59 protein-coding genes, 1 pseudogene and 2 riboswitches (1 of these 62 running past the window's edge) are annotated in these 53,774 nt (G+C 71.7%); of the genes and pseudogenes, 35 read left to right on the forward strand and 25 right to left on the reverse strand.

Features of this window, described 5'->3' with window-relative positions:
* The 4 genes in view from boxC to ACCP09_RS25980 are tightly spaced (at most 20 nt apart) and all read left to right on the forward strand, a layout consistent with a single transcriptional unit that may run on beyond the window.
* A protein-coding gene (gene boxC, locus ACCP09_RS25965) for a 2,3-epoxybenzoyl-CoA dihydrolase (RefSeq protein WP_433751073.1) crosses the window boundary here: on the forward strand, window positions 1-641 show its 3' end. The gene continues 976 nt to the left of window position 1, outside the view; the window shows 641 of its 1,617 coding nt (coding positions 977-1,617); its start codon lies beyond the left edge, outside the window; its stop codon occupies window positions 639-641.
* A 1-nt stretch (window position 642) separates the two neighbouring features.
* Window positions 643-2,061: a benzoyl-CoA 2,3-epoxidase subunit BoxB gene (boxB, locus tag ACCP09_RS25970; RefSeq protein WP_027933693.1), complete on the forward strand. Its 1,419-nt coding sequence runs from the start codon at window positions 643-645 to the stop codon at window positions 2,059-2,061.
* Between the two features lie 20 nt (window positions 2,062-2,081).
* On the forward strand, window positions 2,082-3,644 hold the full coding sequence (locus ACCP09_RS25975) for a benzoate-CoA ligase family protein (protein ID WP_433751076.1): 1,563 nt from the start codon (window positions 2,082-2,084) through the stop codon (window positions 3,642-3,644).
* Window positions 3,641-4,498 carry an amidohydrolase family protein gene (locus ACCP09_RS25980; protein WP_433751079.1) on the forward strand — a complete coding sequence of 286 codons (858 nt, stop codon included), beginning with the start codon at window positions 3,641-3,643 and terminating at the stop codon, window positions 4,496-4,498. Before ACCP09_RS25975 ends, ACCP09_RS25980 begins: the two co-directional genes overlap by 4 nt.
* Here the strand turns inward: ACCP09_RS25980 and ACCP09_RS25985 are convergent.
* Together ACCP09_RS25985 and ACCP09_RS25990 are read right to left on the reverse strand one after the other, a co-directional pair.
* Complete coding sequence (locus ACCP09_RS25985) at window positions 4,495-4,878, reverse strand: VOC family protein (RefSeq protein ID WP_027933696.1); 384 nt, start codon at window positions 4,876-4,878, stop codon at window positions 4,495-4,497. The two genes, ACCP09_RS25980 and ACCP09_RS25985, sit on opposite strands and share 4 nt — an antisense overlap.
* 63 nt (window positions 4,879-4,941) lie before the next feature.
* The gene (locus ACCP09_RS25990) at window positions 4,942-5,394 is read right to left on the reverse strand and encodes a MarR family winged helix-turn-helix transcriptional regulator (RefSeq protein WP_020417004.1); all 453 of its coding nucleotides are present in this window, start codon (window positions 5,392-5,394) and stop codon (window positions 4,942-4,944) included.
* A 94-nt stretch (window positions 5,395-5,488) separates the two neighbouring features.
* On the opposite strand from ACCP09_RS25990, the gene ACCP09_RS25995 reads away from it, so the two are divergent.
* Genes ACCP09_RS25995 through ACCP09_RS26005 form a run of 3 tightly spaced genes read left to right on the forward strand, consistent with a single transcriptional unit; the run spans window position 5,489 to window position 7,494 of the window.
* Window positions 5,489-6,442: a ring-cleaving dioxygenase gene (locus ACCP09_RS25995; protein ID WP_123684687.1), complete on the forward strand. Its 954-nt coding sequence runs from the start codon at window positions 5,489-5,491 to the stop codon at window positions 6,440-6,442.
* Window positions 6,439-7,041, forward strand: coding sequence for an alpha/beta hydrolase (locus tag ACCP09_RS26000; RefSeq protein ID WP_027933760.1), 603 nt, complete (start codon window positions 6,439-6,441; stop codon window positions 7,039-7,041). The genes ACCP09_RS25995 and ACCP09_RS26000 overlap by 4 nt, the downstream gene beginning before the upstream one ends.
* A 51-nt stretch (window positions 7,042-7,092) precedes the next feature.
* A complete protein-coding gene (locus tag ACCP09_RS26005; protein ID WP_027933761.1) occupies window positions 7,093-7,494 on the forward strand; it encodes a DUF4259 domain-containing protein in 402 nt (133 codons plus the stop codon).
* Window positions 7,495-7,676: 182 nt separating this feature from the next.
* Here ACCP09_RS26005 and ACCP09_RS26010 read toward each other — a convergent pair whose 3' ends face one another.
* The 3 genes from ACCP09_RS26010 to ACCP09_RS26020 are packed head-to-tail and all read right to left on the reverse strand — an operon-like array spanning window position 7,677 to window position 10,122.
* The gene (locus tag ACCP09_RS26010) at window positions 7,677-8,417 is read right to left on the reverse strand and encodes an SDR family oxidoreductase (protein WP_433751085.1); all 741 of its coding nucleotides are present in this window, start codon (window positions 8,415-8,417) and stop codon (window positions 7,677-7,679) included.
* Complete coding sequence (locus tag ACCP09_RS26015; protein WP_433751088.1) at window positions 8,402-9,553, reverse strand: NADH:flavin oxidoreductase; 1,152 nt, start codon at window positions 9,551-9,553, stop codon at window positions 8,402-8,404. The genes ACCP09_RS26010 and ACCP09_RS26015 overlap by 16 nt, the downstream gene beginning before the upstream one ends.
* The gene (locus tag ACCP09_RS26020; protein ID WP_433751090.1) at window positions 9,550-10,122 is read right to left on the reverse strand and encodes a TetR/AcrR family transcriptional regulator; all 573 of its coding nucleotides are present in this window, start codon (window positions 10,120-10,122) and stop codon (window positions 9,550-9,552) included. Before ACCP09_RS26020 ends, ACCP09_RS26015 begins: the two co-directional genes overlap by 4 nt.
* Before the next feature lie 62 nt (window positions 10,123-10,184).
* Between ACCP09_RS26020 and ACCP09_RS26025 the strand changes: the two genes are divergently transcribed.
* The 8 genes from ACCP09_RS26025 to ACCP09_RS26060 all read left to right on the forward strand — a co-directional run bounded on the left by ACCP09_RS26025 (window position 10,185) and on the right by ACCP09_RS26060 (window position 18,578).
* Entirely contained in the window at window positions 10,185-11,000 is an 816-nt protein-coding gene (locus tag ACCP09_RS26025; RefSeq protein ID WP_431905408.1) for a class I SAM-dependent methyltransferase, read from the forward strand.
* 42 nt (window positions 11,001-11,042) lie between these two features.
* Complete coding sequence (locus ACCP09_RS26030) at window positions 11,043-11,387, forward strand: LapA family protein (protein WP_027933766.1); 345 nt, start codon at window positions 11,043-11,045, stop codon at window positions 11,385-11,387.
* Between the two features lie 33 nt (window positions 11,388-11,420).
* Window positions 11,421-12,197, forward strand: a complete 777-nt coding sequence (locus ACCP09_RS26035) for an Abi-alpha family protein (RefSeq protein WP_433751094.1) — start codon at window positions 11,421-11,423, stop codon at window positions 12,195-12,197.
* A 210-nt stretch (window positions 12,198-12,407) separates the two neighbouring features.
* On the forward strand, window positions 12,408-12,908 hold the full coding sequence (ectA, locus tag ACCP09_RS26040) for a diaminobutyrate acetyltransferase (RefSeq protein ID WP_037322854.1): 501 nt from the start codon (window positions 12,408-12,410) through the stop codon (window positions 12,906-12,908).
* A gap of 68 nt (window positions 12,909-12,976) precedes the next feature.
* A complete protein-coding gene (gene ectB / locus ACCP09_RS26045; protein WP_433751098.1) occupies window positions 12,977-14,230 on the forward strand; it encodes a diaminobutyrate--2-oxoglutarate transaminase in 1,254 nt (417 codons plus the stop codon).
* A gap of 25 nt (window positions 14,231-14,255) precedes the next feature.
* Window positions 14,256-14,669: an ectoine synthase gene (locus tag ACCP09_RS26050; RefSeq protein ID WP_433751101.1), complete on the forward strand. Its 414-nt coding sequence runs from the start codon at window positions 14,256-14,258 to the stop codon at window positions 14,667-14,669.
* Between the two features lie 66 nt (window positions 14,670-14,735).
* Window positions 14,736-15,629, forward strand: coding sequence for an ectoine hydroxylase (thpD, locus tag ACCP09_RS26055; RefSeq protein ID WP_378333633.1), 894 nt, complete (start codon window positions 14,736-14,738; stop codon window positions 15,627-15,629).
* Between the two features lie 246 nt (window positions 15,630-15,875).
* Complete coding sequence (locus ACCP09_RS26060; RefSeq protein WP_433751104.1) at window positions 15,876-18,578, forward strand: BTAD domain-containing putative transcriptional regulator; 2,703 nt, start codon at window positions 15,876-15,878, stop codon at window positions 18,576-18,578.
* A 548-nt stretch (window positions 18,579-19,126) separates the two neighbouring features.
* Here the strand turns inward: ACCP09_RS26060 and ACCP09_RS26065 are convergent.
* The 3 genes from ACCP09_RS26065 to ACCP09_RS26075 all read right to left on the reverse strand — a co-directional run bounded on the left by ACCP09_RS26065 (window position 19,127) and on the right by ACCP09_RS26075 (window position 21,375).
* Window positions 19,127-20,005, reverse strand: coding sequence for a hypothetical protein (locus ACCP09_RS26065; RefSeq protein ID WP_027933771.1), 879 nt, complete (start codon window positions 20,003-20,005; stop codon window positions 19,127-19,129).
* Window positions 20,006-20,007: 2 nt separating this feature from the next.
* The gene (locus tag ACCP09_RS26070) at window positions 20,008-20,487 is read right to left on the reverse strand and encodes a DUF6932 family protein (RefSeq protein ID WP_027933772.1); all 480 of its coding nucleotides are present in this window, start codon (window positions 20,485-20,487) and stop codon (window positions 20,008-20,010) included.
* Between the two features lie 84 nt (window positions 20,488-20,571).
* Window positions 20,572-21,375 carry an SGNH/GDSL hydrolase family protein gene (locus tag ACCP09_RS26075; RefSeq protein WP_167499069.1) on the reverse strand — a complete coding sequence of 268 codons (804 nt, stop codon included), beginning with the start codon at window positions 21,373-21,375 and terminating at the stop codon, window positions 20,572-20,574.
* 223 nt (window positions 21,376-21,598) lie between these two features.
* Here ACCP09_RS26075 and ACCP09_RS26080 point away from each other — a divergent pair, with 223 nt between their 5' ends.
* A complete protein-coding gene (locus ACCP09_RS26080; RefSeq protein ID WP_027933774.1) occupies window positions 21,599-22,252 on the forward strand; it encodes a DUF3159 domain-containing protein in 654 nt (217 codons plus the stop codon).
* Between the two features lie 105 nt (window positions 22,253-22,357).
* Here ACCP09_RS26080 and ACCP09_RS26085 read toward each other — a convergent pair whose 3' ends face one another.
* Together ACCP09_RS26085 and ACCP09_RS26090 are read right to left on the reverse strand one after the other, a co-directional pair.
* Window positions 22,358-23,272, reverse strand: a complete 915-nt coding sequence (locus ACCP09_RS26085; protein ID WP_433751109.1) for an N-acetylglucosamine kinase — start codon at window positions 23,270-23,272, stop codon at window positions 22,358-22,360.
* On the reverse strand, window positions 23,269-24,276 hold the full coding sequence (locus tag ACCP09_RS26090) for an SIS domain-containing protein (protein WP_051362891.1): 1,008 nt from the start codon (window positions 24,274-24,276) through the stop codon (window positions 23,269-23,271). Before ACCP09_RS26090 ends, ACCP09_RS26085 begins: the two co-directional genes overlap by 4 nt.
* A gap of 127 nt (window positions 24,277-24,403) precedes the next feature.
* Between ACCP09_RS26090 and ACCP09_RS26095 the strand changes: the two genes are divergently transcribed.
* Complete coding sequence (locus ACCP09_RS26095; protein ID WP_017985323.1) at window positions 24,404-25,132, forward strand: GntR family transcriptional regulator; 729 nt, start codon at window positions 24,404-24,406, stop codon at window positions 25,130-25,132.
* A gap of 168 nt (window positions 25,133-25,300) precedes the next feature.
* Window positions 25,301-26,200, forward strand: coding sequence for a hypothetical protein (locus ACCP09_RS26100; RefSeq protein WP_378364476.1), 900 nt, complete (start codon window positions 25,301-25,303; stop codon window positions 26,198-26,200).
* 355 nt (window positions 26,201-26,555) lie between these two features.
* On the opposite strand, the gene thiE is transcribed toward ACCP09_RS26100, so the two are convergent.
* A complete protein-coding gene (gene thiE, locus ACCP09_RS26105) occupies window positions 26,556-27,212 on the reverse strand; it encodes a thiamine phosphate synthase (RefSeq protein WP_433751114.1) in 657 nt (218 codons plus the stop codon).
* A 31-nt stretch (window positions 27,213-27,243) separates the two neighbouring features.
* Window positions 27,244-27,352, forward strand: a riboswitch (TPP riboswitch).
* Here thiE and thiO point away from each other — a divergent pair.
* The 4 genes from thiO to ACCP09_RS26125 all read left to right on the forward strand — a co-directional run bounded on the left by thiO (window position 27,347) and on the right by ACCP09_RS26125 (window position 29,936).
* Window positions 27,347-28,453: a glycine oxidase ThiO gene (gene thiO, locus ACCP09_RS26110; RefSeq protein WP_433751116.1), complete on the forward strand. Its 1,107-nt coding sequence runs from the start codon at window positions 27,347-27,349 to the stop codon at window positions 28,451-28,453. (Overlaps the previous riboswitch by 6 nt.)
* Window positions 28,453-28,653, forward strand: coding sequence for a sulfur carrier protein ThiS (gene thiS / locus ACCP09_RS26115; protein WP_017985319.1), 201 nt, complete (start codon window positions 28,453-28,455; stop codon window positions 28,651-28,653). Before thiO ends, thiS begins: the two co-directional genes overlap by 1 nt.
* A gap of 4 nt (window positions 28,654-28,657) precedes the next feature.
* Entirely contained in the window at window positions 28,658-29,419 is a 762-nt protein-coding gene (locus tag ACCP09_RS26120; protein ID WP_051123488.1) for a thiazole synthase, read from the forward strand.
* 85 nt (window positions 29,420-29,504) lie between these two features.
* A complete protein-coding gene (locus ACCP09_RS26125) occupies window positions 29,505-29,936 on the forward strand; it encodes a MarR family winged helix-turn-helix transcriptional regulator (RefSeq protein WP_027933780.1) in 432 nt (143 codons plus the stop codon).
* 159 nt (window positions 29,937-30,095) lie between these two features.
* Here ACCP09_RS26125 and thiD (ACCP09_RS26130) read toward each other — a convergent pair whose 3' ends face one another.
* The 3 genes from thiD (ACCP09_RS26130) to thiC form a co-directional block, all read right to left on the reverse strand.
* Complete coding sequence (gene thiD, locus ACCP09_RS26130; RefSeq protein WP_027933781.1) at window positions 30,096-30,929, reverse strand: bifunctional hydroxymethylpyrimidine kinase/phosphomethylpyrimidine kinase; 834 nt, start codon at window positions 30,927-30,929, stop codon at window positions 30,096-30,098.
* Window positions 30,930-30,954: 25 nt separating this feature from the next.
* Window positions 30,955-31,770 carry a bifunctional hydroxymethylpyrimidine kinase/phosphomethylpyrimidine kinase gene (gene thiD / locus ACCP09_RS26135; protein WP_027933782.1) on the reverse strand — a complete coding sequence of 272 codons (816 nt, stop codon included), beginning with the start codon at window positions 31,768-31,770 and terminating at the stop codon, window positions 30,955-30,957.
* The gene (gene thiC / locus ACCP09_RS26140; protein ID WP_084022725.1) at window positions 31,770-33,413 is read right to left on the reverse strand and encodes a phosphomethylpyrimidine synthase ThiC; all 1,644 of its coding nucleotides are present in this window, start codon (window positions 33,411-33,413) and stop codon (window positions 31,770-31,772) included. Before thiC ends, thiD (ACCP09_RS26135) begins: the two co-directional genes overlap by 1 nt.
* A riboswitch (TPP riboswitch) is annotated at window positions 33,406-33,532 on the reverse strand. (Overlaps the previous gene by 8 nt.)
* A gap of 107 nt (window positions 33,533-33,639) precedes the next feature.
* Between thiC and ACCP09_RS26145 the strand changes: the two genes are divergently transcribed.
* Window positions 33,640-34,833, forward strand: a complete 1,194-nt coding sequence (locus tag ACCP09_RS26145) for an MFS transporter (RefSeq protein ID WP_433751121.1) — start codon at window positions 33,640-33,642, stop codon at window positions 34,831-34,833.
* Here the strand turns inward: ACCP09_RS26145 and ACCP09_RS26150 are convergent.
* Window positions 34,776-35,336, reverse strand: a complete 561-nt coding sequence (locus ACCP09_RS26150) for a TetR/AcrR family transcriptional regulator (protein ID WP_027933785.1) — start codon at window positions 35,334-35,336, stop codon at window positions 34,776-34,778. The two genes, ACCP09_RS26145 and ACCP09_RS26150, sit on opposite strands and share 58 nt — an antisense overlap.
* An 89-nt stretch (window positions 35,337-35,425) precedes the next feature.
* Here ACCP09_RS26150 and ACCP09_RS26155 point away from each other — a divergent pair, with 89 nt between their 5' ends.
* The 3 genes from ACCP09_RS26155 (at window position 35,426) to ACCP09_RS26165 (ending at window position 36,764) form a co-directional block, all read left to right on the forward strand.
* Window positions 35,426-36,148, forward strand: coding sequence for an alpha/beta fold hydrolase (locus tag ACCP09_RS26155; RefSeq protein WP_433751125.1), 723 nt, complete (start codon window positions 35,426-35,428; stop codon window positions 36,146-36,148).
* A gap of 64 nt (window positions 36,149-36,212) precedes the next feature.
* Window positions 36,213-36,590, forward strand: coding sequence for a Uma2 family endonuclease (locus ACCP09_RS26160; RefSeq protein ID WP_433751128.1), 378 nt, complete (start codon window positions 36,213-36,215; stop codon window positions 36,588-36,590).
* A gap of 6 nt (window positions 36,591-36,596) precedes the next feature.
* Window positions 36,597-36,764, forward strand: a complete 168-nt coding sequence (locus ACCP09_RS26165; RefSeq protein WP_433751131.1) for a hypothetical protein — start codon at window positions 36,597-36,599, stop codon at window positions 36,762-36,764.
* On the opposite strand, the gene ACCP09_RS26170 is transcribed toward ACCP09_RS26165, so the two are convergent.
* Both ACCP09_RS26170 and ACCP09_RS26175 read right to left on the reverse strand, forming a co-directional pair.
* Window positions 36,761-37,675 carry a S1C family serine protease gene (locus ACCP09_RS26170; protein ID WP_433751134.1) on the reverse strand — a complete coding sequence of 305 codons (915 nt, stop codon included), beginning with the start codon at window positions 37,673-37,675 and terminating at the stop codon, window positions 36,761-36,763. The two genes, ACCP09_RS26165 and ACCP09_RS26170, sit on opposite strands and share 4 nt — an antisense overlap.
* 93 nt (window positions 37,676-37,768) lie before the next feature.
* Window positions 37,769-38,323: a peptide deformylase gene (locus ACCP09_RS26175; RefSeq protein WP_027933789.1), complete on the reverse strand. Its 555-nt coding sequence runs from the start codon at window positions 38,321-38,323 to the stop codon at window positions 37,769-37,771.
* Window positions 38,324-38,451: 128 nt separating this feature from the next.
* Here ACCP09_RS26175 and ACCP09_RS26180 point away from each other — a divergent pair, with 128 nt between their 5' ends.
* The gene (locus ACCP09_RS26180) at window positions 38,452-38,769 is read left to right on the forward strand and encodes a DUF3263 domain-containing protein (RefSeq protein WP_017985306.1); all 318 of its coding nucleotides are present in this window, start codon (window positions 38,452-38,454) and stop codon (window positions 38,767-38,769) included.
* A complete protein-coding gene (locus ACCP09_RS26185) occupies window positions 38,766-39,437 on the forward strand; it encodes a LytR C-terminal domain-containing protein (protein WP_378333378.1) in 672 nt (223 codons plus the stop codon). Before ACCP09_RS26180 ends, ACCP09_RS26185 begins: the two co-directional genes overlap by 4 nt.
* Window positions 39,438-39,487: 50 nt before the next feature.
* Here the strand turns inward: ACCP09_RS26185 and ACCP09_RS26190 are convergent, their stop codons facing one another.
* Together ACCP09_RS26190 and ACCP09_RS26195 are read right to left on the reverse strand one after the other, a co-directional pair.
* Window positions 39,488-41,737, reverse strand: coding sequence for an AAA family ATPase (locus ACCP09_RS26190; RefSeq protein WP_433751139.1), 2,250 nt, complete (start codon window positions 41,735-41,737; stop codon window positions 39,488-39,490).
* Window positions 41,738-41,741: 4 nt separating this feature from the next.
* Window positions 41,742-42,335 carry a TetR/AcrR family transcriptional regulator gene (locus ACCP09_RS26195; protein ID WP_378333375.1) on the reverse strand — a complete coding sequence of 198 codons (594 nt, stop codon included), beginning with the start codon at window positions 42,333-42,335 and terminating at the stop codon, window positions 41,742-41,744.
* Between the two features lie 84 nt (window positions 42,336-42,419).
* Between ACCP09_RS26195 and ACCP09_RS26200 the strand changes: the two genes are divergently transcribed.
* Window positions 42,420-43,355, forward strand: coding sequence for a zinc-binding dehydrogenase (locus ACCP09_RS26200; RefSeq protein WP_433751143.1), 936 nt, complete (start codon window positions 42,420-42,422; stop codon window positions 43,353-43,355).
* Here the strand turns inward: ACCP09_RS26200 and ACCP09_RS26205 are convergent.
* Window positions 43,348-43,965, reverse strand: a complete 618-nt coding sequence (locus tag ACCP09_RS26205; protein ID WP_400983940.1) for a nitroreductase family protein — start codon at window positions 43,963-43,965, stop codon at window positions 43,348-43,350. The two genes, ACCP09_RS26200 and ACCP09_RS26205, sit on opposite strands and share 8 nt — an antisense overlap.
* Before the next feature lie 47 nt (window positions 43,966-44,012).
* Here ACCP09_RS26205 and ACCP09_RS26210 point away from each other — a divergent pair, with 47 nt between their 5' ends.
* Complete coding sequence (locus tag ACCP09_RS26210; protein WP_433751147.1) at window positions 44,013-44,624, forward strand: TetR/AcrR family transcriptional regulator; 612 nt, start codon at window positions 44,013-44,015, stop codon at window positions 44,622-44,624.
* Window positions 44,625-44,637: 13 nt separating this feature from the next.
* Here ACCP09_RS26210 and ACCP09_RS26215 read toward each other — a convergent pair.
* From ACCP09_RS26215 to ACCP09_RS26225, 3 genes and pseudogenes are all read right to left on the reverse strand, one after another.
* Window positions 44,638-45,348: pseudogene (locus ACCP09_RS26215) on the reverse strand (integrase core domain-containing protein).
* A 104-nt stretch (window positions 45,349-45,452) separates the two neighbouring features.
* A complete protein-coding gene (gene pssA, locus ACCP09_RS26220; RefSeq protein WP_017985296.1) occupies window positions 45,453-46,406 on the reverse strand; it encodes a CDP-diacylglycerol--serine O-phosphatidyltransferase in 954 nt (317 codons plus the stop codon).
* Window positions 46,407-46,408: 2 nt separating this feature from the next.
* A complete protein-coding gene (locus tag ACCP09_RS26225; protein WP_017985295.1) occupies window positions 46,409-47,128 on the reverse strand; it encodes a phosphatidylserine decarboxylase in 720 nt (239 codons plus the stop codon).
* A 215-nt stretch (window positions 47,129-47,343) separates the two neighbouring features.
* Here ACCP09_RS26225 and ACCP09_RS26230 point away from each other — a divergent pair, with 215 nt between their 5' ends.
* Window positions 47,344-47,553 carry a hypothetical protein gene (locus ACCP09_RS26230; RefSeq protein ID WP_037322861.1) on the forward strand — a complete coding sequence of 70 codons (210 nt, stop codon included), beginning with the start codon at window positions 47,344-47,346 and terminating at the stop codon, window positions 47,551-47,553.
* A 63-nt stretch (window positions 47,554-47,616) separates the two neighbouring features.
* On the opposite strand, the gene moeA is transcribed toward ACCP09_RS26230, so the two are convergent.
* Complete coding sequence (gene moeA, locus ACCP09_RS26235; RefSeq protein ID WP_123687195.1) at window positions 47,617-48,840, reverse strand: molybdopterin molybdotransferase MoeA; 1,224 nt, start codon at window positions 48,838-48,840, stop codon at window positions 47,617-47,619.
* Window positions 48,841-48,909: 69 nt separating this feature from the next.
* Between moeA and ACCP09_RS26240 the strand changes: the two genes are divergently transcribed.
* The 4 genes from ACCP09_RS26240 to groL all read left to right on the forward strand — a co-directional run bounded on the left by ACCP09_RS26240 (window position 48,910) and on the right by groL (window position 53,436).
* Window positions 48,910-49,497, forward strand: a complete 588-nt coding sequence (locus tag ACCP09_RS26240) for an AIM24 family protein (RefSeq protein ID WP_400983944.1) — start codon at window positions 48,910-48,912, stop codon at window positions 49,495-49,497.
* A 94-nt stretch (window positions 49,498-49,591) separates the two neighbouring features.
* On the forward strand, window positions 49,592-49,798 hold the full coding sequence (locus tag ACCP09_RS26245) for a cold-shock protein (protein WP_017985292.1): 207 nt from the start codon (window positions 49,592-49,594) through the stop codon (window positions 49,796-49,798).
* A gap of 78 nt (window positions 49,799-49,876) precedes the next feature.
* Window positions 49,877-51,589, forward strand: a complete 1,713-nt coding sequence (locus ACCP09_RS26250) for a serine/threonine-protein kinase (RefSeq protein ID WP_433751154.1) — start codon at window positions 49,877-49,879, stop codon at window positions 51,587-51,589.
* Window positions 51,590-51,804: 215 nt separating this feature from the next.
* Window positions 51,805-53,436 (forward strand): chaperonin GroEL, encoded by a 1,632-nt coding sequence (groL, locus tag ACCP09_RS26255; protein WP_017985290.1) that lies wholly within the window; start codon window positions 51,805-51,807, stop codon window positions 53,434-53,436.
* Window positions 53,437-53,492: 56 nt separating this feature from the next.
* Here the strand turns inward: groL and ACCP09_RS26260 are convergent, their stop codons facing one another.
* On the reverse strand, window positions 53,493-53,693 hold the full coding sequence (locus tag ACCP09_RS26260; protein ID WP_027933800.1) for a PspC domain-containing protein: 201 nt from the start codon (window positions 53,691-53,693) through the stop codon (window positions 53,493-53,495).
* Between the last annotated feature and the right edge of the window lie 81 nt (window positions 53,694-53,774).

Genomic DNA, 53,774 nt, shown 5'->3' on the forward strand with positions numbered 1-53,774 from the left:
AGGTGCTCACCGGTTCCGACTGGCTGTCCAACGAGGTCCTGCACTACTACAAGCGCACGCTGAAACGGCTCGACGTCACCAGCCGCAGCCTCATCGCGCTGATCGAACCGGGCAGCTGCTTCGCCGGGGTGCTGCTGGAGCTGGCGCTGGCCTGCGACCGCCAGTACATGCTGGACGGCCCGCCGATCGACGACGAGGACAGCGATGAACGCGCGTCGATCGTGTTGTCCGACGCGAACTTCGGCGCGTTTCCGATGGGCAACGGCCTGTCCCGCCTGGAATCCCGGTTCTACGGCGAGCACGACCACCTGGACTGGCTCAAGCGCGAAAGCGACCGACGGCTGTCCGCCGGCGAGGCCGTCGAGCTGGGCCTGGTCACCGAGGCCCCGGACGACATCGACTGGGAGGACGAGATCCGGATCGTGCTGGAGGGCCGCGCCGCGCTGTCGCCGGATGCGCTCACCGGCATGGAGGCCAACCATCGGTTCGTCGGCCCGGAAACCATCGAGACCAAGATTTTCGGCCGGCTGACGGCCTGGCAGAACTGGATCTTCACGAGACCGAACGCCTCCGGGCCGGAGGGCGCGCTGCGCCGCTACGGCACCGGCCAGAAGGCTTCCTTCGACCGCAAGCGGGTGTGAGATGCCGACCAGGATCGACTACGACGCCAAGATCCCGAACAACGTCGAACTGTCCGACAACCGGAGGCTGCAGCGGGCGCTGGAGGGCTGGCAGCCGAAGTTCATGCACTGGTGGGCCGAGATGGGCCCGGCGCTGGAAACCCAGGGCGTGTACCTGCGCACGGCGGTCAGCGTCGGCCGCGACGGCTGGGCGCACTTCGACCACGTGGTGCCGCAGGACTACCGCTGGGGCATCTTCCTCGCCGAACGTGACCCGGACCGCCGGATCGCGTTCGGCGAGCACCGCGGCGAGCCGGCGTGGCAGCAGGTGCCCGGCGAGTACCGCGCCGACCTGCAGCGGCTGATCGTCATCCAGGGCGACACCGAGCCGGCTTCGGTGGAGCAGCAGAAACTGCTCGGCCTGACCGCGCCCAGCCTGTACGACCTGCGCAACCTCTTCCAGGTCAACGTGGAGGAGGGCCGTCACCTGTGGGCGATGGTCTACCTGCTGCACGCCTACTTCGGCAAGGAGGGCCGCGAGGAGGCGGAGGCGTTGCTCCACCGCAACTCGGGCAGCCCGGACACGCCCCGCATCCTCGGCGCGTTCAACGAGGAGACCGCGGACTGGCTCGCGTTCTACATGTTCACCTACTTCACCGACCGCGACGGCAAGTACCAGCTGGGCACGCTGAAGGAGTCCGCGTTCGACCCGCTGTCGCGCACCTGCGAGTTCATGCTCAAGGAGGAGGCGCACCACATGTTCGTCGGCACCACCGGGGTCGACCGCGTGGTGACGCGCAGCGCCGAGCTGATCCGCGAGCACGACACCATGGACATCGCCGCGCACGGCGGCATCCCGCTGGACATCATCCAGCGCTACCTGAACTTCCACTACACCGTCTCGCTCGACCTGTTCGGCAGCGAGACCTCGACGAACGCGGCCAACTACTACACCGCCGGCCTCAAGGGCCGCTGGATGGAGACCCGCCGCAAGGACGACCACCAGCTGACCGAAGACGCGGCGCTGCTGGAGAAACCGCAGGACGACGGTACCTGGACCGCCGAGGAGATGCAGAAGATCCTGCTGCTCAACCTCGACCTGCGCGGTGAGTACATCGCCGACTGCTCCTCCGGGGTCAAGCGCTGGAACAAGATCCTCGCCGACGCGGGCATCGACTTCCGGTTCCGCCTGCCGCACCCTGGTTTCAACCGGAAAGTCGGCATAAACTCCGGCCACCACATCACGCCGGACGGGACGATCGTGGACGAAGCGACCTGGGAGCGCAGCCGCAAGCACTGGCTGCCGACCGACGAGGACCTGGCGTTCGTCCGCTCGCTCATGCACCCGGTGTACGAACGGGGCAAGATCGCGAGCTGGGTCGCCCCGCCACGACAGGGCATCAACGGGAAGCCGTTCGACTACGAGTACGTGTACCTGTAAACCTGCGGAGGGCGGGCGCGATGGTCGAGTTCAACGCCGCGGACTACCTGGTCGACCGGCACGTCCGGGACGGGAACGGCGCCCGCACCGCGGTCGTCACGGTCTCGCGCACGCTGTCCTACGCCGAGCTTTCCGAAGCGGTGCACCGCGTCGCGGGCGGGCTGGCGGACATCGGGGTGCGGCCCGAGGAACGGGTCATGCTGTGCATGGTCGACGGCGTCGAGATGCTCACCGGCATCCTCGGCGCGATGTGCGCGGGCGCCGTTCCGGTGCCGGTGTCGACCATGGTGACCGGGCCCGAGCTGGGCCGGGTGCTCGCCGACTCGCGGGCCAGGGTGCTGTGCGTGTCCGGGGAGTTCACCGCGGCCGCGAAGGAGGCGGTCGAGCTGGCGCCGGAGGTCACCGACGTCGTGCTGGACCGCGCGGACGCGGCGCAGTTCTCCCGGGTGTCCACACACGACTGGACCCGGCTGTCCACAGCAGACGCACGGGAAACCTATGACACGTGGGCCGATTCGCCCGCGCTGTGGCTGTACACGTCCGGCACGACCGGGCAGCCCAAGGGTGCGATGCACCGGCACGCGAGCATCCGGGCGGTGTGCGAGACCTACGGCAGGCAGGTGCTCGGGATCGGCCCCGACGACAGGTGCTTCTCCGTCGCCAAGCTGTTCTTCGCCTACGGCATCGGCAATTCCGCGTTCTTCCCGTTGTCGGTCGGCGCGAGCGCGGTGTTCGAGCCGGGCCGTCCGACGCCGCAGCTGGTCGCCGACCGGGTGCGCGCCGAGCGGCCGACGTTGTTCTTCGGGGTGCCGACGTTCTACTCCGCCCTGCTGGCCGCCGACCTGCCACCGGACACGTTCTCCTCGGTGCGGCAGGCGGTGTCGGCCGGCGAGCCGCTGCCCGCGGTGATCTACGAGCGGTTCCGCGACCGGTTCGGGGTGGAGATCCTGGACGGCATCGGTTCCACCGAGGCGCTGCACATCTTCCTGTCCAACCGGCCGGGCGAGGTGGTCCCGGGCACGACGGGTGTCGCCGTGCCCGGCTACGACGTGGAGATCCGCGACCCGCTCGGCACGCTGATCGAAACCACCGGCCAGCCCGGTGAGCTGTACGTGCGCGGCCCGTCCACCGCGTTCGGCTACTGGAGCCGGTACGAGACGTCGAAGCAGGTGTTCCAGGGCGAGTGGCTGCGGACCGGGGACAGCTACGTGCGCAACCCGGACGGCACGTACACGTGCCTCGGCAGGTTCAACGACATGCTGAAGGCGGGCGGGATCTGGGTCTCGCCGGCCGAGGTGGAGCAGCGGTTGCTGCAGCACCCGGACGTCGCCGAGGTCGCGGTGGTGGCGGCGCCGGACGCGGACGGCATCGAGAAGCCGGTGGCCTGCGTCGTGCCGGCCGCCGGGCGGACCGTCGACCCGGACGCGTTGATCGACTTCTGCCGTGAGGGGCTCGCCGCGTTCAAACGGCCACGTGCCGTGGTGGGTGTCGAGGAGCTGCCCAAGACCGCGACGGGCAAGATCCGCCGGAACGTGATCCGCGAGCTGGTGCGGGACTCGCTGCGGCCGGGGGCGCTCACGTGATCGACGGCTACACCGTGGTCGACGCGCACGTCCACGCGCCGCGGCTGAGCACGTTGAAACCGGCGTGGCTGGAGTGGGCGGAGCGGTTCTCCGGCCCGCACGACTGGCGGTCCGCCTACGACACGGATGGGAACGTCGTGCCCGCGCGGCTGGACGCGTTGTTCGAGGCCGAGGGTGTCGACCGCGCGTTGTTGTTCTGCGAGTACAGCCCGCGCGCGACCGGGATCCAGCCGATCGAGGACAACCTGCCGCTGGTGGCGGAGAACCCGACGCGGTTCCGGCTGGTGGCCAACGTGAACCCGTACCTGCACCACCCGGTGGCGGCCGAGGTGGAGCGGCAGCTGGACCTCGGCGCGGTGGCGTTGAAGATCCACCCCGTGCACGGCGCGTTCTTGCCGGGGGACAAGGAGTTGTACGCCGCGTACCACGTGTGCGCCGAGCGCGGGGTGCCGGTGATCATCCACTCGGGCACGAGCAGCTTCCCCGGCGCCCGCGCGAGCTTCGGCAACCCTGAGCTGATGGCCGACGTCGTCGAGGACTTCCCGTCGGTGCAGTTCGTGTTCGCCCACGGCGGCCGCGGCTGGTGGTACGACGTGGCCGCGTTCCTGGCGCTGGCGCGCGACAACGTGTGGCTGGACCTGTCCGGCCTGCCGCCGCGGAAGCTGCCGGAGTACTACGCGCGGTTCGACTTCACCCGGCTGGCGGGGCGGTTCGTGTTCGGCACGGACTGGCCCGGCGTACCGGGCGCCGCGCGGAACGTCCGGGCGCTGCTGGAGCTGGGCCTGCCGGACGCCGTCGTGCGGGACGTGCTGTCCGGCAACGCCGCGAAGCTGTACCCCGGCCTGGGGATCTAACGCACCACCTCGTGCAGGCAGAGCCAGTTGCCTTCGGAGTCGGCGAACCAGGCCGCCTTCTCCTTGCCGAGCGTGGCGATGTGCCCCTCGGTGCGGAGGTCGCCGGAGTCGTAGTCGGCGAAGCGCACCCCGCGTTCCTCGAGGTCGTGCACCTCCGCGGAGATGTTCTCGACCTCGAAGCTGAGGACCGTGTTCTCGCTCGGCTTGGCGTCCGGCAGCGGGCGCAGACCGATCACGTGCCCGGAGCCGGCCTCGAAGTAGCAGGTGCCGTCCGGTCCCGTGTCGGTCTGGCGCAGGCCGAGCTGGTCACCGTAGAAGTGCCGGGCGCGATCGGCGTCCTGCGCGGGAAGCATGTGCGTGATGGTCGACTTGGTGAGCATGGCCCGCCTCCTTCACGAGAGCACTAATCGTGCGCCGCCAATCCGCTGGAGGCAACGGGGGTTTCAGCTGGTGCCGTTCACTTCACGCAACGTTCGCATCGCGTCGGCGAGCGCCTGCGAAGCCTCCGGCCCCAAGGGCTCCAGCACGCGGCGCCGCAGGATCTCGGCGCACGCCTGGCGCGCCTTTTCCGCCACCTCGCGGCCGTGCTCGGTCAGGCACGCGAACGTCACGCGCCGGTCGTCCGGGCTCGGCTTGCGCGTGATCAGCCCGGCGGCGACCAGCCGGTCCGCCACCTTGGTGAACCCGCCGCTGGACAGCGCCGCCTCGGTGGCCAGGCGCGTCATCGGCATCCGGTGGCCGGGCGTGCGCACCAGCCGCAGCAGGATGTCGAACGGCGCCGGCGCCAGGCCGAACCGCTCGGCGATCTCGCCCATGAGTCGATCCTGCGTGGCGAGGTAACCCTCGATCACGAGGCCCCACCAGGTCACGATCTCGTCATCGCCGGGAGTGGTCACCCCATGACTATACCGACCGGAACTCTTCCCGGAATATATCTTGCTGGCGAGAGGTTCTGCGGGTTAGGTTGAAGCCCCGGCAAAGGAGCAGACGATGTCCATCAAGACGAGCGGCTTGCACCACGTGACCGCGATCGGCGGCGACCCCCAGCGCAACGCCGACTTCTACCTGCGCACGCTCGGCCTGCGCCTGGTGAAGACGACGGTCAACTTCGACGATCCGGGCACCTACCACCTGTACTACGGCGACCAGTCCGGCAAGCCGGGCACGCTGATGACCTTCTTCCCGTGGCGCGACGCGCCGAGCGGGCGCCTCGGCACCGGCCAGGCCACAACCACCGCGTTCTCCGTGCCGGCCGATTCGATTGGCTGGTGGAAGGACCACCTCGCCGAGGCCGGCGTCACCACCGGCCGCATCGCCAACCGGGAGGGCGAGGACGTCCTGACCTTCCGCGACCCGGACGGCCTCCAGCTCGCGCTCGTCGCGCACCCCCAGGGCGACCCGCGCGACCCGTGGGACAACGGGCACGTCCCGGCCGAGCACGCGATCCGCGGCCTGCACTCGGTGACCCTCTCGGTCGCCAAGGAGGACGCGACGGCCGAGATGTTCGGCGACCTTGGCCTGACCTTCAGCAGCCAGGACAGCAATCGCCTGCGCTTCACCGCCGGTGAGGGCGGGCCGGGCGCGATGGTCGACGTCCTGGTCACGCCCGACGCCCCGCGCGGGCTCGTCGCCGCGGGCACCGTGCACCACGTCGCCTGGCGCGCGCCCGACGAGGAAAGCCAGGCCGCGTGGCGGGAGGAGCTCGTCGACCGGGGCGTGAACGTCACCTCGATCCTCGACCGGCAGTACTTCCGCTCGATCTACTTCCGCGAGCCGGGCGGCACGCTGCTGGAGATCGCGACCGACCAGCCCGGGTTCGCCATCGACGAGCCGCTGCTGGAACTCGGCCGCGCGCTGAAGCTGCCGCCGTGGCTGGAGCCGGACCGCGAGCAGATCGAGCGCGCCCTGCCGAAGCTGCACATCCCGGGCGAGAACAACCGATGACGCTGGAGCACAAGTTCATCGAGGGCTCGCCGGACGCGCCGGTGCTGTTGCTGCTGCACGGCACCGGCGGCGGGCCGGACGACCTGGTCGGTCTCGCGCGGGAGCTGAGCCCGTCGGCCGCGCTGCTGGCCCCGGCCGGCCCGGTGTCCGAACACGGCGCCGCACGGTGGTTCCGGCGGCTGGCGGAGGGTGTCTTCGACTACGACGACGTCCGCGCCCGAACCGACCAGCTGGCGTCGTTCGTGCTCGACGCGCGGCAGGAGTACGGACTGGACGGACGACGGCTGGTCGCGGTCGGGTTTTCCAACGGCGCCAACATCGGCGGCGCGCTCACCCTGCTGCGCCCGGACGTGGTGCGGGAGGCGGCGTTGTTCGCGTCGATGCTGCCGGTGCCGGACCCGCCCGGGCATGATTTGAGCGCCACGCGCGTGTTCCTGTCCAATGGGGAACGCGACCCGATGGCGCCGCTGCCGTCGAACGAGCAGTTCATCCAGCTGCTGCGGGAGCGGTCGGCTTCGGTGACGGTGCACCGCCACCACGGTGGGCACCAGATCACGCTGGACGCCCTCCAGGCCGCGAAGGACTGGTTGGCTGCTTAGTTTTTGTCGGTGCCTCCTGACAAGATCACGGCGACTTCGAGGAGGCACCGAATGGGAACGTGGGGAACCGGTCACTTCGACAACGACGAGGCCGCCGACTTCGCGAACGAACTGGACGACCTGCCCGCGGGTGAGCGTGGGGCGCTGATCCGCACGACGCTGGAGGCGGCGGCGGGCAACTCCGGGTACCTGGAGGCGCCGGAGGGCATGCTCGCCGTGGCCGCGGCAGCGCTCGTGGCCTCCCAGCTTCCTGGCGGCGATCCGGTGGACGAAAGTTACGGGCCGGAGGAGCCGATCCCGGTGCTGCCCGCGGAGCTGAGAGCGCTGGCGGTGCGCGCGATCGACCGTGTGCTCGCGGAGAAGTCCGAACTGGACGAACTCTGGGAGGAGCCGGACCGCCCGTCGTGGCTGGCGGAGCTCGACCGGCTGCGGGAGGTGCTGGCGACAGCCTGACGCCCCCGACGTGAGCTGAACCGGGCGGCGGCTGCCGTGGTGGCGGTCGGCTGCCGCTGCGGGGTGCCGGGCCGGTGCCGGGCGCGAGCTGATCCCGCGCAGCGGAAGCCCCGGCCGAGCCCGGCCACCGGAAATCCGCGCCGCGGTACGGTGCCTATCCTGCCGGTACCAGGAGTCCCAGGTCAGAACTCCGTCGGCCGCAGCAGTGCGTCCGACCCACCGTCGATCATCAGCTGCGCGCCGTGGATGTAACCGGCGTCCGGGCCGAGCAGGTAGCGGATCAGCGAGGCGATCTCCTCGGGCCGCCCCCGGCGTGGGATCGGCGCCTGGTAGTTCCGGATCGCGTCGCCGAAGCGGGACGCCAGGCCGGCCTGCAGCAGCGGCGTGTCGACGGCCCCGGGCGCCACCGTGTTCAGCCGCACGCCCGCCGCGCCCCACTGCGAAACCCGTTGCCGCACCGCGACGGTCAGCGCGTTCTTCGACCACGAGTACGCCAGGTGCCCCGCGTACTCACCGGCCTCCGCCAGCGCGGCCGCCTCCTCGCCGCGCGCGATCGGGTTGTCCGCCCACTTCACCATCGTCGAGGCCGACGACGACACGGCCACCGCCGCCCCGCGCAGCGCCGGGAACAGTCCGTCCAGCACCTCCACCGCGCCCCGGTAGTTGACCTCGACGATCTGCATCGGATCCGGCACGTGCGGCCCGAGTCCGGCGCACACCACCAGCCCGGCCAAAACAGGCGCCACCCCGAGCACCCCGTCGACCGCCGCCCGACGGCCGTCCGGAGTGGACAGATCCGCGCACACCTCCGCGTCCCGCAGGTCGATGCCGACCACCTCGTGCCCGTCCGCCCGCAACGCCGCCACCACAGCCGCCCCGATCCCTGAGGCGGATCCGGTCACGGCGATCACGTCAGCACACATCGCGTCTCCCGGTAGATCGTCGGCATGCACCGGTTGCAGTGCACGCACAGCGAACGCGCCCCGGCCCGCAACCGCAGCGGCAGGTCCGGCTCACGCAGCAACGCCCGCGCCAACGCCACGAACTGGAACCCCTCGGCCATCGCCCGCTCCATCGTCTCCAGCCGCGTGATCCCGCCCAGCAGGATCAACGGCAGCTCCACCGCCGCGCGGAACTGGCGCGCCCGGTCCAGCAGGTAGGCCTCCTGGAACGGGTAGCTCTTCAGGAACGCCCCGCCCACCGCCCGGATGCCGGCACGCACGGGCTGCGGGAACGCGGCCGCGAACTCCCGCACCGGCGCGTCCCCGGTGAACAGGTACATCGGGTTCAGCAGCGAACTGCCCGCGGTCAGCTCCAGCGCGTCGACGGTCCCGTCCGCCTCCAGCCACCGCGCGACCTGCACGCTCTCGTCCAGCCAGAACCCGCCCGGCACACCGTCGTCCATGTTCAGCTTCGCCGTCACGGCGATGCGCGACCCGACCTCGTCCCGCACCGCCCGCGCGACCTCCAGCGCCAGCCGCGCCCGGTTGGCCAGCGACCCGCCGTAGGAGTCGCGGCGCCGGTTCAACCGCGGGCTGAGGAACGAGCTCACCAGGTAGTTGTGTCCGAAGTGGATCTCCACCGCGTCGAACCCGGCTTCGACCGCGAACCGCGCGGCTGACGCGTGCGCGCGCACGACGCGAGCCAGATCGTCCACAGTGGCCGCTCGCGTCATCCGCATCCCCAGCGGGTTGGGGAACCGGCCGGGCGCCAGCGCCGGCAGCCGGTTCGACGCCGCGTTCGCGACCGGCCCCGCGTGCCCGATCTGCGCACTCACCGCCGCACCCTCGGCGTGCACGGCGTCGGTGAGCCGCCGCAGCCCGGGCAGCGCCTCCTCGCGCATCCAGATCTGGTGCCGGTCGGTGCGCCCCTCCGGCGACACCGCGCAATAGGCCACCGTCGTCATCCCCACGCCGCCGCGCGCCGGCCGCCGGTGGAACTCGATCAGCCGGTCGGTGACCAGGGCGTCCGGGGTAGCGCCCTCGAACGTGGCCGCCTTGATGATCCGGTTGCGCAGCTCGACCGGCCCCAGCCGCGCGGGCGCGAAGACGTCGGTCATGACCCCGCCAATCCCGCCGCGACGAACGCCCGCAGCGTGTCCACCGGCACCTCGCCGGGCATCCCGTCGGCGAAGAACTGCAGCACCAGGCCGAACGCGAGCAGCCACCGCTGCGCCGCGTCCGCCTTCGCCAGCTCCGGGCGCGCGTCCCGGAGCAGCTCGATCCACGGGCCGAGCCCGAACCACCGCGACGTCCACGCCGGCTCCCGCCTGCCCAGCACGAACCGCGCCAGCAGCCGCAGCCGGAGCGCCCCGACCGGGTCCGCGGCCAGCTCGGCCAGCGGGGTGACGACCAGGTCCACCAGCTCGCGCACCGTCGGCGTCCAGCCACCGCGCCGCCGCTGCGTGACCTCGTCCAGCCTGCGCTGCCACACCGGCGCGAGCCGGGCCTCCAGCAGCGCGGCGATGAGCGCGTCCTTCGACCCGAAGTGGTAGTGCACCGCGGCCGGGTTCATGCCGGCCGCGCTGTTGATCGCCCGCACGGACACCGCGTCGTAGCCGGATTCGAGCAGCAGCCGTTCGGCGACGGTCAGCAGTCGCTCGCGGGTGGAAGCGTCGGTGCTCGGCACCCGTCAAGGGAAGCACGGATCCATCAGCGAATCAATCACTGATTGAACGGCACAATGAGGGCATGGCCGACGCGTTGCGCAGGTGGTCCGAGCAGCTGGCGGACTGGGCGATCCCCGAGCACATCCTGGCCGCGGCGCCCGAGTCGCCGTGGGTGGTGCCGAAGCAGGTGTTCGCCCGCCGCGCCGACCGTCAGCTGGCAGCGCCCGCGACACCGACCCACCAGGCCGTGCTGGACGCGTTGCCGGGCACCGTGCTGGACGTCGGCGCGGGCGCCGGGGCCGCGAGCCTGCCGTGCGCGCGGTCCATCACGCGGGTCACCGCCGTCGACACCAGCGCCGGGCTGCTCGCGGAGTTCCAGCGGCGGGCCGAGGCGCTGTCGCTGCCGCACCACACGGTCGAGGGTCGGTGGCCGGACGTCGACGTCGAGCCCGCCGATGTGGTGGTCTGCGCGCACGTCCTCTACAACGCCCCCGACCTCGCGCCGTTCGCCGACGCGCTGACCGCCCACGCGCGCCGGAAGGTCGTCGTCGAACTGGCCGAGGCCCACCCGCTGACCACCCTCAACCCACTGTGGCGGCACTTCCACGGCATCGAGCGCCCGGACGGTCCGACGGCCGACGACGCCGTCGACGCGCTGCGGGAACTCGGCCTGGAGCCCGCGGTCGTGCGCTGGCACAAGCCGGCCAGGCCGGAGTACGCCCGCTTCGACGAGCTGGTCGACGTCACCCGGCGACGGCTCTGCCTGCCCGCGGACCGGGCCAGTGAGGTCGCCGAGGCGCTGCGTGGTCTCGGTGTCGACGAGCGGACGCCGCCCGACCTGGGCTCCTCGGGTCGCGATGTGGTCACGCTCAGCTGGCCGGTTAGCCGGTCCGTGTGATTTCGACCTGCGCGAATCCACCCACCCGCGCACAATCGGCGTATGACTCACGCGCAGGGGGACGAGCCGGCCACCGGCACCCCACCCCAGCCGCCCGTGACGGAACCCGCGCCCGCGAAGCCGGTCAAGATCAAACGGACCCGGGTCAGCGGGACCTGGGTCGCGATCATCGTCGCCCTGATCATCCTGGTCTTCCTGCTGATCTTCATCCTGCAGAACCTGGACTCGACGACGGTGGCCTTCCTCGGGATGGAGGGCAGCCTGCCGCTGGCCGTGGCCATGCTGTTCTCCGCGATCGCCGGCGCCGTCCTGGTCGCCCTGGTCGGCGGCGCGCGCATCTTCCAGTTGCGCAAGGCGACCCGGAAGGCGAACAAGGCACTCCGCTGACCCGGCCGTAACATCATCCTGGGAAACGGGGTGATGTGGTTGACCAGCGAGAACCTGCCGAGTTCGCCGGAGGGCGGCGACGAGAACCTGCTGCGCCGAGCGGGCCGGTTCGCCGGGTGGGCCGCACGCACCGGGTTCACGATCGGCAAGCGGCTGCCGCTGCCGGGCCTCGAACTGGCCGGTGAGGGGCTGCGGCAGGTCGAGCGGCAGGTCCTGACCGGGCTGCGCCGCCGCCTCGACGAGGTCGACGACCCGTACGTGGTCGCGCTCAGCGCGGCCGGCGCCGAGCACGCCCCGAACGGCACTGGCGAGCTGGTTCCCGCGCGCGAGCCGCTGCGCGCCGCGATGAAGGAGCTGCTCGACCGGTCCGTCGGCTTCGGCCGCGAGCAGGCCCGCGAGTACCTCTACGCCACCGTGCTGCGCCAGCTCACCCCCGACGAGGCCCGCATCGTCGCCACGCTCGCCACCGGCGCGGCCTTCCCTGTGATCGACGTCACTGAACGCGGGTTCGGCGGTGGTCGCATGATCTTGCGCAACGCCTCCACCGTCGGCAAGGCGGCCGGCGTGACGCTGGCGGACGAGGTGCCCGGCTACCTGACGCGGCTGGCCGGGTTCGGCCTGGTCGAGCTGGACGACGAGTCCGCCGAGCTGGAGTCGCAGTACGAGATCCTGGCGACCGAGGACCTGGTCCGGGCGGCCGCGAAATCCGCGCGCCGCGCGCGGCTGGTGCGCCGGACCGTGCGCCTGTCGCGCTTCGGCGTCCGGTTCTGGGCGGCGTGCGATCCCGGCGAGTGGACTCGCGTCCTGTGAGCGCTGCCACTACCGTGTAACGCGCAGCGCCGGACGAGCGCTCTACGTGATAAGGCCTCACCCAGGTAAGGGGCCATAGCACACCTGGGCTCCGCAGCGCCAGCTTTCTGTTGTCATTCTCACGTGTGTTTCGTCGTTGTTGCAGGTAGCCAGGCTGTGCGCACGACGATGCGCTGAACGACCGAAACAACTCTGTTAGGTTGTTTTGACATGTCCGGAAAGCACTTGATCGAAAATCCGACCAAGGCCGACGGGGCTGCGCTTTGGCGAATCGCACGCGATTCGCAGAAGCTCGATCTCAACTCGCCTTATGCATATCTGTTGTGGTGCCGCGATTTCGCCGACACCTCGGTGGTGGCGCGGGTGGACGGTGACGCGGTCGGATTCGTGATCGCTTATCGCCGTCCTTCGGCGCCGGACACCGCGCTCGTCTGGCAGGTCGCCGTCGACGCGTCGCAACGTGGGCAGGGGCTGGCCGGAGCCCTGCTCGACAACCTGTTCACGCGGTTGGTGGCCGACGGGGTGCGTCACCTGGAGACCACCATCACGCCCGACAACAAAGCGTCCATCCGCCTGTTCACCTCCTTCGCGGAACGGTGGGGAGCGGAGCTGGAGCGCGCTGAGCTGTTCGGCTCGGCCGACTTTCCGGACGATGGCACGCGGCACGAGCCGGAAGACCTTTACCGAATCGGGCCGCTGCTCCCGAGATAACGGCGGAAATGGGCGAGGACGCCCGTGCGATTAGCTGTCGACAAGCACCAGTGAGGGGAAAACCCAAAGTGAGCATCTTCGAAAAGCTCGAATCCGAAGTGCGCAGCTACAGCCGGGGATGGCCGGTCGTGTTCGACCGTGCGCAGGGCAGCCGCCTCTACGCCGAGGACGGTCGCCCGTACCTCGACTACTTCGCCGGCGCCGGCGCGCTGAACTACGGGCACAACAACCCCGTGCTCAAGAAGGCCCTGATCGACTACATCGAGCGCGACGGCGTCACGCACGCGCTCGACATGTTCACCGTCGCCAAGCGCGACCTGCTCGAGACGCTCGACGAGAAGATCCTCAAGCCGCGCGAGCTGGACTACAAGGTCATCTTCCCCGGCCCCGGTGGCGCCAACGCCGTCGAAGCCGCGCTGAAGCTGGCCCGCAAGGTCACCGGCCGCGAGTCGGTCATCAACTTCACCAACGCCTTCCACGGCATGACCATCGGCGCGCTGTCGGTCACCGGCAACTCGATGAAGCGGCACGGCGCCGGCATCCCGCTGGTGCACGCCACGCCGATGCCCTACGACCAGTACTTCGACGGCGTCTACCCGGACTTCCTGTACTTCGAGCGGCTGCTCGACGACTCCGGCAGCGGGCTCAACGAGCCCGCCGCGGTGATCGTCGAGACCGTGCAGGGCGAGGGCGGCATCAACGCGGCAGGCATCGAGTGGCTGCGCGGCCTGGCCGACCTGTGCAAGCGGCACGACATCCTGCTGATCGTCGACGACGTGCAGATGGGCTGCGGCCGCACCGGCCCGTTCTTCAGCTTCGAGGAAGCCGGCATCAAGCCGGACATGGTGTGCCTGTCCAAGTCGCTGTCCGGCTACGGCATCCCGATGGCGCTGACCCTGATCCGCCCCGACCTCGACGTCTGGGAGCCGGGCGAGCACAACGGCACCTTCCGCGGCATCAGCCCGGCGTTCGTCACCGCCGCCGAGGCCATGCGAACCTACTGGAGCGACGACGAGCTGGAGAAGTCGGTCCGCGCCAAGGGCGAGCGCATTGGCGCCGCGCTGCAGGGGCTCGTCGACGCCTACCCCGAAGCGCAGCTGACCGCGAAGGGCCGCGGCCTCGCCCGCGGTTTGGAGTTCCAGAATGGGGAACTCGCCGGTCGGGTCTGCGCTGCCGCGTTCGAACGCGGCCTGCTCATGGAGACCTCCGGGCCGGACAGCGAGGTGGTGAAGCTGCTGCCGCCGCTGACCCTCACGGACGCCGAGGTCGGCGAGGGGCTGGAGATCATCGACGCCTCTGTCAAGGCCGTGCTCGGTAAGTAGAGAAGAACGAGAAGGGGAAAAAGTTTTGATCGTCCGGACCCTCGACGAGATCACCGACACCGACGCCGACATCAAGACGCCGAACTGGCGCTCGAAGCGGATCATCCTGGCCAAGGAGAAGGTCGGCTTCTCGGTGCACGAGACCACGCTGTACGCGGGGACCGTCAACGACTTCTGGTACGCCAACCACATCGAGGCGGTCTTCGTCTACGAGGGCGAAGGCGAGATCACCAACAAGGCGACCGGCGAGACGTTCCAGCTCAAGCCGGGTTCCCTGTACCTCCTCAACGACCACGACAAGCACCAGGTCCGCCCGAAGACCGACATGAAGACCGTGTGCGTCTTCAACCCGCCGGTCACCGGCCGGGAGGTGCACGACGAGAACGGCGTGTACCCGCTCGTCGTCGGGGAGGACGAGGCGGACGAGAAGTCCGCCTGAGCCACCACGGAGCGAGGCCCCTACCGAAAGGCAACGCATAAAAGGAGGCGAACCGATTTGACGATCATGGAAACCGGTGTCGAGGACAGTTACCCGACCAGGGTTCCTGCCCCGGCCGAGCCCTTCGATCGCGTCGACCCGACTGTCTGGGGCAGTGAGGCCGACGGCCCGATCGATGCGGCGACACTCGCTTCGCACGACGCGAAGGGGTACCACATCGTCGAGGGCCTGCTCTCGCCCGCCGAAGTGCAGGGCTACTGGCAGGAGCTCGTCCGGCTCTCCGGCGACGAGCAGCTGAAGGCCGACGAGCGGGTCATCACCGAGAAGAAGACCGGCAGCGTCCGGTCCATCTTCGAGGTGCACAAGATCAGCGAACTGATCGCCGAACTCGTGCGCGACCCCCGTGTCCTCGACCGCGCCCGGCAGATCCTCGGCTCCGAGGTGTACATCCACCAGAGCCGCGTGAACTACATGCCGGGTTTCAAGGGCACCGGGTTCTACTGGCACTCCGACTTCGAGACCTGGCACGCCGAGGACGGGATGCCGCGTCCGCGGGCGGTGAGCTGCTCGATCGCGCTGACCGACAACTACCCCTTCAACGGCGGCCTGATGGTCATGCCGGGCTCGCAGCGGACGTTCGTCCCGTGCGTCGGCGAGACCCCGGACGACTACTACAAGTCGTCGCTGAAGGAGCAGGAGATCGGCGTTCCCAGCGAGAACGACATCACCAAGCTCGCCGCGGAGTACGGGATCGACCAGTTCACCGGGCCCGCGGGCTCGGCGCTGTGGTTCGACTCCAACATCATGCACGGGTCCGGCAACAACATCACGCCGTACCCGCGCTCGAACATCTTCCTGGTGTTCAACAGCGTCGAGAACGCGCTCGTCGAGCCGTTCGCGGCGGCGAAGCCGCGGCCGACCTTCATCGGCAGCCGGGACTTCACGCCTGTGACGCGATAGACGCCGGAAGAAGTGCGGGTCGGGTGTAGCCGGTTCATCGCGCCCTGTTACAGTGCCGCCACTGCGAACGGCGGCAGCATGGGTCTTCCTTGCTCGGGGTGAATCCCGTGTGACGCCGGTAGCGATGGCGAGGCGCACCCGGCCCCGTCACTTGTTTCACCGAGTGCGGCCCCGCACCATCAGATCGGGACTGATGGTGCGGGGCCGTACTCGTTTTCCTCCGGCGCGGCGCTCGGGGAGGGGCCTGTGCTCAAGGGTTTGCGCATCCAGTTGCTCGGCCCGGTGCAGCTGTGCGCCGGTGACCGGCCGGTGCCGATCGGCGGTCCCGGCGTGCGCGGGCTGCTCGCGCTGCTGGCTCTCCAGCCGAACCGGATCGTCGCGCTCGACGACCTGATCGACGCGCTGTGGAACCACGACCCGCCGCCGACGGCGCGGACCATCGTGCACGGCAACGTCTCCCAGCTGCGGCGTGTGCTGCGGTCGGCCGGCACGCCGGAGGCCCGGATCGACACGGCCGCGCCCGGCTACCGGCTGACCGTCGACCCGATGCTGGTCGACTTCCACCGCGCCCGCGCGTTGTTCGAGCGCGCCGAGGCCGCGCCGTTGGTCGAACGCGCCTCGTTGCTGCGCGAGGCGTGGGCGCTGTGGCAGGGGCCGGAGCTGGGCGGGGTGCCGGAGTCGGTGCGCGCGCCCGAACTGGCGGACCTGCGGATCGCGGTGCACGGCGCCCGCGTCGACGCCGACCTCGCGCTCGGACGGCACGAAGAGCTGATCGCCGAACTGACCACGCTCGTCCGCGCGGAGCCTCGGCGCGAGCGGACCGTCGGGCAGTTGATGCGGGCGCTCTACCACTCGGGGCGCCGGGCGGACGCGCTCGAGGTGTATCGCGAGGCGGCGCGGGCGGCGTCGGAGAAGCTCGGCCTCGACCTCGGGCCCGACCTGCGGGCGTTGCACGCGCACGTGTTGAACGACGACTTGGCGCCGGTTGTGCCGGGGATCGACGTGAGCCGGGTGGTGCCGCGTCAGCTGCCGCCCGCGGTGCCGCTGGCCGGGCGGTCGGTGGATCTGGCCTGGCTGGGCGAGGTGGCGCCGGTCGGCGTGATCACCGGGCCGCCCGGGATCGGCAAGAGCGCGCTGGTCGTGTCGTGGGCGCACGGAGCGGTGACGAGGTTCCCGGACGGGGTCCTGTTCGCCGCGTTGCGCGGGTTCGAGGCGCCGATGCCGGTGGCGGAGGTGCTGGCGCAGTTCCTGCTCGGGCTCGGCGTGCCGGCGGACGAGGTGCCGGAGCCGGAGGGGGAGCGGCTCGCGTTGTACCGGTCGCTGACCGGTCGCCGGCGGATCCTGGTCGTGCTCGACGACGCGCGGTCGGCCGATCAGGTGCGCCCGTTACTGCCGCCGGGGCCGGGTTCGGTCGCGGTGGTGACGTCGCGGGCGCGGCTGGACGGGCTGACCGTTTCGCACGGCGCTCGGGTGCGGGCGCTGGAGCCGCTGGCGCGGCGGGACTCGGTGCGGCTCCTCGCCGACGTCGCGGGCGGTGCGTTCGAGGAGTACCACTCGCAGGTGGCGGGGTTGTGCGGGGATCTGCCGCTGGCCTTGCGCATCTCGGGCGCGCGGCTGGCAGCCGGTCCGGCGTGGACGGTGCCGGACTTCGTGGCCGAGCTGGCGAGCGAGCGGACGCGGCTGGCCGCGCTGGACGTGGACGACGCCGGGGTGCGGGCGGCGCTGGACGTGTCGGTGCGCGGGCTGCCCGCCGAGGCCGGGGCGATGTTCCGGGCGGTGGGGGCGTTTCCCGGGCCCGCGGTCGGTCCGTTCGTCGCGGCGGCTTTGGGTGGGGTGCCGGTGGCCGAGGCGCGGCGGCGGTTGCGGGTGCTGGCGGCCCACCACCTGCTGACCGAGAGCGCGCCGGAGGTGTTCACGCGGCACGAGCTGGTGCGGTTGTACGCGCGCGAACTGGCTGGTTCGTCGAGTCTGCGGCCGGCGGTGCGGTACTACCAGGCGGCTGCCGACGTGGCGCGCCGCCGGCTGCTGCGGATCGTGGACCCGCTGGACTTTTCGTCTGTCGAGGTGCCAGTGCCCGCGTTGTCCGGTTTCGACGACGCGCTGGCGTGGTTCGTGGCTGAGTGGCCGAACCTCTTGGCCGTGCTGGAGGGCGCGGCGGCGGCCGGTCTGCACGACGACGTGTGGCGGCTGGCGCGGGTGGCGCACACGTACCGGGTGGTGCGCCCGCGGTGGGACGAGTGGCAGCGGCTGGTGGCGCTGGGGCTGGCGGCGGCCGAGGCGTGCGGGGACGCGCGGGCGCGGTTCTGGATGCTGATCTCGCGCTGCGCGATGTTCCTGACGTTCGACCTGGGGGCCGACGCACTGGGGGACGCGTCCGCGGCGCTGGCGATCGCGGCGGACGAGGGGAGCCGCACCTGCGCGATGATCCACCTGGGGTGCGCGTTGAACAGCTGTGGCCGTCACGACGAGGCGGTGGAGTGCCTGACGAAGGCGGCCTCGGCGGCGGGCACGGACGAGCTGCGGGGTCAGGCGCTGGCGAACTGCGCGGAGGCGGAGAAGGCGCGGGGCCGGTACGCGGAGGCGATCGCGCACCAGCTGTCCTCGCTGGAGATCGACCGCCGCCTCGGGGACGACAGCTATGTGGTCGTGTCGCTCAACAACCTGGCCGAGTCGTACCTCGGCCTCGGCGACGACGGGGCGGCGTGGAAGCACGCGTCCGCCGCGGTCGAGTTGGCGTCGCTGCGGGGTTTCCTGCTGCAGGAGGCGGTCGGCCGGTTGACGCTCGGACGGCTCTCCCGCCGCGACGGCGACCTCGCCGGCGCGCGCCTGCAGGTCGGGCTGGCGGCGGAGCTGCACTCGCGGGTCAGCCCGCGGCCGCCCGCGGAGGTGCTCACGGAGATGGCGGAGCTGGGGCTACCGGCTGCCCCTGCGCGGGGTGACGAGGGTTGACGCTTTCGAGTACAAGCTGCCCCCGCACTTAGCGAATTCTTAGCGATGGATCTTGCGGAGGGCGTATGGTCCGGCTTGGCCGTCTGGCGCAGTGGGGGAGCGTCAGACGGCCGCTTCGCGTTTCGGCTGGTTGGCCGTGGGGGTTGCTCCAGACGCGCCGCGCGCTGCGCGCCACCGCGCCGCACGCCGAGCCGCGCCGGACCGTGCTGGGCCGGGCCCTGCGGGCGCGTCGCGCGGCGACGGGCTGCGCCGCACCGCACCGCGCCGTGGACCGTGCCGGACCGCAGCAAGCTGCCCGTGCCGCCCCGGGCCGGGCCGCACCGGGCCGAGCCACGCCGGGCCGAGCCACGCCGGGGCGGGATGTGCCGCCCTGGACCGCGGCGCACCGTGCTGGGTAGTGCTGGATCGAGCCGTGCCGCAGCGAGCCGCACCCTGCCCGACCGCGCTGTATCGCCCCGCAGGGAGCCGCACCCTGTGCGACCGCGCTGTACCGCGCCGCAGCGAGCCGCACCCACTCCAGCTGCCCCGAGCTGGCAGCAGCGGCCGCCTCACTGGTCGAACAGGTTCACTTCCGGCGTGATCTCCAGCAGCTCGTGCACCGGGCGGCCGCGGCGGCCGTCGATCGTCGTCGTGCGGACCACCCTCAGCCGGGCGGTCACCGGGCGGTCCAGGTTCTCCTTGATCTGGTCCAGCAGGTCCGGCGCCACCGCACCCTGGATCGTCCCGCCGGACTCGCGCTCCAGGTAGAAGATCCGGCGGCGCGTGCGGACGCCGTCGAGCCGGCCGGTCACCGTCTCGTAGCCGACCTCCTCCCGCGACTCCCGCAGGCTGTTGTGCAGCACCTTCGCCTGGTCGGTCGTCATGCTGCGGGTCACGTCCTCGCCGGCCGTCGGCGTCAGCTGCAGCCCGATGCCGGTGTTCTTGACGACCGCGCTGACGATGTCGCTCACCGCGTTGCGCACCGTGTCCCGCTGCAGCAGCACCGCGTCCAGTGCGCCGTCGTCGGAGCCGTTCGCGGGCAGGAAGTCGCACAGCTCCTTCACCGCGCGCTCGGACAGCGTCTCGATCCCGTCGTGGATCAACGCGTCGTCCGGCGCCGGCTCCGGGAAGCCGAAGAAGATCGTGTTGCCCGCCTGCCCGCGCTGGATCAGCGGCGCCTTGTCGCGGTCGGTCTGCTGGACGTAGGTGATCTCGCCCTGCGGGTTGCGGATGATGTGCCCGACCTTCGCCGTCGCGTCCTGCAGCGCCCGGCTGATGTCGGAGAACGTGTAGGCGTCCAGGTTCGTCGACCCGAGCATCGACACACGCAGCAACGGCGACCGGGACGTGCGCTCGAACTTCGCGTGCGCGGCCATCGCCGACGCGCGCGCCAGGTCGTCCAGCCACGTGCCGCCCGGGATCTCGTCGGCGATCCGGCGGAAGTCCATCATCACCACACCACCTCGGGGAACCCGCGGCGCCCTTCGTACGACCAGGTGTTGGCCCACGTCTCCTCGTCACCGGGGAAACACAGGAACCCGTCGAGCAGACCGCCGACGGGTTGTACCTGATCGAGGTACATCGCGGGCTGCCCGACGATGACCCCGCGCAGGGTCAGCAGCCCGTACAGCGCGTCCCGCACCCGGCCCGTCATGCGCTTGAGGCTGCCCCAGTCGTCCGGGATCAGCACGACGTCGAGCCCGCTGGGCACGTCGGGGGTGCGGGTGATGAACTGCCCGCCGATCCAGGCGCGGCCGCTCGGGATGATCCGGGCGACCGCGCCGAGATAGCTGTTCAGAGCGCTGAACAGGATCTCGCGGGCGTTCTGGTGCGGCGCGTCGAAGACGAGACGTTCGTAGATGTCGGCCACGTCCGCCGGAAGCCGCCCAGTCGGCAGAACCCCCTCCGGGGTCCAATGGGGCAGCGGCATGTCATGAAGTTATCAGCGACGCGCAGCGTCTCCGTTGAGGGTGGCGGTGGGCGACGGGTGGGCCTACCAACAGCTGTGTGACGCTCAGCTCGCCGGGGCGCGGTCGTCCGACACCGGCGGGTGCACCGCGAACGGCGCCAGCTGCGGCCGCTTCGGCGACAGCCCGTCGCCCATCGACTCGCCACGCAGCTGCCGCCGGATCCACGGCAGCAGGTGCGTCTTCGTCCACGCCAGGTCCGACCGGCGGTTGGTGATCCAGTCCGCCCGCGCGTCGACGACCGGCCACGGCTCCCGCCAGTCCTCCGACGTCGGCACGCCCAGCACCTCGGCCGCCCGCAACGCGATCCGCCGGTGGCCCTCGGCCGTGAAGTGCAGCCTGTCGTCGCTCCAGGCACGCGGGTCGTGCAGCGGGTCCATCGCCCACAGGTCGACGATCTTGGCGCCGTGCCGGACCGCGCTGGTCCACAGGTGCGCGTTGTAGATGCCGATCTTGCCGCGCAGCACGCTCATCACCGGCAGGTGCTTGGTGTCCGGCCCGTTGAACACGAGCACGTCGATGCCCGCCGCGCGCAGCTTGCCGATCACCTCGTCGAGCTGCGCCGCGATCTCGTCCACGTCGGAGCCAGGCACGATCACGTCGTTGCCGCCCGCGCACAGGGTCACCAGATCGGGTTTCAGCTCGAGGGCGATGGGTACCTGTTCCTCGATGATCTCGGCGAGCATCTTCCCGCGCAGCGCCAAGTTGGCGTACTGGAAACCGGGCTGGCCCTCGGCCAGGATCTCGGCGAGCCGGTCCGCCCAGCCGCGGAAGGTCCCGTCCGGGTTGAAGTCGTTGAGACCTTCGGTGAAGCTGTCACCCAGTGCGACATAGCTGTCGTACTCACGCACGCTGCCGTCCCCTTTCGCCAGCACCTGTGTTGATCGCCCCTCGAACAACTCAGCAGGATGCACCTGTAATCCCGACCTACGCCACCGTCGGTTCAGCGCGAGGTCACAGTCTCTTACGTTGTCGGCCTCCTGAGCTTCTCCATTACCGCCGTCCGCCCGGATCGTGTGGCGAAGATCTCGATGGTAGCTGCCCGCACCGACAGTTTTGGGGCACGCTGTAGGGGTGACCGGACAAGCCACGCCGCAGAGGGAGTCGCTGGGCAGCATCCTGGGTGGTCGCAAGGGTGCGATCGACGCGAGCCTGCCGCCGCTGGCGTTCGTGGTCGGCTGGCTGGCCACGGGTTCGTCGATCGCGTGGGGCTCGGCCGCGGCGATCGCCACTGCCGTGGTGGTCGGCGTCGTCCGCCTGACCCGCGGTGACAAGGCGCGGGCCGTCGTGGTCAGCCTCGCCGCGGTGATCGTGGCCGCCTTGATCGCGCTGCACACCGGTCGCGCGCAGGACTTCTTCCTGATCCAGGTGCTGTCCAACGTGGCCAGTGCGTTGCTGTGGGTGACCAGTGTGGTCGTCCGGTGGCCGCTCCTGGGTGTCGTGGTCGGGTTACTGCTCGGCCAGAAGACCCGCTGGCGCAAGGATCCCGACCTGCTGCGCGCCTACTCGCGGGCGAGTCTGGTGTGGTCACTGCAGTACGTGCTGCGCGTGGTCGTCTACCTGCCGTTGTGGTGGGCGGGGGAACTGGTCGCGCTGGGCGTCGCGCGCACGGTCATGACCTGGCCGCTGCAGGCGCTGACGATCGCGGTGAGCGGCTGGGTGCTGTACCGGACGCTGCCGAGGGAGCACCCGGGGCTGCGCGTCGTGTCGGGTTCCGGGCGCGAATAAGAGCCCCCGGCGAGGGGGAGGTCCGGGGGCCGCCCAAACCGTACGCCCGGCGGCGGACCCGGCACTCGTGCTCCGCGCACGAAAAACGCCCGGATCTTTGGTCGGTCAGCCTGGACGGCGCGCCGCGGCTTCGCCGAACGCCTCGACGGCGGCCAGCCAGGCCGCGCCCAGCACACCGTCCGAACTGGTGCGGACCTCGAGCCCGGCCAGCTTCGCCCGCACCCGCTCGCCGACCCGGGAGCCATCGCCGAGGACGCTGCCGACCAGCACCACCGGGGTGTCCTCGCCCGGCTCGCGGGTCGCCAGCGCGGTCGCGACCAGCAGGTCGGCGGCGCGCTCCACGATGTCCGCCGCGGCCGGGTCGTCGACCGCGACCAACGGCGCGAACCGGGCGAGGCGGACCGGCGGCTCGGCGTTGGCGACCGTGATCAGCCGCCGCCACGCGTACTTCCGGTCGGTCGCGTCGACCCCGGCCTCGGCCAGCACCGCGGTGGCCAGCGGGCCGAGGTCGCCGTCGCGGCCCAGTGCGGCCAGCGTGGCACGCACGGCCTCCCGGCCCAGCCAGAACCCGGAGCCCTCGTCGCCGAGCAGCCAGCCGTAGCCGCCCTCGGTGGCGACCATGCGGCGCTTGCGGATCCGGCCCGCGATCGAGCCGGTGCCCGCGATCAGCACGGTCCCGTCCGGCGCGTCGGTGGCGGCGGCGAACGCGACCTCGGCGTCGGTCAGCACCACCACGCGGTCCAGGCCCATGTCGCGCCAGGTGCGCTCGAACAGGGCCGCGACCGCCGGGTCCGTCAGCTTCGCGGTGCCGGCCATGCCGACGACGCAAGCGCTGGCCCGGCCGGGGACCTCGGTGGCCGCGCGGATCGCCGCCGCCAGGTTGGCGACCGCCTCCGCGGGCGGGTGCGAGTTCGGGTTGGCGCCGCCCGCGCGCCCGGCGCCGAGCACCGTGCCGTCCGCGGCCACCGCCAGCGCACGCGTGGACGTGCCACCCGCGTCGACCCCGAGGACGAACTTCATCGCGTCCTGGTCACCTTGTTCAGGCCGCGCGGGCGGTCCGGGTCGAAGCCGCGGGCCAGCGCCAGCCCGAGCGCGATCCGCTGCACCGGCAGCACCTCCAGCACTGGCGCGAGTTCCTCGGCCACGGACGGTACCGGGATGCGGACCGCGGCGGGCACCTCGCCCGCCGACGACCCGAGCGCCAGCACGTCGGCGCCGCGTTCGGCGACCGTGGTCAGCACGTCGCGCAGGGCGGCCCCGCCGCGGCCGGTGCCGGTGATCGCCAGCACCGCGGTCTCCTCGTCGACGGCCGCGACCGGCCCGTGCAGCAGGTCCGCGCCGCTATACGCGCGGGCGGCGAGGTAGCTGGTCTCGGCGAGTTTGAGGGCGGACTCCAGCGCGGTGGCGTAGGAGTAGCCGCGGCCGGTCGTGATGATCCGGTCGACGAAGCGGTACCGGTCCACGGCGCGCTGCACGTCGACCTCCAGCGCCTGCCGCGCCAGCGGTTCGATCTCGGCCGCAGCCGACGAGTCGCCGCCCCGGACGGCGTCGACGAGCAGGTACAGCGCGAGCAGCGTCGCGGAGTACGTCTTGGTGGCGGCCACCGCGGTCTCGGTGCCGGCGCCGATGTCGACGGCCAGCTCGGCGGCGCCGCCCAGCGGCGAGGCCGGGGTGTTCGTGACCGCGACGGTCAGCGCGCCCTGCTTGCGGGCGGTCTGGGTGAACTCGAGCAGGTCGGGCGAGCCGCCGCTCTGGCTGACCGACACCAGCAGCACGTCCCGCAGGTCGGGACGCGCGCCGTAGAGGGTCACCGTGGAGGGCGAGACGAGCCCGGCGGGCAGCCCGAGCAGGACCTCGATGAGGTACTTCGCGTACAGCGCCGCGTGGTCGCTGGAGCCGCGCGCGGCCAGCAGGGCGAACCGCGGCGGGCGCCGGGAGATGGCGGCGGCGACGTCGGCGATCTCCCCGCGGCGGGCCACCAGACCGCCCAGAACGGCGGGCTGTTCGGCGATTTCCGCGGCCATGTGCTGTCCGGGGTTGCTCATGCTGGGTCCCTTCGGAGGTCTAGACCAATGCTACCCCGGGCGCGGTCCCATCCGGAAAGGGTAGTTTCATCCTGCGCCGGAGGCGCGGTTCGAGGAGGAGTCGGTCATGTTGGAGTCAGCCACGCGCGGTCAGCGCGAACCGAAGTACTGGGCGTTGAAGCAGCATCTGCTCGACCTGCTGGAGACGATGCCGCCGGGTTCGCCGATTCCCACCGAACGCTCGCTGGCCACCGAGTTCGCGGTCTCCCGCACCACGGTGCGGCAGGCTCTGGCGGACCTGACCGCCGAGGGCAGGCTGCACCGGGTGCAGGGCAAGGGCACGTTCGCTGCCGAGCCGAAGCTCGCGCAGCGGCTGCAGCTGTCGTCCTACACGGAGGACATGCGGGCGAAGGGGCGCGAGCCGTCGTCGAAGCTGCTGGAGGTCGAGGAGCTGACGGCCGAGCCCGAGCTGGCGAAGCTGCTCGGCATTCGCAACGGCGCGAAGGTGCTCCGGATGCGCCGGCTCCGGCTGGCCGACGGCGAGCCGATGGCGCTGGAGACCACGCACCTGCCGCTCGGGCGGTTCCGCGGCCTGCGCAAACACGTGTCGGCGGGCGGTTCCCTGTACGCGGTGTTGCGGGAGCACTACGGCGTGGAGATGGACAGCGCGGAGGAGACGATCGAGACCGCGCTGGCCGGGCCGCAGGAGGCGGACCTGCTGGGCGCCGACGTCGGCACCCCGATGCTCCTGCTGTCGCGGCATTCGTTCGCCGCGGACGGCAAACCGGTCGAATTCGTGCGGTCCATCTACCGCGGTGACCGGTACAAGTTCGTGACCACGCTGCGGCGCCCGTAACTCCCCAAGATCCCTTGCGTTGTCAAGGGATTGTTAAGCCCGTCGTGTCCACTGTGGACGGTGAGAGTGGCCTGCGTCACCATCCGGCAACGCTGGGAGCATCTCAATCGACAAACACGTTGGACACGATGGGGTTAACACGAGAGGGAGAGCGAACACACCGCGATCATGACCGAGGAGAAGGAAGAGAGCGCCGAGAAGAAGTCCGGGCTGTCTCCGGCGCAGGTGGTGGCGTCGGCGCTGGCCGCGGTGACGGCTGCTTTCCTGGGCTCCACGCTGGGGGTGGCGGGCACGGTCATCGGCGCCGGTGTCGCGAGCATCGTGACGACCGTGGGTGGCGAAATCTACCTGCGGTCGCTGCGCAGCACGCGGGCGGCCGCGCGCAAGACGGCCGAACTGCTGGCGGTCGCCGAGACCCGGCAGCAGACGAAGGTCGTGCCGCCAGCGGTCGCGCCGCGGTCGACGCACCCGCTGATCAGGCACCAGCAGAACGGGGCGGCGCAGCGAAGACCGGCCACGCAGCTGACCGAGATGCCGACGAGGGTCGTGCACCCGATCACGCCACCGCTGTCCGGCACGACGCGCCGGATGCCGGTCGCCGGGCAGGGCGGATCCGGGGGCGGCGAGAAGACGGTGTTCATCCCGAAGCCGGTGGACCAGCCGGTCGAGGAGGAGGCCGCCCCGCCCGCCGCCGCGAAGCCCTGGTGGAAGAGCCGGTGGACGCTCGCGGTCGCGACCAGCGTGGCGGCGTTCGTGGTCGGGATGCTGGCGATCACCGGCTTCGAGGCGGCGACCGGGAGCACCGTGTCCGGCGGCACCGGGACGACGCTGGGCCGGGTGGTCGGCGGTTCCGGCGGCGCCGAGCCGACGACCACGCAGGTCACGACGGTCACCGAGAGCTCGACGAGCGAGGACGAGCGGGCGCCGGCGAGCACGAGCAGCACGCCGACGACGTCGTCCAGCGCCGAGCAGACCGAGTCCCCCGTGACGACGACGCCGAGCACCAGCGTCCAGGAGACACCGTCCGCCGCATCCGAAACAGCGACGACGGCGCCGAGCAGCCCTTGATCCGAAACTGACCACAGGCCCTTCGCGAGTTTTCGCGGAGGGCCTGTTTTTTGAGGCCAGCCAGGTGCGGGCCGGCCTCGACGGCGCGGGCGATGTTGCACGAACGGCTCGACAGTCTGCGAGCCGGAGAGCCGGCCGCCTCGATTTGCCGGGCTGGGTTGACTGTCGCGGACCACCGCACCACTCGCCGTTACGGCCCACCACGGCCACGAAGGCCGGGTCAGTCCAGCTGGCCCGCACCGCGCGGGCGGCTGCGGCGGGATCCTCGCCCCCGGTGGCGCCCGCCACCAGCACCTTGAGCAGCTGGTCGCGTTGATGCCGGACGGCGGCCTCGGCGCGGCCACGAAGGCCCGGCTCAGTCCAGCCGTGCCCGCAGTGCCCGGGCAGCCGCAGCCGGGTCCTCGGCCTCGGTGATCGCCCGCACCACCACGATCCGCGACGCGCCCGCCGCCAGCACCTCCGGCAGGCGGTCCGCGTCGATGCCTCCGATGGCGAACCACGGGCGCGCGGTGCCAAGCGCCGCGGTCGAGCGCACCAGGTCCAGGCCCGGCGCCGGGCGGCCGGGCTTCGTCGGCGTCGGCCAGCAGGGGCCGGTGCAGAAGTAGTCCACACCTTCTTCCACAGCCGCGGCCTCGGCCTGTGGACGGTCGTGCGTCGAGCGGCCGATCACCGGCTCGTCGCCGATCACCCGCCGCGCCAGCGGCACCGGCAGGTCGTCCTGCCCCAGGTGCAGCACGTCGGCGTCGACGGCCGCCGCGATGTCCGCCCGGTCGTTCACCGCCAGCAGCGCCCCGTGCCGCGCGCACGCCTCCGCCAGGATCTCCAGCGCGGCCAGCTCCTGACGGGCCTCCAGCGGCGCCCCGTCCCGCTTGTCCCGCAGCTGGATGATGTCCACGCCACCGGCCAGCGCGGCGTCCGCGAACTCGGCCAGGTCCGGCCGGTCCCCGGTGCACAGGTAGAGCCGCGCCGCGTCGAGGCGTTTCCTGATCTCGTCACCACTGAGCCCTGGCATGGCCTGAACCCTATCTCGCACGTTAGGGTAGGGGTGTCCGCACGGGAGCCCGAGCCACGGGCTGAGAGGGAGCTGCCAGCGCTCCGACCGTGGAACCTGATCCGGATCATGCCGGCGCAGGGAGCGTGATTCTCATGAGCAACCAGCACGTGGCCGTCGTCGGCGGCGGGGTCATCGGCCTGTCCGTGGCCTGGCGCGCCGCGGCGGCCGGGCACCGCGTCACCGTCGTCGACCCCGCGCCCGGCCGCGGCGCGTCCTGGGTCGCCGGCGGCATGCTGGCCCCCGTCACCGAGGCCTGGCCCGGCGAGGAGGAGTCCCTCGCGCTCGGCGAGGAGTCCCTGAGGCGCTGGCCGGCGTTCGCGCAAGCGCTTGCCGCGGACGGCGGCGACCCCGGGCTGTCCCGGGCCGGCACGGTCGTCGTGGCCCTGGACCGGGCCGACGCCGACCAGCTGGACATCGTCGCCGGCTACCTGCGGTCGGTCGGCCGCGAGGTCGAACAGGTCACCGGCCGCAGGCTGCGCTCGCTCGAACCCGGGCTGGGCGCGGTGCGCGGCGGCCTGCTCGTGCCCGGCGACCTGGCGGTCGACAACCGCAAGCTGCTCCGCGCGCTCGAAGCCGCCGCGCTCCGGCACGGCGCGGAGTTCACCGGCGACGAGGCGACGGCGGTCGAACCCGGCCACGTCCGCACAGCCCACTGCGAGGTCCGGTGCGACGTCTTGGTCATCGCCGCCGGGGCGCACAGCGCCCGGCTGCACCCGGTGCTCGCGCGAGGTGTCCGCCCGCTCAAGGGCGAGATCCTCCGCCTGCGCGCGCGGCGCACGAGCCTGCCGCCGCCCACGCGCACGGTGCGCGCCGTCGTCGAGGGGCGACCGGTGTACCTCGTGCCACGAGAAGGCGGCGAGCTGGTCCTCGGCGCGACCCAGTACGAGGCCGGTTTCGACGACACCGTCAGCGCCCGCGGCGTGCGCGAGCTGCTCGAAGGCGCCGAGCGGATCTTCCCCAGCATCGACGAGTACGAGCTGGTCGAGACCGCCGCCGGGCTGCGCGCGGCCAGCACCGACACGCTCCCGTTCATCGGTGACCTCGGCGACGGCGTCCTCGCCGCCACCGGCCACCACCGCAACGGTCTGCTCATGGCGCCGGTCACCGCCGACGCCGTCGTGGCTTGGCTGGCCGGGGAGAAACCGCCCGAGGAGGCGCTCGCGGCGGACCCGGCCCGGCTCGGAACAGGAGGGGTCTGATGGAAGTGCAGGTCAACGGGCAGTGGCGGGAGGTCCCCGACGACGCGACGGTGACCGACGTGCTCAAGGCGGTCGACGCGCCGGAACGCGGCGTCGCGGTCGCCATGAACGGCGAGGTCGTGCGGCGCGGCGAGTGGGCGGCCAGGGCCGTCCCCGCGGGCGCGCGGCTGGAGATCCTGACGGCGGTGCAAGGTGGGTGAGGTCATGTTCGACGGCGACCAGCTCGTGATCGGCGAGCACAAGCTCGGCTCACGGCTGATCATCGGAACGGGCGGCGCGGCGAACCTGTCGGTGCTGGAACGGGCGCTCGTCGCGTCCGGCACCGAGCTGACGACGGTCGCGCTGCGCCGCGCGGACGCCGAGGGCGGCTCCGGCGTGCTGGACCTGCTGCGCCGCCTCGGCATCCGGCTCCTGCCGAACACCGCGGGCTGCCGCAGCGCCGCGGAGGCCGTGCTGACCGCGCGTCTGGCCCGCGAGGCGCTGGAGACCGACCTGATCAAGCTCGAGGTGCACGCCGACGACCGGACGCTGCTGCCCGACCCGGTGGAAACACTCGACGCGGCCGAGCAGCTCGTCGCCGACGGCTTCACCGTGTTCGCCTACACCAACGACGACCCGGTGCTCGCGCTGCGGCTGGAGGAGGCCGGCTGTGCCGCGGTGATGCCGCTGGGCGCGCCGATCGGCACCGGGCTGGGCATCCGCAACCCGCACAACATCGAGCTGATCGTGGCCCGCGCGGGCGTGCCGATCATCCTCGACGCGGGAATCGGCACGGCGTCCGACGCGGCGCTGGCGATGGAGCTGGGGTGCGACGCGGTGCTGCTGTCCACGGCGGTCACCAGGGCACAGGACCCCGAACGGATGGCGTACGCGATGCGCTCGGCGGTGGTCGCCGGGCGGCTGGCGCGGCAGGCGGGCCGGATCCCGCAGCGGTTCTGGGCGCACGCGTCCAGCCCGCCGCGCTGAAAAACCCGGCTTCACCTCGGTTTGCCGCGGCGAGCACGTATGGTTTACCGCACCCGAGCGGTCGGCGAGGCGAAGGAGCTCGAGAGTGGTTGAGTCAACCGAGGATGTCGCTGGGCGGTTGTTCCTCGCCGTCGGCCGGCTGTCCCGGTCCCTGCGGCAGGCAGGCACACCAGGGCCCGGCCACGGCTCAATTTCCGCGCTGTCGACGCTGGTCGCCTTCGGGCCGATGCGGCTCGGCGACCTGGCGGCGAAGGAGGGCGTGGCGGCCGCGACGATGTCGCGGATTGTCGCCTCGCTGGTCGACGCGGGCTGGGCGAGCCGCGAGCCCGATCCCATCGACCGGCGCGCCTGGCTGGCGACGGCCACACAGCAGGGCGAGCGGATGCTGCTCGACCTGCGGTCCACGCGCGTGCACGAACTGCAGAAGCGGATCGACCGCCTGTCGCCGGAGCACCAGGCCGCGCTGGGGCAGGCGCTGCCGGCGCTGGAAGCACTGCTGGCCGGCGACGAGAGCTGACCACGCCCGGGATTTGGCGAGGAGGCGCCGCTCATGCCCCGGGCGGGTTGAATTCCCGCCTCGGAGTGCGTACTCGCGCCTGGGAGTGCGGAACTCGCGCGCCGGAGCGCGGAACCGCGGGCCTGACCGTGCCCGGCGGCCCGTGGCGTGGCCCGCGAGTCAGCGATCCTCCGGCGCCAGCCGCCAGAAGGCGGACACCGGGCCGACCTTCGCGCCCATCGGGTAGGAGTTCGCGACCGCGTTGCTGACGAACCACTTCCCGAACCGCGCGGCCTCCGGCACCGGCATGCCCCGCGCGAGGCCCGCCGTCAGCGCCGACGCCATCGCGTCCCCCGCGCCGTGCGTGTGCGGCGTGGAGAACCGCGGCCCGGGCAGTTCGACGAACGTGCGGCCGTCGTAGAGCAGGTCCACGCACTCCGGGTCACTGGTCAGGTGCCCGCTCTTCACCAGCACGTACTTCGGCCCGAGCTCCTTCAGCGCCACCGCCGCGTCGTGCATGCCCGCGCGGTCGGTCACCTCGATCCCGGTCAGCAGGCGCACCTCGTCCAGGTTGGGCGTGATCACCGCGGCCCGCGGCAGCAGCAGGTCCCGCAGCGCGGCCAGCCCGGCCGCGTCGAACAGCGGGTGCCCGTGCATCGACGCGGCCACCGGGTCGACCACGAACGGCACCTTCGAGTCCCGCCCGATCTCCGCCCGGTCGCACGCCTCCGCGACCGCCTCGATGATCTCGGCGGAGGCCAGCATCCCGGTCTTCGCCGCCTGCATGCCCATGTCCGCGGCGACCGCCTCGATCTGCCCGGCCACGATCCGCGCCGGGATGTCGGACCGGTCGTGCACGCCGAGCGTGTTCTGCACGGTCACTGCCGTGACCGCGACCAGGCCGTGCACCCCGCAGGTCAGGAACGTGCGCAGGTCCGCCTGCAACCCCGCGGCACCACCGGAGTCGGATCCGGCGATGGTCAGGGCGGCAGGCGGACTCGCGTTCTGGCTCATGCCCCCAGTGTCGCAAACCCGCCGATCAAGCGAGCCGCCAGAACGGGGACACCGGCCCGACGCCCTCGCCGAGCGGGTACGCCTCGGCGACGCACCGCTCGATGAACCGCTTGCCCTCGTCCACCGCGTCCGGCACCCCGAGCCCCTTGGCGAGGAACGCGGTGATCGACGAGGCCAGCGTGTCGCCGCCGCCGTGCGTGTGCGGCGTGTCGATCCGCCGCGCGGACAGCTCGATGAACTGCACGCCGTCGGACAGGAGGTCGACGCACTCCGGGTCGTCGTAGAGGTGCCCGCCCTTGACCAGCACCCACATCGGACCCAGAGCAAGCAGCGCCCGCGCCGCGTCGCGCTGGCTGGCCCTGTCGGTGACCTCGACGCCGGTGAGCAGCCGGACCTCGTCCAGGTTCGGGGTCACCAGCGTCGCGCGCGGGAACAGCTCCGTGCGGATGGCTTCCAGCGCCTCCTCACGCAGCAGGGCGTCCCCGTGCATCGACGCCGCCACCGGGTCCACCACGAACGGCACGTCCGCGTTGCGTCCGATGTGGACCTCGTCGAGCGTCTTGGCGACGGCGGTGATGATCTCCGCCGTCGCCAGCATGCCGGTCTTGGCCGCGTCCACGCCCATGTCCCCGGCCACGGCCTTGATCTGCGCCGACACCACGTCCGGCGGGATCTCGGTGAAGCCCTGCACGCCGACGGAGTTCTGCACGGTGACCGCGGTGATCGCGGTCATCCCGTGCACCCCGCAGGCGAAGAACGTCCGCAGGTCGGCCTGGATCCCCGCCCCACCGCCGGAATCGCTCCCGGCGATGGTCAGCGCGGTCTTCGGGGTGACGCTCATTACGGCTGGACCACCGGGAGGTAGACCTGCTTGCCGTTCTCGGCGAACTCGGCCGACTTCTCCTGCATCCCGGCCTCGATCGCATCCACAGTGGACAGCCCGTGCTCCTCGGCGTACTTGCGGACGTCCTGCGTGATCCGCATGGAGCAGAACTTCGGCCCGCACATCGAGCAGAAGTGCGCCGTCTTGGCGGGCTCGGCCGGCAGCGTCTCGTCGTGGAACGAGCGCGCGGTGTCCGGGTCGAGCGAGAGGTTGAACTGGTCGGTCCACCGGAACTCGAAGCGCGCCTTGGACAGCTCGTCGTCCCAGTCCTGGGCGTACTGGTGGCCCTTGGCGAGATCCGCGGCGTGCGCGGCGATCTTGTACGCGATCACGCCGGCCTTCACGTCGTCCCGGTTGGGCAGGCCGAGGTGCTCCTTCGGCGTGACGTAGCACAGCATCGCCGTGCCGTACCAGCCGATCTGCGCCGCGCCGATGGCCGAGGTGATGTGGTCGTAGGCCGGCGCGATGTCCGTCGTGAGTGGACCGAGGGTGTAGAACGGAGCCTCGCCGCAGAGCCGTTCCTCCAGCTCCACGTTCTCCTTGATCTTGTGCATCGGCACGTGGCCGGGGCCCTCGATCATCACCTGGACGTCGTGGGCACGCGCGATGTGGGTGAGCTCGCCGAGCGTCTCCAGCTCCGCGAACTGGGCGCGGTCGTTGGCGTCCGCGATCGAGCCGGGGCGCAGGCCGTCGCCGAGCGAGAACGTCACGTCGTAGGCGCGCAGGATCTCGCAGAGTTCCTCGAAGTGCGTGTAGAGGAACGACTCCTTGTGGTGCGCCAGGCACCACGCGGCCATGATCGAACCGCCGCGGGAGACGATGCCGGTTACCCGGTTCGCGGTCAGCGGGATGTAGCGCAGCAGCACGCCGGCGTGCACGGTCATGTAGTCCACGCCCTGCTCGCACTGCTCGATCACGGTGTCCCGGTAGACCTCCCAGGACAGCTTCGCCGGATCGCCGTCGACCTTCTCCAGCGCCTGGTAGATCGGCACGGTGCCGACCGGGACGGGCGAGTTCCGCATGATCCACTCGCGGGTTTCGTGGATGCGCTTGCCGGTGGACAGGTCCATGATCGTGTCGGCGCCCCAGCGGGTCGCCCACACCATCTTGTCGACCTCCTCCTCGACCGACGACCACACGGCCGAGTTGCCCATGTTCGCGTTGACCTTCACCAGGAAGTTCTTCCCGATGATCGCGGGCTCGCTCTCCGGGTGGTTGCGGTTGACGGGGATGACCGCGCGGCCCGCGGCCACCTCGTCGCGCACGAACTCGGGCGTTACCCGCTCGCGCGCGGCGATGAACTCCATCTCGCGGGTGATCACGCCGGCCTTCGCGAAGCCCAGCTGCGTGTTGTGCTCCCGGTTCGCGATCCACTCGGCACGCAGCGGCGCAAGTCCACTGTGGACGTCGATCGCGACGTCGGGGTCGGTGTACGGGCCGGAGGTGTCGTAGACGTCGAAGTGGTCGCCGTTGCTGAGTTCGATGCGGCGGGCCGGGACCTTCAGCCCGTTTTCGGTGTGGTGGTAGACCTTCCGGGACCCAGTGATCGGCCCGGTGGTCACGGTCGGCGCGACGTTCTTGCCGTTTTCCAGCGTCGTCACTAGAAATACTCCCTACGCCGGCATTACCCGGTCAGGTTCAGCGGTCGGCGGCGCCGGGTCCCAACGGACACCAGCCGCCCTCTCAGCCCGCCAAGGCGCGAGCTCCCGCGTGTTCGGTTGTCCGTCCGACCATGCCACGTCCCGCGGCAGACCTCAAGAGCACGACGGTGAGACCGCTCACCCGCGCTGGAGATTCACACCGATGTCAGCCTCTAGGTTGACGATCATGCGAACCACGGCCGCGCTGATCGCGCTCGGCGCCTGTCTCTTCGTGGTCGTCACGGCGGAGACGCTCGTGATCGGACTGCTCCCCGCGTTGTCGGCCGACCTGCGGGTGCCGGTGCCCTCGGCAGGCCTGCTCGTGGCCGGGTACGCGCTGACGGTGACCATCGGCGGTCCGCTCGTGACGGCCGCGACCCTGCGGGTCCCGCGCAAGGCGGCGCTGCTCGGGCTGGTCGCGGTGTTCGCGGCGGGCAACGCGCTCGCGGCGAGTGCGACCGGGTTCGGCGTGCTGCTGGCCGCGCGGGTGGTCACCGCGCTGACGCACAGCACGTTCTTCGCGATCGCGCTCGTGCTGGCCGCGTCGATGGTCCACCCGTCGAAGCGCGGGTGGGCTATCGCCTTCGTGTCGACCGGACTGAACCTCGCGACCGTCCTCGGCGCGCCACTGGGCACCCTCGTGGGCGAGGCGTACGGGTGGCGGACGTCGTTCTGGCTGCTGGCGGTCGTGGCGCTGGCCGCGATGGCGGCGGTCGCGCTGCTGGTGCCGGCCACCCGGACCGCGGAGCCGCCGCGGCTGGGGCCGGAGCTGCGGGCGCTCGTGACACGGCCGGTGCTGGTGCTGCTGGCGGTGACGCTGGTGGCGGAGACCGGGTTCTTCGTGGCCTACACCTACCTGTCGCCGATCCTCGGCCGGATCTTCCCGCCCGGCGGGGTGGTCGTGCTGCTCATGGTGTTCGGCGCGGGCGCGCTGTGCGGGAACCTGGCCGGTGGGCGGCTCGCGGACCGGTGGCCGTGGGCTTCGCTGCGGGTGCTCATCGCGGTGCTGGCGGCGGCGCTGGCCCTCTTCGCGGTGATCGCTTCGGTGCGAGCCGGGGCGGTGGTGGGCGTGTTCGCGCTGGGCGCGGTGGCGTTCGCGCTGGTCCCCGGGCTGCAGACGCGGGTGGTGGTGGCCGCCGCCGGAGCGCCGACACTCGCGGTCGCGGTCTACACGTCGATCTTCAACCTGGGCATCAGCGCGGGCGCGTGGCTGGGCGGGCGCGCGTTGTCGGCCGGCGTCGCGCTGGGCGCGCTGCCGTTGCTGGGCGCGGTCGGCGTGCTCGGCGGGCTGGCCGTGTCCGCTCTCCACCGCGGCGGAGGTCTTCAGTCCGGCCGGCGCAGCCCGGCGACGAGGAGGCCGACCAGGCGGCGTGCGTCGTAGGGGTGCTTGCTGTTCGCGCCCGCGCACAGGCCGCCGATGCCGCGCATCAGCTCGTAGGCGTCGAGGCCGCCGCGGATCTCGGCCGCCGCGGCTTCGAGTAGTCCCGTGCAGACCGGGACGAGCCGCTCCAGGAAGTAGGAGTGCAGGGGGTCGTAGCAGGGGTCGTCGGACTGCAGCACCGCGGGCAGGCCCTGCTTGGTGATCACGAAGTCGACGAACCGGTCGAGCCACTCCGCGAGGGCTGCGTACGGGGTCGCGCTCGCGGCGAGCAGCGCCGGACCGGCCTCGGCGAGCGCCTCCACCTGGTGCCGGTAGACGGCGATGATCAGGTCCGCCCGCGTGGGGAAGTGGCGGTAGATCGTGGCGGTCCCGACGCCCGCCTTGGCCGCGATGTCGCGGATCGGCGCCTCCACCCCGGACGCGACGAAGACCGCGGCCGCCGCGTCGAGCAGGGCTTTCTGGTTGCGCCGCGCGTCGGCCCGCTTGGGTGCGCTGTCGTCCACGGCCCCATTCTCCCACCCGGTGCTAGCTAAGCGGGACACTGTCCCGTATGTTAACCGGGACAGTGTCCCGTTTCTGATCGGAGCGAACAATGACGACCTACCTGCTGGTGCACGGCGCGTGGCACACCGGGGAGTGCTGGACGCGGGTGAGGCCGTTGCTGGAGGCGGCCGGGCACCGCGTGCTCGCGCCGACGTTGACCGGCTACGGCGACACGGCGCACCTGGCCGGCCCCGAGGTCGGCCTCGACACGCACGTCGCGGACGTGACCGGGCTGATCCGCGAGGAGGACCTCACCGACGTGGTGCTCGTCGGGCACAGCTACGCCGGGCTGGTGATCTCGTCGGTGGCGAACGAGCTGCCGGACCGGGTCGCGCGGCTGGTGTACCTGGACGCGATGGTCCCGGAGGACGGCGAATCCGCGGCGGACGTCCTGCCCGTCACCCAGGGGCTGATCGATCTGGCGCTGGCCTCCGACAGCGGCTGGCGCGTTCCGCCGATGCCCGAGCTGCCCCCGCCGGCCGGCCTGTTCGGCGTCACCGATCCCGACGACGTCGCCTGGTTGCGCACGATGCTGTCCGACCAGCCGGTGCGCTGCCTGCAGCAACCGGTGCGGCTGGACAACCCGGCGACGCGAGCGATCCCGCGGACGCACATCCACTGCACGGTGAAACCGGAGGGCTTCTCGCGCCGCCCCGTGCCCGCCGTGCAGCCCAACGGAACGCCCGCGGAGGTCTGGGAACTGCCCACGGGCCACGACTGCATGATCACGATGCCGGTGGAGCTGAGCGAGCTGCTGCTGAAGCTCGCCTGAGGGCCGCGGGCAGACGTGCCGGACCGCGGTTGACCACGGGAAACGCCCTTCTAGGCTGCGGCGGATGGGCAACTGGGAAACTCGGCTTCGCGAGTGGCAGAACCTCGACGTGCCCGAGGGCTGGCGGGCGGAGATCACCCCGGCAGGGGTGACACTGACGCCGCCCGTCGACAACGGGCACAGCAGGATCGCCGCGTCGGTCCATCGCACCTTGGTGCGGTCGGTCCCGGAGGATCGGGCCATCCTGCAGAAGCTCGGCGTCTCCATTCGGAGCGCGAGCCGGCTCTACGTGCCCGGCCTGGTCGTGGTTCCGCACCACGAACTGCTGTCCCGTCCGGACGACGTGCCCGTTCCGGCGGAGGCCGCGGAACTGGTGGTGGAGATCGTCTCCCAGGGCAACGCCCGCACGGATCGCGTCGAGAAGCTCTGGGCCTACGCCTAGGCGCCGGTGCCCCTCTACCTCCTGATCGACCGGTACGCCGAGCCGAAGCCGTCGGTCACCCTGTTCTCGGATCCCGTCGACGGGCACTACCGCCGCTCGGAGCAGGTGTCCTTCGGCGAGGAGATCCGCCTGCCCGCGCCGTTCGACCTCGTGCTCGCCACCGCGGCCTTCTAGCTCACCAGCTCGCTCGGCGTCGCGAACACGTCGACCATCGCACCGTTCCTCAGCACCGTGATGGCCAGCCGCGTACCGATCACCTCGGCGAACAGCTGCCGCTGGATGTCCTGCGCGTCCGTGATCCGCGACCGCCCCACGGTCAGCACCAGGTCGCCCGGCCGCAGCCCCGCCCGTTCGGCCGGCCCGCCGCGCACCACCTCCACGATCCGCAGCCCGGCGTGCTGCCCGGTGTGCTCGGCGACCTCGTCCGGCAACGGCGCCGGCACCCCGACCACCCCGAGGTACGCCCGCCGCACCCGGCCCTCCACCAGCAGCGTGTCGATGATCCGCCGGGTGGTGTCGTTGATCGGCACCGCGAGACCGAGTCCGAACCCGGCGACCGCGGTGTTGACCCCCACCACCCGGCCTGCCGAATCCGCCAGCGCGCCGCCCGAGTTGCCCGGGTTCAGGGCAGCGTCGGTCTGGATCACGTTCTCGATCACCCGCCCGGCGCTGCGGGTCTGCACCGGCAGCGACCGGCCCAGCGCGCTGACCACACCCGCGGTCACCGAACCGGCGAGCCCGAGCGGGCTGCCGATCGCCACCACGAGCTGCCCGACGACCAGCTTGTCCGCGTCGCCCATCCGGGCCGCGCTCGGCGCCTCCGACGCACGCAGCACGGCCAGGTCCGACAACGGATCCGCGCCGACCACCGTGAACCGCGCCTCGGTGCCGTCCGAGTACGTCGCCGTGCCGTGCGTGCCGCCGCCGACCACGTGCGCGTTCGTCACCAGGTGCCCGTCGTAGGCGAACACCACCGCCGAACCGCTGCCCCGGGACAGCCGCACACTCGCCACGTGCGGCGTCACCTCGGCGGCCACGGTGCTCACCGAGCGTGAATAGGCGTCGAGGGCATCGAAGTCATCCACGCGACCACCACCCCGCGATTACACACTTACATCAGTAACCAGTGTGCGCTCGCGGGCACGCGGAAAGCCCTCTCGTTCACCGAGGGCGAAAGCTCACTCCGAGCCGGGCAGCCAGGACAGGCCGGGCACACCCCACTTGTTGCGCTTGAGCATGCGCTTCGCGTCGCGCGCGTGGCGGCCGACCAGGCGGTCCAGGTAGATGTAGCCGTCCAGATGGTCGGTCTCGTGCTGCAGGCAGCGCGCGAAGTACCCGGTGCCCTCGACCTCGATCGGGTTGCCGTCCAGGTCGAAGCCGGTGACCTTGGCCCAGCTCGCCCGCCCCGTCGGGTACGACTCGCCGGGCGCGGACAGGCAGCCCTCCCAGTCGTCGTCGGGATCGGGCATGGTCTCCGGGATCTCGGAGGTCTCCAGCCTCGGGTTGACCACCAGGCCCTTGTGCCGCACACCCTGGTCGTCGGGGCAGTCGTAGACGAAGACGCGCAGGTCGACGCCGATCTGGTTGGCCGCCAGCCCCACCCCTTCGGCGGCGTACATGGTCTCGAACATGTCGTCGGTGAGGGTGCGCAGCTCGTCGTCGAACTTCTCCACCTCGCGGGTGGGGTTGTGCAGCACCGGGTCACCGGCGATCCGGATCGGGTGGATGGTCACAATCCGCGATCGTACCCAGCGGACGAGCCGTGACGCGCCGGGCCGTGATCCCACAACCAGACCCTCGACCCGTGGTTGAATGACGCCCGCGGGATCACAACCGTGTGGTTTGCGATTTGAGGAGTCAGATGGACGCCGCGGAGTCGATGGCCGGAGGCGACCGGCCGTCGCCCGAGCCCACCGGCGACGAGGGCGGGCTCACGCCCCGTGAGCTCAAGGTGCTGGCGTTCGAACGCCAGTGGTGGCGCTACGCGGGGGCCAAGGAACAGGCCGTCCGCGAAGAGTTCGGCCTCTCGCCCACCCGGTACTACCAGCTGCTCAACCAGCTCCTCGACAAAGAGGAAGCGATGCGCGCCGACCCGATGCTGGTGAAGCGGCTGCGCAAGATGCGCACCGCGCGGCAGCGCAAGCGGGTCGCCCGGCGACTGGGGATCGAGGCGCTATGAACTTTCTGCAGGGCCTGTCCCGCCCGCTGCGCCTGGCCGGTGTGGTGCTGATCGGGGTCGCTCTCGTGGCGGTCGTGATCGGTGGCATCACCGCGCTGAACGGCGACGGGGACAACGGCCAGACCGCGGCGCCGAGCCCGACGGCCACGGACGGGACGACCGCGCCGACCGAGACCACGGGCGCGAGCCCCACGGAGCCGGCGCCGTCGAGCCCGGTCCCGCCGGCCTCCGAGACACCGCCGCCCGGGCAGCCGACGGACACCGCGACGCCCGGCGCGCCCGGTGGCACGGCGACCCAGCCGGGCGGCACGACGGGAGCCCCCGGCGCGGGTGACGGCGGGGTGCCAGCCGACCAGACCGCGGCCAAGTGGGTGCCGGTGCGGGTCTACAACAACAGCACCATCCACGGCCTGGCCGCCCGCGCCGCCGACGAGCTGCGCGCGAACGGCTGGAACGTCGTCGAGGTCGGCAACTACCCGCAGGGCATCATCCCGACCACCACGGTGTACTTCACGCCGGGCACGGACGAGGAAACCGCGGCGCGCTCGCTGGCCATCGCGTTCGGCATGAAGGTCGAGCCGCGGTTCGAGGGCATCCAGGACGCGAGCCCCGGTGTCATCGTGATCGTCACCAACGACTACAAGGGCTCGCAGGTCAAGGGTTCCTGAACCCGGGCTTTCGGAAGGGCGGCCGGCGCTCCCGGCCGCCCTTCCGCGTGTCAGGCCCGGTTCTTCGCGTAGGCCTCCAGCGCGGCCAGCTGTGCCGGGTCCAGCGAGGGCCGCACCGTCTTGCGCGCCGTGTCCAGGTGCGCCGCCGTCACCTCGGCGGCCTCCAGCGACTCGCGCATCGCCGTGAGCGCGGCCTCCCGGATCAGCGCCGCGCAGTCCGCCGCCGAGTAGCCGTCCAGCTCGGCCGCGACCGCGTCCAGGTCCACATCGGACGCCAGCGGCGTGTGCCTGGCGGTGGCGCGGAGGATGTCGGCCCGCGCCTGCGCGTCCGGCGGCGGCACGTACACCAGCCGCTCCAACCGCCCGGGGCGCAGCAGGGCCGGGTCGACCAGCTCGGGCCGGTTGGTCGCGCCGAGCACGACCACGTCCCGCATCGGCTCGACCCCGTCCAGCTCGGTGAGCAGCGCGGCGACCACCCGGTCCGACACCCCGGAGTCACCAGACTGGCCGCGGCGCGGCGCGAGCGCGTCGATCTCGTCGAGGAACACCAGCGACGGCGAGGCGTCGGCGGCCTTGCGGAACAACTCCCGCACCGCGCGCTCCGATTCGCCGACCCACTTGTCCAGCAGCTCGGCGCCCTTGACCGCGAACACGTTGAGGGCGCCGGTGCCCGCCAGCGCGCGCACCAGGAACGTCTTGCCGCCACCGGGCGGCCCGTACAGCAGCACCCCGCGCGGCGGCGCGATCCCCAGCCGCGCGAACGAGTCCGGGTACCGCAGCGGCCACAGGACCGCCTCCGTCAGCGACTGCTTGACGTCGGTCATGTCGCCGACGTCCTCCAGCGTCAGCCCGCCGGTCGCCAGGCTGTCCGAAGTGGACATCGAGATCGGCCGCACGGACTGCAGGGCGTCCAGCAGGTCCTGCTGCGAGATGCGCGGCTCTTCGACGTCCCGCTGCCGCAGCGCCGCCCGCACCGCGGCGTCCCGGCGCAGTGCCAGCAGGTCCGCGGCGACGAAACCCGGTGTCCGGTCGGCGATCCCGCCGAGGTCCACAGTGGATTCCAGCGGCACGTCCCGCAGCAGCACGCGCAGCAGCTCGGTGCGGATCCGGGCGTCCGGCTGCGGGATGGCGAGTTCGCGGTCGAGCAGGTCGGCCGCGCGCAGCCGCGGATCGCACGCCTCGGGGCGGGCGGTGGTGGCGACCACCGCGAGATCCGGGCGCGTCAGCGCGCCGCGCAGCTCATCCAGCACCACGGTCGCGACGGGCGGCGGCTGGGTCGCCGGCAGCAACGTGTCGATGTCGGTGATCAGCAGCACCGCCGGACCGCCCGCGGCGGCCTGGTCGATCGCCTCACGCAGCCGGGTGGCGATCGCGTTCGGCTCCAGCACGGCGATCGACGGCGCGGCCAGCGTGACCAGGCGGAGGTCCTCGGCCGCCGCGACCGACCGGACGAGCGTCGCCTTGCCCACGCCCTCCGCGCCGGACAGCAGCACCCCCAGCCGGGCGGAGGTGCCCAGCCGGGCCAGCAGGTCGGGGCGCCGGAACGTCAGGTCGACCCACTCCGCCAGGGTGCGGGCCTGGTCGTGCGCGCCGCACAGGTCGCTGACCGGCGGGGCGGGCTCCTCCGGCTCGGGGGTCACCTCGGGTTCCGCCCGCGGGGCGGCCACCGGAGCTGCCGTCGCGGGTGCGCTCGACTGTGCGTTCGCCTGGGCGCTCGGCTGGGCGTTCGAGTGGGCGCCGTCCCGCCAGCTGACCACCGTGGACGGGCAGATCACGACCGGCCCGCCGGGCTCGGTCGCGGTGACCGTGAGCAGTTCGGTGGTCCAGCCTGCGCCGATCGCGCGGGACAACTGGCCGCGGACGGTCGTCACGTCCGAGCCCGGAGCCGGCGCTAGATCCTGCGGGAGGAGGGACACCGCGTCGCCGACCGTCAGGACCTTCCCGGTGAGCGCGAGCCGCAGCGTGTTCGGCGACACCGACGCGCTGGCCAGCCGCGACCCGGCGACGGTGACCGAGCGGGCCTGCGTGACGTCCGCCGGGGCGACCACGACCTCCGAGCCCTCGGTGACGCCGAGGTTCGACAGGGTCACGTCGTCGGCGAAGACGAACCCGGGGGTCCCGGCCGCGTCGCCGGGCGCGGCGAGCGCGGCGCTCACCCGGGCGCCGGTGAGGTGCACGGCGTCCCAGGCACGCAGGCCGAGCGCGTCCAGGACCTCCGGGTGCAGGCGGACGATGCCGCGCCGGGTGTCGAGTGCGGACGGCGTGTGCCGGATGGTCAACGTGATCTGGGGCGCGCTCACGCCCTCACTCTAGGGCGAGCGCGGCCGGAAGGGTGTCGAACGCGCGGTTGACGAGGACCGGCAGCAGGTCCCGCTCGCCGGACGGGCTCCACTCGGCCAGCGCGCAGTTCCACGTCCCGATCACGACCTCGACCAGCAGCCGCAGCCCGAGATCGGGAGCGCCGCCGAGGATGCGGACGATCTCGGCCTTGACCTCCGCGCAGTACCGCAGCGAGTGCGCGTGCAGCGCCGCGCACCCCTCGGTCAGCCGGACCGTCGGCAGGAACTGCCGGTACCAGTGGTCGTCCAGCCTGCCGAGGGTCGTCAGCAGGGCGTCCTTCAGCACGCCGAGCAGCGGCCCGGACGGCGGCTGCTCCGCGAGCACACCGAGGTAGGTCTCCCACAGCTGCTTGATCGCGGTGAGCGCGACGTCCTCTTTGGACGAAAAGTTGCGGAAGAAGGTCCGCTTGGAGACCTCGACCGCGTCGACCAGTTCGTCGAGCGTGGTCGCGTCGAAGCCGCGCTCGGTGAACATGGCGACGGCGGTCTCGGCCAGCGCCTGGCGCGTGCGCAGCTTCTTGCGTTCCCGCAGCGGGAGCGACTGCTCGGTCGTGGTCATCACGATCAGTCTAGTTGATGCGCCTTGATGGCAAGTGCCACTCAGTGGCACTATGGTCGCAAGATCGCTTTCGGAGGAGAGAACATGCGTGCGCTCGTCGTCGACCAATCCGCGGAATCCCGCCTCGCGCTGGCCGACGCGCCTGATCCGGTGCCCGCGCCGGACGAGGCCCTGGTGCGGGTCGAGGCCGTCTCGCTCAACTACGGCGAGGCCTTCATGGTGGACACCGGCCAGCTGCCCGAGGGAAGCGTGCCGGGCTGGGACGCGACGGGCGTCGTGGTGCGGGCTGCTGCCGATGGCTCCGGACCGGCTGCCGGAACCCGCGTGATCACGCTGGGCATGACCGGCGCCTGGGCCGAACTGCGGGCCGTGCGGACCACCGCGATCGGCACCGTGCCGGAGTGGGCGGACGGTGGCGCGATCAGCACGATCCCGGTGGCCGGGCTGACCGCGCTGCACGTGCTGCGGCGGTTCGGGCAGACGCTGGGCAAGCGGATCATGATCACCGGGGCGTCCGGCGGCGTCGGCCGCTTCGCGGTGCAGCTCGCGGCGCGGGCGGGCGCCGAGGTCGTCGCGGTCAGTGCGGATCCGGCTCAGGTGAGGGTGCTCGAAGCGCTCGGCGCGCACGAGGTGATCAAGCATCCGGCCGAGGTGAGCCGGCCTGTCCACGGCGTGCTCGACAACGTGGAGGGCGAGCAGATGGTGGCCGCGTTCAAGGCGTTGCGCGCCGGCGGCCGGCTGGTCAGCGTCGGGCACTCGGCGGGGGAGGACGTCGTGTTCCCGGTCGGCGCGTTCGTGCCCACCGACGGCCGCCACGACCGGTCGATCAGCACGTTCTTCCTGCTCGCCGACCCGCGGACCGACTTCACCGAGGACCTCACCTGGCTCGCCGCCGAGGTGACCGCGGGGCGCCTCGACGCCGGGATCACCTGGCGCGGCGACTGGTCCCGGCACGCCGAGGCGACCGCGGCGCTGCTCGGCCGCCGGCTGCGCGGCAAGGCCGTCCTGGAACTCAGCTGACGCGGGCGCCCCACCGGTCGAGGTAGGTGATCTCCTCGACCGGTGGTCGCGCGGCCGGCCGGAAGTCCTTCTGCGTCGTGTAGGCGACCGGCAGCAACGCGACCTGCGTGAAGCCCTCGGGGATGCCGAGGAGGCGCGCGACCTCCGCCTCGTGGCCGAACAGGTGGTAGCCGGTGATCGTGCTGCCCAGGCCGCGGGCGCGCAGCGCGAGCTGGAAGCTCCAGATCGCCGGGTAGATCGACCCGTAGAACCCGGTCAGCTCGGCGTTGCCGCCGTCCGGTCGTCCGGCCAGGCAGGCGAGCACTAGCGCTGGCACGCGGTGGATGTTGTCCAGCAGGAACTTCGCCGACGCGAGCGAGCGGGGCGGGACCAGGTGGCCGTACTGGCGCTGGGCGGCTTCACCCACCTCGCGGACCGGTCCGGCGACGCGGGCCTTCAGCTCCGGGTCCCGGACCACGAGCCAGCGGATCGAGTCCAGTTGATTGCCCGCGATCGGCGCCTGCATGGCGATGCGCAGGCACTCGGTGATCACCTCCTGCTCGACCGGCCGGTCCAGGTCCAGCTTGCGCCGCACCGAGCGGGTGGTGGTCAGCAGTTCGTCCGCGTCCATCTGCGTCCTCCCAGGGGCTTACGCTGTAAGTATTTACACTGTAAGGCATGGCGCTGACGCGGGAGAAGGTGCTCGACGCCGCGCTGCGGCTGGTCGGGGAGAACGGCCTCACCGGCCTGTCGATGCGGAAGCTCGCGGCCGAGCTCGGCGTGGAGGCGATGTCGCTCTACAACCACGTCGCGAACAAGCAGGACCTGCTGGACGGCATCGCGGCGCGGGTCTTCGAGCAGGTCGAGCTACCGGACCCGGGGCTGCCGTGGGACGAGCGGCTGCGCGCCCTCGGGCTGAACGCGTTCGAGACGCTCAACCGCCACCCGGCCGTCGTCCGCGCCCTCACCGCCGAGCAGGCCAACCCGCTGTCCGAGGGCGCGGTCCGGTTGATGGACGCGATGCTCGGCGCGCTGCTGGACGCCGGGCTCGACGACCACCACGCGGCGCGCGGCTACCGGTCGCTGATCGGGATGGTGTTCGGCGCCGTGCTGGTCGGCGCGGGCGGACTGGCCGCCGAACGGGCGGAGCCGGCCGTCGAGTGGTTCCGCCGCACCGTCACGCCGCAGCGGCACCCGAACCTGCACCGGGTGATGCCCGCGCTGGCCGAGATCGACTGCGTGCAGGACTTCCGCTACCAGCTCGACCTGTTCGTCCGGGGCCTGCGCTAGCTGTATCCGGCCGTTAGGTTGGTAGCCGGCTGATGGGCGGTCGTCCTCCGAGTGCGCTGTGGCGGCGTTCAGTGTTGTAGTGCTCGATCCAGGCTGCAAGTGCTGCTGCTCGTGCCTCGTTGCTGGTGAAGGCGTGCCGGTAGGCCCACTCGGCCTGCAGGTGGTTGTCGGTGATCACGCGCTCGATACGGGATTCCGTGATCGGCGAAGTAGGCGGCGGCACGCAGTAGGAACGCTGCGCAGGTCGAGCCCTTCTCGTCGGGCAGGATCTCGGAGTAGGCCAGGCGGGAGTGGTCGTCGAGGAGTGAGTGGACGTAGTCGTAGCCGATGCCGCGAGCACGGACCTGTTCGCTGCGGCCGTGGACACGCCAGCCACCGCCGTCGGGGATCTTGCCGAGCTTCTTGACGTCCAGGTGGACCAGCTCACCCGGTCGTTCGCGTTCGTAACGGACGCCGGTTGCGCGGGAGGCGCGAATGACGTCGCCGGTGATCGGGTCGCACTCGGCCAGGTAGGGCACCTCGTGGCGGCGCAGGATCCGCGACACGGTGCGGGGTGGGAGTCCGAGCTCGAGGCCGATCCAGTCCTGTCCGCGGCGTTCGCGGTGACGTAAGTGCGGGACACGCCCATCGCTTCGGCGATGTGGGCCTGTTTCCAGCCGGCCTGGTGGCGTTGAACGATCAGTCGCCGACCGTGAACCGTCAGCCGGGCAATACCGTGGAACACGAGAACCTCCGGATCGGAGTGGGCCTTAGACAAGCCACATCCCAACCGGAGGTTCTCGTTTACTCAGCCAGACACGCCGCTACCAACGTCCTGACCGGATACAGCTAGCGGTTGCGCTGGCGCAGGCCGATGCGGCGCCAGCTGCGGCGCCGCGAGCGGTCCTGGCTCTCCGCCGCCGGGTACGTGCGCACCCCGCGCACCACGTGGTCCGTCGTCCGGCGCACGCCGAGCCGCTGGTTGCCCGCGACCCGGATCCGTGGCCGGCGCAGCCGCAGGCGGCTCGTGCTGCGCCGGATCGCCCGGCGCTCGCGCAGCGGCACGCCCCACGCCTCGGGGTGGTTGGCCAGCCACTGGTAGCGCCGCACGGCGTACGGGATGTGCGCCAGGTACAGCAGCAGCGCGGCGGCCAGCGCGATCAGCGGGTACTGGATGATCGCCGCCGCCGCGAGGCCGACCCCGACCAGCAGCGGCGCGGCGGCCTTCGCCGGCACCTTGACCGACTTCAGCGACAGCGTCGGCAGCCTGCTGATCAGCAGCAGCGCGATCGCCACCGTCCACACGTAGACGACCGGCGCCGACGACCACCAGCCCTCGCCGAACTCCAGCGTCAGGATCACCGGCATCAGCGCGCACAGGCCGCCCGCGGGCGCGGGCACGCCGACGAAGAACTCCTTCGCGTACGGCGGCTTCTCCACGTCCAGCAGCGTGTTGAAGCGGGCCAGGCGCAGCACGATGCACACGGCGAAGGTCAGCGACACGATCCAGCCGATGCCCGAGGTGTCGCCGAACCAGATGTAGAGCACGAGCGCCGGGGAGACACCGAAGGAGATGGCGTCGGACAGCGAGTCCAGCTCGGCGCCCATCTTGGACGTCGCGTCGAGCAGCCGGGCGATGCGGCCGTCCAGGCTGTCCAGGACGGCCGCGACGCCGATCGCGCCGATCGCCAGCACGAACTGCCGGTTGAGCGCGAACTGCGCGGCGGACAGGCCCGCGCACAGCGCGAGGACGGTGATCGCGTTGGGCAGCAGCCGCACCGACGGTGTCATCACCCGGACCATGATCAGGCTCCTCGCTCCGGCAGCGAAGCCAGGGGCGTCTCGCCGCCGATCGTCCGCTGGCCCTTGCGCACCAGCACCTCACTGCCCGGCGGCAGGTAGATGTCCACCCGCGAGCCGAACCGGATCAGGCCGTAGGTGTCCCCGGCCCTGACCTTCTCACCGTCGGCGACCTGGCACAGGATCCGGCGCGCGACCAGCCCGGCGATCTGCACGACCACCAGCTCGTGCCCGGCCTCGGTGCGCAGCAGCACCGAGTTGCGCTCGTTGTCGTCGCTGGCCTTGTCCAGGTCGGCGGAGAGGAACTTGCCCGGCCGGTAGGCGACGCGCTCCACGACCCCGGTGGCGGGCACGCGCTGCACGTGCACGTCGAAGACCGACAGGAACACGCTGACCCGCATCCGCGGTTCGGCCGGCAGGCCCAGCTCCGCGGGCGGGGTGGCCTCCTCGATCAGCGAGACGATGCCGTCCGCCGCGGCGAGGACGAGGTCGTCCCGCTCCGGCGGCACGCGCTTGGGCTCGCGGAAGAACGCGGCGGTCGCCAGGGTCGCCAGCGCGCCGACGGCGCCCAGCGGCTTCCAGGCCCGCCGCAGCAGCAGCGTGGCCGCGACCCCGCCGGCGACGAACGGCCGCCCGGCGGGGTGCATGGGCGGCAACGTCTCGCGCGCGAGGTTCAGGGCATGGGTGATCGGATTGCTCGCCTTGTCCGGCGCAGTGCTGCTCATCGAAGCGGTGTCCCGATTGGTTCGTGTCCAAGGTGTGACCGGTCCGTGACGCCAGGCGAGGCGTGCTGATTCGCCGATCCGGGTATCCACGCTACCGCCAGGTCCGCGTGGCCCGTTCCGCGTCCCGCCGAACGGGCCCCCGTGCGGGGCGGGCGTTGCTAACGATTCGTGGCGACGGCCGATGCAGACCGTAGTAACAGCAGAGAGGAACCGTCATGTCGGCCCCGGAGCGCATCCGCGAAGAGCGCCTTTCCGAGCTGTTCCAGGCATGGCGCGCGGACATCGACAGCGTTCCGTTACCCCGGCTGGTGTCCACCGAAACCGCGGTGGCGCTGGTGCGTTGCGCGCGAGCCCTCGATTCGTCGCGCCGGGCCGCTGAACCCCCCGACGGCCCAGCGGCCCGGCGTGACGGGCTGGTGCCGTAGGGGCTGAATCTTAGCCTCCGCAAGCGAATCAGTAACCAGTCGTAGGCCAACTGTTACAAGAAGTCACACTGAGGTACCAGTCGGCAGGAGGAGCACGTCCACCTCGCTGCCCTCCGGCGCGTCCACCACGTCCTCCGGCAGCTCGATCAGGCAGTTGGCCTGCGCGAACGCGGCCAGCAGGTGCGAGCCCGGCCCGCCGCGCGGGCCGACCTCGCCGGTCACCTCGCCGTCGTGTTGCGAGTAGAACCCGCGGCGGAACTGACGCCGCCCGGCAGGCGAGCGCAGTGACTCGGTGAGCCGCGCCCGCACCCGCAGCCGGTCGACCTGCCGGTGGCCGAGCGCGGTCAGGATCGCCGGCCGCAGGAACACCTCGAACGACACCAGCACGCTCACCGGGTTGCCGGGCAGGGTCACCACCGGCACCCCATGCCACCGGCCGTTGCCCTGCGGGCCGCCCGGCTGCATGGCCACCTTGACGAACTCGACGCCGGCGCCGGTCAGGGAGTCCTTCACCACCTCGTAGGCGCCCGCGCTGACCCCGCCGGAGGTCACCACGAGGTCGGCGTCCGCGAGCCGCGGCTCGATGGCCGACCGGAACTCCTCGACGTCGTCGACCACGCTGCGCACCACTTCGACCCGGCAGCCCAGCGCACGGATCGCGGCGGCCAGCATGATGCTGTTCGACTCGTAGATCTGCCCGTGCCGCAGCTCCTGGGGTGGGGTCACCAGCTCCGAGCCGGTCGACACCACGAGCACCCGCAGGGGCGCGTGCACGGTCAGCCGGTCCAGGCCGACCGCGGCGGCCAGCCCGAGCTGCGCCGGCCCGAGGACGGTGCCGGCGTGCAGCGCGACCGTGCCCGCGGTGACGTCCTCGCCCGTGCGGCGCAGATGCGTGCCGACCGCGGCCGGCTCCCGGATCGACACCTTCTCGGTGCCGCCGTCGGTGTCCTCGACCTTCACCACCGCGTCCGCGCCCGGCGGCATCGGCGCGCCGGTCATGATGCGGTGCGCGGTGCCCGGCAGCAGCGGCGGCACGTCGGTGCGTCCGGCCGGGATGTCCTCGGCGACCGGCAGCTCGACCGGGGTCGCGGCGGTGGCGGACGCGACGTCGACCGCGCGCACCGCGTAGCCGTCCATGGCCGAGTTGTCGAACGGCGGCAGCGAGACGCCGGCGGGGACGTCCTCGGCCAGCACCAGCCCGGGGCACTCGGCCAGCGGGAGCGCGGTCGCCGGGGCGGTGCCCAGCAGCTCGGTGACGGCGGCGCGGTAGGTGTCGACGGAAATCACGCGGACCATCCTGCCTCGCCGGGGTGGCCGTGCAACACTTCCCCCGCTCGTTGATCTGGAGGGGGAGGCATGCAGGTCCGCACCCGGCACACGCCAGCGTTCGGCGTCGCCCGAGTGATCCTGGGTCCCGGCGAAGCCGTGCAGGCGCGGGGCGAGTCGATGTTCGCGAGCAGCTTCGGACTCACCGAGGTGGGCGGCGGCCGCAAGTCGCCGTCGGTGTTCACCGCGCCCAAGGAAGGTGGCTGGCTCGACCTCGCGCCCGCCGGAGCCGGCGACGTCTACCCGCTGGAGTTCGACGGCCGCACCGGCTGGTGCGTGGCGCGGCAGGCCGTGCTCGCCCGCCCGGCGTCGGTGCGCGCCGACTCGTGGCCGGGCCTGCAGGCGATGTTCGGCGCCGAGCACGGGTTCCTGGAGCACTACAGCGGGACGGGCCCGCTCGTGCTCGCCTGCGCCGGGCCGGTGGACCAGTTCCAGCTCGCGGCGGGCGAACTGATCTCCGTCCGGCCGGGGCACCTGCTGGCCTACCCGGACAGTGTCCAGTGCCGCCTGCGGGCGTTGGATCCTTCGGGGCAACAGTCGATCCGGACGGGCGACGGGCTCATGATCGACTTCGCGGGACCGGGCACGCTTTTGGTGCAAGCGCGTAAATCTCGCTGAATCTTATTGATCCTTCGCGTTTCTCCGGTACCGTGACTTCCACTTCGGGAGCCGGGCGGGCACGGCTCTCGGTGGTTTTCGCAAGGAGGAAACCGTGGCTGTTGGCACGGTCAAGTGGTTCAATTCCGAAAAAGGCTACGGGTTCATCGCGTCCCCCGAGGGACCTGATGTGTTCGTGCATTACTCGGCCATCCAGTCGGACGGATTCCGCACTTTGGACGAGGGCGATCAAGTCGAGTTCCAGATCGAGGCCGGCCGGGACGGCCGGACACAGGCAGCGGACGTCCGCAAAGTGTCCTAGGGGCCGGCCGCTTCCCCGCCACCACCCTCAACGGAGACGCTTCGCGTCGCTGTGGAAGCCGGCAGTAGGCTGCCCCGTGTGACAGGCGATGTGTCGGGGGACCTCACCGGTCGCCGGCTGGGCAACTACCGCATAGACGGAGTGCTCGGCAAGGGTGGCATGAGCGTCATGTACAAGGCCACCGACGTGCGGCTCGGCCGCAAGGTGGCCTTGAAGGTGATCGGCGAGCACCTCGGTGCCGACGCCGAGTTCCGCGAACGGTTCGTGGACGAGGCGCGCAACACCTCCGCCGTGGATCACGCGAACGTCGTGCCGTTGTACGACTTCGGTGAGCTCGACGGGATGCTCTACATCGCCATGCGCCTCGTCGACGGGGCGGATCTGGCGAGTCTCATCGCGGACGGACCGATCTCCCCCGACCGCACCCTGCGGTTGCTGGACCAGGTCGCGGACGCGCTGGACTGCCTGCACGAACGCGGCCTGGTCCACCTCGACGTCAAACCGGCCAACGTGCTGGTCACCAGCCGGGAGTCGGCGCGCGAGCACGTCTACGTCGCCGACTTCGGGCTGACCCGGCGCGGCGCGACCGGTCACCGCACCCGTGGTGGCGACTTCCTCGGGTCGCCGACCTACGCCGCGCCGGAACACCTGCGCGGGGAGCCACTGGACGGGCGCACGGACCAGTACGCGCTGGCGTGCGTGCTGTACGCGTGCCTCACCGGGCAGCCCCCGTTCAGCGGCGACGTGCCGACGGTCATCAAGGGGCACCTCGCCGTCGAACCGCCCGCGGTGTCGGGCGTGGTCGGGCTGCCCTCCGCCGTCGACGAGGTCGTACGCAAGGGCATGGCCAAGGCCCCGGCGGACCGCTACGACAACTGCGTCGAGCTGATCACGGCGGCGCGCAAGGCCCTCGGCCCGGCCGCCGCCTCGACGACGCCGCCGGGTCCGCCCCAGGTCGCGACACGGGAGGCCGGCATGCAGCCGTACCCGCCGGGACAGCCGGGCGGCCACCCCGGCCCGCACGGCGCAGGCCAGGGTGCCGGCCAGCCGGGCTCGGGGCAGCCGGGCGCTGGTGGCCCGGGCGCCGGCCAGGCCGGCGGACAGCCGGGCTCCGGTCAACCAGGGCAGCCCGGTCCGGGCGTGCAACCGGGCACTGGTGGCCCCGGCGTTGGGCAGGGCGTTGGGCAGCCGGGCGTCGGCCAGCCAGGGCAGCCCGGTCCGGGGCAGCCGGGCGCTGGTGCCTCGGGCATCGGCCAGGCCGGCGGTCAGCCGGGTCAGCCAGGCGCCGTCCACAGCGGTGGCCACCCCGGCCAAGGACACCAGCCCGGTCCCGGCGGCCCGCAGGGCCACGGCGATCAGCAGGGGCGCCCCGGCCAGCCGGGCGGCGCTCAACCGGGCCACCCCGGCCAGCCGGGCCCCTACGGCCCGCCGGGACACCAGCCGCCCGGGAACCCGTACGGCCACCCCGGCATGCCGGCGCCGCAGTTCCACCCGAACGCTCCGCAGGGCCAGCCGTGGAACCCGGGCTGGCCCCAGCAACAGCCCTACGGTTACGGGCAGCAGCCGCCGAAGAAGGGTGGCGGCCTCAAGTGGCTGTGGGCGGGCCTGGCCGGGCTCGTCGTCGTCGCGGCGGTCGTCGTGACCCTCGTTCTGGTGAATCGCGGCGGCGGCTCCGGGCCCGCGCCGACCACCGCGCCCAACATCCCCGTCGGTCCCACCGGCGGCGCGACCGGCCAGTCCACCGGCGGCGGCCCGCCGCCCGCGACGATCTCCATCAAACCGAGCCCCTGACGTGCGGTTCTTGCACTCGCCCCCGGAGAGTGCTAAACAGGCGTTGGCACTCGGCGGTGTCGAGTGCCAACGCACCAATGGTCGGGACGGTGAGGCCGGCTCGGAACACCGAGCAGGTCGTCCGTCGCGGGCACCGAGCCTGGCCGAGCTAAGTGTCCTGCTGCCAGTCCTGAAGCAGGTCATGGCAGCGACCACTACCGGAGGACAACACCCCAATGGCCAAACTGATCGCGTTCGACGAGGACGCCCGCCGCGGGCTTGAGCGCGGACTCAACACCCTGGCCGACGCCGTCAAGGTGACGCTTGGCCCCCGTGGCCGCAACGTCGTGCTCGAAAAGAAGTGGGGCGCGCCGACGATCACCAACGACGGTGTCTCCATCGCCAAGGAGATCGAGCTCGAGGACCCGTGGGAGAAGATCGGGGCCGAGCTCGTCAAGGAAGTCGCCAAGAAGACCGACGACGTAGCCGGTGACGGCACCACCACCGCCACCGTGCTGGCCCAGGCGCTCGTGCGCGAAGGTCTGCGCAACGTGGCCGCCGGTGCCGACCCGATCGCCCTCAAGCGTGGCATCGAGCAGGCGGTCGAGGCCGTCGTCGAGCAGCTGCACAAGGCCGCCAAGGAGGTCGAGACCAAGGAGCAGATCGCTGCCACCGCCTCGATCTCGGCCGCGGACCGCACCATCGGCGAGCTGATCGCCGAGGCGCTGGACAAGGTCGGCAAGGAAGGCGTCGTCACCGTCGAGGAGTCGAACACCTTCGGCCTCGAGCTCGAGCTCACCGAGGGTATGCGCTTCGACAAGGGCTACATCTCGGGCTACTTCGTCACCGACGCCGAGCGCCAGGAAGCCGTCCTGGAGGACCCGTACATCCTCCTGTTCGGCTCGAAGGTCTCGAACGTCAAGGACCTGCTGCCGGTCCTGGAGAAGGTCATGCAGTCGGGCAAGCCGCTGCTGATCATCGCCGAGGACGTCGAGGGCGAGGCCCTGGCCACCCTGGTCGTCAACAAGATCCGCGGCACCTTCAAGTCCGTCGCCGTCAAGGCTCCCGGCTTCGGTGACCGCCGCAAGGCCATCCTGCAGGACATCGCGATCCTGACCGGTGGCCAGGTCATCTCCGAGGACGTGGGCCTCAAGCTGGAGAACGCGGACCTGAACCTGCTGGGCAAGGCCCGCAAGGCCGTCATCACCAAGGACGAGACGACCATCGTCGAGGGTGCCGGCGACGCGGACCAGATCCAGGGCCGGGTGAACCAGATCCGCGCCGAGATCGAGAAGTCGGACTCCGACTACGACCGCGAGAAGCTGCAGGAGCGGCTGGCGAAGCTGGCCGGCGGCGTGGCCGTCATCAAGGCCGGTGCCGCCACCGAGGTCGAGCTCAAGGAGCGCAAGCACCGCATCGAGGACGCCGTTCGCAACGCGAAGGCCGCCGTCGAGGAGGGCATCGTCGCCGGTGGTGGCGTGGCCCTGCTGCAGGCGTCCAAGGCTGCCTTCGAGGGCCTGCGCCTCTCGGGTGACGAGGCGACCGGCGCGAACATCGTCAAGGTCGCCGTCGAGGCTCCGCTCAAGCAGATCGCGGTCAACAGCGGTCTCGAGGGCGGCGTCGTGGCGGAGAAGGTCAAGGGTCTGCCGGAGGGCCACGGCCTGAACGCGGCGACCGGCGACTACGAGGACCTGGTCGCGGCCGGCGTCATCGACCCCGCCAAGGTGACCCGTTCGGCGCTGCAGAACGCGGCTTCGATCGCGGGCCTGTTCCTGACCACCGAGGCCGTCGTCGCCGACAAGCCGGAGAAGGCTGCTGCCGCTCCGGGTGGCGACCCGACCGGTGGCATGGGCGGCATGGACTTCTGATCCACCAGTCCGGCGAAAGCCCGGGTGCGCACCGCGCATCCGGGCTTTTTGCTGCGCTACTCCTGCGGCATGAGCATCCAGCAGATCGCGTAGAGCAGGATCGGCGCGCCGAACCCGAGCAGAGTCGCGGCGACGAGGACGATGCGGATGATGGCCGCGTCGACGCCGAGCAGCCGGGCCCAGCCACCGGCGACGCCGGCGATCATCTTGTCGGTGGAGCTGCGGCGGAGCTTCGTGGTGGTCGCTGTGTTCGTCATGTCCCCATCGTCGGCCGCGGTGGGTGGTGAGCGCATCGGGGACGAACCCCGAGCGCACCCGGAAACCTCTGGGCCAGGGTG

It is taken from the genome of Amycolatopsis sp. 3B14 (assembly GCF_050958625.1).
Lineage (GTDB): Bacteria > Actinomycetota > Actinomycetes > Mycobacteriales > Pseudonocardiaceae > Amycolatopsis_E > Amycolatopsis_E thermoflava.

Excerpts from the sequence above, each read along its gene's own strand:
- ACCP09_RS26010 (WP_433751085.1), bottom strand. The coding sequence starts at position 8,417 with ATGTGTGCTGACGTGATCGCCGTGACCGGATCCGCCTCAGGGATCGGG.
- thiD (WP_027933781.1), bottom strand. The coding sequence starts at position 30,929 with ATGAGCCAGAACGCGAGTCCGCCTGCCGCCCTGACCATCGCCGGATCC.
- ACCP09_RS26065 (WP_027933771.1), bottom strand. The coding sequence starts at position 20,005 with ATGGACTTCCGCCGGATCGCCGACGAGATCCCGGGCGGCACGTGGCTG.
- ACCP09_RS26195 (WP_378333375.1), bottom strand. The coding sequence starts at position 42,335 with ATGACCACGACCGAGCAGTCGCTCCCGCTGCGGGAACGCAAGAAGCTG.
- thiE (WP_433751114.1), bottom strand. The coding sequence starts at position 27,212 with ATGCCAGGGCTCAGTGGTGACGAGATCAGGAAACGCCTCGACGCGGCG.
- ACCP09_RS26260 (WP_027933800.1), bottom strand. The coding sequence starts at position 53,693 with ATGACGAACACAGCGACCACCACGAAGCTCCGCCGCAGCTCCACCGAC.
- ACCP09_RS26070 (WP_027933772.1), bottom strand. The coding sequence starts at position 20,487 with ATGCCGCTGCCCCATTGGACCCCGGAGGGGGTTCTGCCGACTGGGCGG.
- ACCP09_RS26230 (WP_037322861.1), top strand. The coding sequence starts at position 47,344 with ATGTCGGCCCCGGAGCGCATCCGCGAAGAGCGCCTTTCCGAGCTGTTC.
- ACCP09_RS26205 (WP_400983940.1), bottom strand. The coding sequence starts at position 43,965 with ATGGACGCGGACGAACTGCTGACCACCACCCGCTCGGTGCGGCGCAAG.
- ACCP09_RS25985 (WP_027933696.1), bottom strand. The coding sequence starts at position 4,878 with ATGCTCACCAAGTCGACCATCACGCACATGCTTCCCGCGCAGGACGCC.
- ectA (WP_037322854.1), top strand. The coding sequence starts at position 12,408 with ATGTCCGGAAAGCACTTGATCGAAAATCCGACCAAGGCCGACGGGGCT.
- ACCP09_RS26100 (WP_378364476.1), top strand. The coding sequence starts at position 25,301 with ATGACCGAGGAGAAGGAAGAGAGCGCCGAGAAGAAGTCCGGGCTGTCT.
- ACCP09_RS25975 (WP_433751076.1), top strand. The coding sequence starts at position 2,082 with ATGGTCGAGTTCAACGCCGCGGACTACCTGGTCGACCGGCACGTCCGG.
- ACCP09_RS26000 (WP_027933760.1), top strand. The coding sequence starts at position 6,439 with ATGACGCTGGAGCACAAGTTCATCGAGGGCTCGCCGGACGCGCCGGTG.
- ACCP09_RS26015 (WP_433751088.1), bottom strand. The coding sequence starts at position 9,553 with ATGACCGACGTCTTCGCGCCCGCGCGGCTGGGGCCGGTCGAGCTGCGC.
- ACCP09_RS26180 (WP_017985306.1), top strand. The coding sequence starts at position 38,452 with ATGGACGCCGCGGAGTCGATGGCCGGAGGCGACCGGCCGTCGCCCGAG.
- ACCP09_RS26145 (WP_433751121.1), top strand. The coding sequence starts at position 33,640 with ATGCGAACCACGGCCGCGCTGATCGCGCTCGGCGCCTGTCTCTTCGTG.
- ACCP09_RS26210 (WP_433751147.1), top strand. The coding sequence starts at position 44,013 with ATGGCGCTGACGCGGGAGAAGGTGCTCGACGCCGCGCTGCGGCTGGTC.
- ACCP09_RS26240 (WP_400983944.1), top strand. The coding sequence starts at position 48,910 with ATGCAGGTCCGCACCCGGCACACGCCAGCGTTCGGCGTCGCCCGAGTG.
- ACCP09_RS26085 (WP_433751109.1), bottom strand. The coding sequence starts at position 23,272 with ATGAAGTTCGTCCTCGGGGTCGACGCGGGTGGCACGTCCACGCGTGCG.
- ACCP09_RS26035 (WP_433751094.1), top strand. The coding sequence starts at position 11,421 with ATGTGGTTGACCAGCGAGAACCTGCCGAGTTCGCCGGAGGGCGGCGAC.
- ACCP09_RS26155 (WP_433751125.1), top strand. The coding sequence starts at position 35,426 with ATGACGACCTACCTGCTGGTGCACGGCGCGTGGCACACCGGGGAGTGC.
- ACCP09_RS26090 (WP_051362891.1), bottom strand. The coding sequence starts at position 24,276 with ATGGCCGCGGAAATCGCCGAACAGCCCGCCGTTCTGGGCGGTCTGGTG.
- ACCP09_RS26030 (WP_027933766.1), top strand. The coding sequence starts at position 11,043 with ATGACTCACGCGCAGGGGGACGAGCCGGCCACCGGCACCCCACCCCAG.
- ACCP09_RS26025 (WP_431905408.1), top strand. The coding sequence starts at position 10,185 with ATGGCCGACGCGTTGCGCAGGTGGTCCGAGCAGCTGGCGGACTGGGCG.
- ACCP09_RS26200 (WP_433751143.1), top strand. The coding sequence starts at position 42,420 with ATGCGTGCGCTCGTCGTCGACCAATCCGCGGAATCCCGCCTCGCGCTG.
- thiD (WP_027933782.1), bottom strand. The coding sequence starts at position 31,770 with ATGAGCGTCACCCCGAAGACCGCGCTGACCATCGCCGGGAGCGATTCC.
- thpD (WP_378333633.1), top strand. The coding sequence starts at position 14,736 with ATGGAAACCGGTGTCGAGGACAGTTACCCGACCAGGGTTCCTGCCCCG.
- ACCP09_RS26120 (WP_051123488.1), top strand. The coding sequence starts at position 28,658 with ATGTTCGACGGCGACCAGCTCGTGATCGGCGAGCACAAGCTCGGCTCA.
- ACCP09_RS26005 (WP_027933761.1), top strand. The coding sequence starts at position 7,093 with ATGGGAACGTGGGGAACCGGTCACTTCGACAACGACGAGGCCGCCGAC.
- ACCP09_RS26160 (WP_433751128.1), top strand. The coding sequence starts at position 36,213 with ATGGGCAACTGGGAAACTCGGCTTCGCGAGTGGCAGAACCTCGACGTG.
- ACCP09_RS26185 (WP_378333378.1), top strand. The coding sequence starts at position 38,766 with ATGAACTTTCTGCAGGGCCTGTCCCGCCCGCTGCGCCTGGCCGGTGTG.
- pssA (WP_017985296.1), bottom strand. The coding sequence starts at position 46,406 with ATGGTCCGGGTGATGACACCGTCGGTGCGGCTGCTGCCCAACGCGATC.
- ACCP09_RS26225 (WP_017985295.1), bottom strand. The coding sequence starts at position 47,128 with ATGAGCAGCACTGCGCCGGACAAGGCGAGCAATCCGATCACCCATGCC.
- ACCP09_RS26095 (WP_017985323.1), top strand. The coding sequence starts at position 24,404 with ATGTTGGAGTCAGCCACGCGCGGTCAGCGCGAACCGAAGTACTGGGCG.
- thiO (WP_433751116.1), top strand. The coding sequence starts at position 27,347 with ATGAGCAACCAGCACGTGGCCGTCGTCGGCGGCGGGGTCATCGGCCTG.
- boxB (WP_027933693.1), top strand. The coding sequence starts at position 643 with ATGCCGACCAGGATCGACTACGACGCCAAGATCCCGAACAACGTCGAA.
- thiS (WP_017985319.1), top strand. The coding sequence starts at position 28,453 with ATGGAAGTGCAGGTCAACGGGCAGTGGCGGGAGGTCCCCGACGACGCG.
- ACCP09_RS25995 (WP_123684687.1), top strand. The coding sequence starts at position 5,489 with ATGTCCATCAAGACGAGCGGCTTGCACCACGTGACCGCGATCGGCGGC.
- groL (WP_017985290.1), top strand. The coding sequence starts at position 51,805 with ATGGCCAAACTGATCGCGTTCGACGAGGACGCCCGCCGCGGGCTTGAG.